At 65.1% G+C, this 42,190-nt stretch carries 39 protein-coding genes and 1 pseudogene (1 of these 40 running past the window's edge); 22 read left to right on the top strand and 18 right to left on the bottom strand.

Annotated elements, in window-relative coordinates; all coding sequences use genetic code 11:
- From BM222_RS21200 to cobS, 5 genes and pseudogenes are all read right to left on the bottom strand, one after another.
- Positions 1-279: pseudogene (locus BM222_RS21200) on the bottom strand (IS110 family transposase); the annotation flags it as partial.
- Positions 280-425: 146 nt separating this feature from the next.
- The gene (locus BM222_RS21195; RefSeq protein WP_092231406.1) at positions 426-1,538 is read right to left on the bottom strand and encodes an NADH:flavin oxidoreductase/NADH oxidase; all 1,113 of its coding nucleotides are present in this window, start codon (positions 1,536-1,538) and stop codon (positions 426-428) included.
- A 215-nt stretch (positions 1,539-1,753) separates the two neighbouring features.
- Positions 1,754-2,845 (bottom strand): esterase-like activity of phytase family protein, encoded by a 1,092-nt coding sequence (locus BM222_RS21190; protein ID WP_092231403.1) that lies wholly within the window; start codon positions 2,843-2,845, stop codon positions 1,754-1,756.
- Positions 2,842-4,743: a cobaltochelatase subunit CobT gene (cobT, locus tag BM222_RS21185; RefSeq protein ID WP_092231400.1), complete on the bottom strand. Its 1,902-nt coding sequence runs from the start codon at positions 4,741-4,743 to the stop codon at positions 2,842-2,844. Before cobT ends, BM222_RS21190 begins: the two co-directional genes overlap by 4 nt.
- A gap of 165 nt (positions 4,744-4,908) precedes the next feature.
- Positions 4,909-5,865: a cobaltochelatase subunit CobS gene (cobS, locus tag BM222_RS21180; protein ID WP_502690909.1), complete on the bottom strand. Its 957-nt coding sequence runs from the start codon at positions 5,863-5,865 to the stop codon at positions 4,909-4,911.
- 331 nt (positions 5,866-6,196) lie between these two features.
- On the opposite strand from cobS, the gene BM222_RS21175 reads away from it, so the two are divergent.
- The 5 genes from BM222_RS21175 to BM222_RS21155 all read left to right on the top strand — a co-directional run bounded on the left by BM222_RS21175 (position 6,197) and on the right by BM222_RS21155 (position 10,571).
- Positions 6,197-6,856 (top strand): DedA family protein, encoded by a 660-nt coding sequence (locus BM222_RS21175; RefSeq protein WP_092231397.1) that lies wholly within the window; start codon positions 6,197-6,199, stop codon positions 6,854-6,856.
- 342 nt (positions 6,857-7,198) lie between these two features.
- Positions 7,199-8,140, top strand: a complete 942-nt coding sequence (locus BM222_RS21170; RefSeq protein ID WP_244547200.1) for an ABC transporter substrate-binding protein — start codon at positions 7,199-7,201, stop codon at positions 8,138-8,140.
- Positions 8,137-8,916 carry an ABC transporter permease gene (locus BM222_RS21165; RefSeq protein ID WP_092231390.1) on the top strand — a complete coding sequence of 260 codons (780 nt, stop codon included), beginning with the start codon at positions 8,137-8,139 and terminating at the stop codon, positions 8,914-8,916. The genes BM222_RS21170 and BM222_RS21165 overlap by 4 nt, the downstream gene beginning before the upstream one ends.
- A complete protein-coding gene (locus BM222_RS21160) occupies positions 8,904-9,782 on the top strand; it encodes an ABC transporter ATP-binding protein (protein WP_177243349.1) in 879 nt (292 codons plus the stop codon). The genes BM222_RS21165 and BM222_RS21160 overlap by 13 nt, the downstream gene beginning before the upstream one ends.
- A gap of 63 nt (positions 9,783-9,845) precedes the next feature.
- Positions 9,846-10,571 (top strand): Crp/Fnr family transcriptional regulator, encoded by a 726-nt coding sequence (locus BM222_RS21155; protein WP_092231386.1) that lies wholly within the window; start codon positions 9,846-9,848, stop codon positions 10,569-10,571.
- A gap of 90 nt (positions 10,572-10,661) precedes the next feature.
- On the opposite strand, the gene atzF is transcribed toward BM222_RS21155, so the two are convergent.
- Both atzF and BM222_RS21145 read right to left on the bottom strand, forming a co-directional pair.
- Positions 10,662-12,053 carry an allophanate hydrolase gene (gene atzF / locus BM222_RS21150; RefSeq protein ID WP_244547199.1) on the bottom strand — a complete coding sequence of 464 codons (1,392 nt, stop codon included), beginning with the start codon at positions 12,051-12,053 and terminating at the stop codon, positions 10,662-10,664.
- 112 nt (positions 12,054-12,165) lie between these two features.
- A complete protein-coding gene (locus tag BM222_RS21145; RefSeq protein ID WP_092231379.1) occupies positions 12,166-13,383 on the bottom strand; it encodes a citrate/2-methylcitrate synthase in 1,218 nt (405 codons plus the stop codon).
- A 78-nt stretch (positions 13,384-13,461) separates the two neighbouring features.
- Between BM222_RS21145 and BM222_RS21140 the strand changes: the two genes are divergently transcribed.
- Positions 13,462-14,556 carry a citrate synthase/methylcitrate synthase gene (locus BM222_RS21140; RefSeq protein WP_092231375.1) on the top strand — a complete coding sequence of 365 codons (1,095 nt, stop codon included), beginning with the start codon at positions 13,462-13,464 and terminating at the stop codon, positions 14,554-14,556.
- Between the two features lie 241 nt (positions 14,557-14,797).
- On the opposite strand, the gene BM222_RS21135 is transcribed toward BM222_RS21140, so the two are convergent.
- Positions 14,798-15,430: a J domain-containing protein gene (locus tag BM222_RS21135; protein WP_092231371.1), complete on the bottom strand. Its 633-nt coding sequence runs from the start codon at positions 15,428-15,430 to the stop codon at positions 14,798-14,800.
- A 105-nt stretch (positions 15,431-15,535) separates the two neighbouring features.
- Here BM222_RS21135 and BM222_RS21130 point away from each other — a divergent pair, with 105 nt between their 5' ends.
- A complete protein-coding gene (locus tag BM222_RS21130; protein ID WP_092231455.1) occupies positions 15,536-15,811 on the top strand; it encodes a BolA family protein in 276 nt (91 codons plus the stop codon).
- 16 nt (positions 15,812-15,827) lie between these two features.
- On the opposite strand, the gene BM222_RS21125 is transcribed toward BM222_RS21130, so the two are convergent.
- The 3 genes from BM222_RS21125 to BM222_RS21115 are packed head-to-tail and all read right to left on the bottom strand — an operon-like array spanning position 15,828 to position 18,921.
- Positions 15,828-17,132 carry an HlyC/CorC family transporter gene (locus tag BM222_RS21125; RefSeq protein WP_092231368.1) on the bottom strand — a complete coding sequence of 435 codons (1,305 nt, stop codon included), beginning with the start codon at positions 17,130-17,132 and terminating at the stop codon, positions 15,828-15,830.
- Between the two features lie 29 nt (positions 17,133-17,161).
- Entirely contained in the window at positions 17,162-18,310 is a 1,149-nt protein-coding gene (gene aroB, locus BM222_RS21120; RefSeq protein ID WP_092231365.1) for a 3-dehydroquinate synthase, read from the bottom strand.
- Positions 18,310-18,921, bottom strand: coding sequence for a shikimate kinase (locus BM222_RS21115; RefSeq protein ID WP_092231362.1), 612 nt, complete (start codon positions 18,919-18,921; stop codon positions 18,310-18,312). The genes aroB and BM222_RS21115 overlap by 1 nt, the downstream gene beginning before the upstream one ends.
- A gap of 170 nt (positions 18,922-19,091) precedes the next feature.
- On the opposite strand from BM222_RS21115, the gene BM222_RS21110 reads away from it, so the two are divergent.
- The 4 genes from BM222_RS21110 to BM222_RS21095 all read left to right on the top strand — a co-directional run bounded on the left by BM222_RS21110 (position 19,092) and on the right by BM222_RS21095 (position 23,459).
- Positions 19,092-19,238, top strand: a complete 147-nt coding sequence (locus BM222_RS21110) for a hypothetical protein (RefSeq protein WP_035669499.1) — start codon at positions 19,092-19,094, stop codon at positions 19,236-19,238.
- A 17-nt stretch (positions 19,239-19,255) separates the two neighbouring features.
- Positions 19,256-20,224: a site-specific tyrosine recombinase XerD gene (xerD, locus tag BM222_RS21105; protein ID WP_092231359.1), complete on the top strand. Its 969-nt coding sequence runs from the start codon at positions 19,256-19,258 to the stop codon at positions 20,222-20,224.
- A gap of 318 nt (positions 20,225-20,542) precedes the next feature.
- Positions 20,543-21,505: an acetyl-CoA carboxylase carboxyltransferase subunit alpha gene (locus BM222_RS21100; RefSeq protein ID WP_092231356.1), complete on the top strand. Its 963-nt coding sequence runs from the start codon at positions 20,543-20,545 to the stop codon at positions 21,503-21,505.
- Between the two features lie 442 nt (positions 21,506-21,947).
- Positions 21,948-23,459, top strand: a complete 1,512-nt coding sequence (locus tag BM222_RS21095; protein WP_244547198.1) for a L,D-transpeptidase family protein — start codon at positions 21,948-21,950, stop codon at positions 23,457-23,459.
- 103 nt (positions 23,460-23,562) lie between these two features.
- Here BM222_RS21095 and secA read toward each other — a convergent pair whose 3' ends face one another.
- Positions 23,563-26,403, bottom strand: a complete 2,841-nt coding sequence (gene secA / locus BM222_RS21090; RefSeq protein ID WP_092231346.1) for a preprotein translocase subunit SecA — start codon at positions 26,401-26,403, stop codon at positions 23,563-23,565.
- A gap of 355 nt (positions 26,404-26,758) precedes the next feature.
- Between secA and BM222_RS21085 the strand changes: the two genes are divergently transcribed.
- The 3 genes from BM222_RS21085 to BM222_RS21075 all read left to right on the top strand — a co-directional run bounded on the left by BM222_RS21085 (position 26,759) and on the right by BM222_RS21075 (position 29,482).
- A complete protein-coding gene (locus BM222_RS21085; RefSeq protein WP_177243348.1) occupies positions 26,759-27,700 on the top strand; it encodes a peptidylprolyl isomerase in 942 nt (313 codons plus the stop codon).
- A gap of 124 nt (positions 27,701-27,824) precedes the next feature.
- Entirely contained in the window at positions 27,825-29,066 is a 1,242-nt protein-coding gene (gene argJ / locus BM222_RS21080) for a bifunctional glutamate N-acetyltransferase/amino-acid acetyltransferase ArgJ (protein WP_092231340.1), read from the top strand.
- Positions 29,067-29,071: 5 nt separating this feature from the next.
- Complete coding sequence (locus BM222_RS21075) at positions 29,072-29,482, top strand: (deoxy)nucleoside triphosphate pyrophosphohydrolase (RefSeq protein ID WP_092231337.1); 411 nt, start codon at positions 29,072-29,074, stop codon at positions 29,480-29,482.
- 120 nt (positions 29,483-29,602) lie between these two features.
- On the opposite strand, the gene BM222_RS21070 is transcribed toward BM222_RS21075, so the two are convergent.
- Positions 29,603-30,472 (bottom strand): methyltransferase domain-containing protein, encoded by an 870-nt coding sequence (locus BM222_RS21070; RefSeq protein ID WP_177243351.1) that lies wholly within the window; start codon positions 30,470-30,472, stop codon positions 29,603-29,605.
- Between the two features lie 43 nt (positions 30,473-30,515).
- Between BM222_RS21070 and BM222_RS21065 the strand changes: the two genes are divergently transcribed.
- The 4 genes from BM222_RS21065 to BM222_RS21050 are packed head-to-tail and all read left to right on the top strand — an operon-like array spanning position 30,516 to position 32,990.
- Positions 30,516-31,313, top strand: a complete 798-nt coding sequence (locus BM222_RS21065) for a ComF family protein (protein WP_092231331.1) — start codon at positions 30,516-30,518, stop codon at positions 31,311-31,313.
- Between the two features lie 47 nt (positions 31,314-31,360).
- Positions 31,361-31,636 (top strand): glutaredoxin 3, encoded by a 276-nt coding sequence (grxC, locus tag BM222_RS21060; protein WP_092231328.1) that lies wholly within the window; start codon positions 31,361-31,363, stop codon positions 31,634-31,636.
- Positions 31,633-32,520, top strand: coding sequence for a carbon-nitrogen hydrolase family protein (locus tag BM222_RS21055; protein ID WP_092231325.1), 888 nt, complete (start codon positions 31,633-31,635; stop codon positions 32,518-32,520). The genes grxC and BM222_RS21055 overlap by 4 nt, the downstream gene beginning before the upstream one ends.
- Positions 32,517-32,990 (top strand): DUF1178 family protein, encoded by a 474-nt coding sequence (locus BM222_RS21050; RefSeq protein ID WP_092231322.1) that lies wholly within the window; start codon positions 32,517-32,519, stop codon positions 32,988-32,990. Before BM222_RS21055 ends, BM222_RS21050 begins: the two co-directional genes overlap by 4 nt.
- Here the strand turns inward: BM222_RS21050 and BM222_RS21045 are convergent.
- From BM222_RS21045 to BM222_RS21035, 3 genes are all read right to left on the bottom strand, one after another.
- A complete protein-coding gene (locus BM222_RS21045) occupies positions 32,987-33,886 on the bottom strand; it encodes an EamA family transporter (RefSeq protein ID WP_092231319.1) in 900 nt (299 codons plus the stop codon). The two genes, BM222_RS21050 and BM222_RS21045, sit on opposite strands and share 4 nt — an antisense overlap.
- A gap of 274 nt (positions 33,887-34,160) precedes the next feature.
- Positions 34,161-34,934, bottom strand: coding sequence for a bifunctional 2-polyprenyl-6-hydroxyphenol methylase/3-demethylubiquinol 3-O-methyltransferase UbiG (ubiG, locus tag BM222_RS21040; RefSeq protein ID WP_177243347.1), 774 nt, complete (start codon positions 34,932-34,934; stop codon positions 34,161-34,163).
- A 14-nt stretch (positions 34,935-34,948) separates the two neighbouring features.
- Entirely contained in the window at positions 34,949-35,416 is a 468-nt protein-coding gene (locus BM222_RS21035; protein WP_092231316.1) for a PH domain-containing protein, read from the bottom strand.
- 152 nt (positions 35,417-35,568) lie between these two features.
- On the opposite strand from BM222_RS21035, the gene BM222_RS21030 reads away from it, so the two are divergent.
- From BM222_RS21030 to prfA, 3 genes are all read left to right on the top strand, one after another.
- The gene (locus tag BM222_RS21030) at positions 35,569-36,825 is read left to right on the top strand and encodes an aspartate kinase (RefSeq protein ID WP_092231314.1); all 1,257 of its coding nucleotides are present in this window, start codon (positions 35,569-35,571) and stop codon (positions 36,823-36,825) included.
- Between the two features lie 354 nt (positions 36,826-37,179).
- A complete protein-coding gene (gene ptsP / locus BM222_RS21025; RefSeq protein WP_092231312.1) occupies positions 37,180-39,447 on the top strand; it encodes a phosphoenolpyruvate--protein phosphotransferase in 2,268 nt (755 codons plus the stop codon).
- A 58-nt stretch (positions 39,448-39,505) separates the two neighbouring features.
- Positions 39,506-40,591, top strand: coding sequence for a peptide chain release factor 1 (gene prfA, locus BM222_RS21020; protein WP_092231309.1), 1,086 nt, complete (start codon positions 39,506-39,508; stop codon positions 40,589-40,591).
- A 15-nt stretch (positions 40,592-40,606) separates the two neighbouring features.
- Here the strand turns inward: prfA and BM222_RS21015 are convergent, their stop codons facing one another.
- Together BM222_RS21015 and BM222_RS21010 are read right to left on the bottom strand one after the other, a co-directional pair.
- Positions 40,607-41,086 carry a MarR family winged helix-turn-helix transcriptional regulator gene (locus BM222_RS21015; RefSeq protein ID WP_092231449.1) on the bottom strand — a complete coding sequence of 160 codons (480 nt, stop codon included), beginning with the start codon at positions 41,084-41,086 and terminating at the stop codon, positions 40,607-40,609.
- A gap of 112 nt (positions 41,087-41,198) precedes the next feature.
- Positions 41,199-41,816, bottom strand: a complete 618-nt coding sequence (locus BM222_RS21010) for a hypothetical protein (RefSeq protein WP_177243346.1) — start codon at positions 41,814-41,816, stop codon at positions 41,199-41,201.
- A gap of 249 nt (positions 41,817-42,065) precedes the next feature.
- Between BM222_RS21010 and BM222_RS21005 the strand changes: the two genes are divergently transcribed.
- Positions 42,066-42,190 carry the 5' end (the start) of a substrate-binding protein gene (locus tag BM222_RS21005; protein ID WP_092231438.1) on the top strand. Its footprint extends 1,210 nt past the window's final position, so 125 of the gene's 1,335 nt are visible here — the first part of the coding sequence; its start codon is at positions 42,066-42,068; its stop codon lies beyond the right edge, outside the window.

Genomic DNA, 42,190 nt, shown 5'->3' with positions numbered 1-42,190 from the left:
GCGATGCAGCCAGAACCCATCCAGTCCCGCCTCCTGGATGGTGATGATCGCATAACTCTCGCCCGTTCGCGCCTGTGCCTTGCGCTTCAGCTCTGCCAACAGCTTCAAAAGGTCCGCAATGTCGCCGGCTTTCACGCTGTGTCTCGACATCTTCTCGCCCTTGCCCGGCGACAGCGATGTAACCAGCCATGTCGAACGGCTCAGTTCCAATGACACAAAAATTGCGCCAAACTGTGTGCGGATAGCGGCCAGTCCGGCGGAAGGATGATCGAGCAACATCGTCGTCTCCAGGTTGGTGTGTTAGCAACCTCAGTCTGGCCTCAGACCAGGTCGCTATCCACTCCCCATGGAATCTTCGCTCCGCTCGCAATGACGAGTTTGTGGTGCGGGCTTCGCGCTTCACACAGAGCCGCGTCGTGCGTCCCTCACCGCGCCCCGAACGTCGTCTTGCCGAACAGCGCCTTCTGCGTCGAGGGCTGCGAGCGCCAGTATTGCGGCGGGGCTTCGACTTCGCCGCCGACGTCCGCAGCGGCGTGCCAGCCCCAGCGGGGATCGTAGAGCATGCCGCGGGCGAGTGCGACCATATCGGCCTTCCCGGAGGCGATGATCTCCTCGGCCTGCCTGGCTTCCGTGATCAGGCCGACCGCAATGGTGGGCAGCCCGGTCTCGCGCTTGATCGCTTCTGCGAACTGCACCTGATAGCCGGGACCGAGCGTGATCTTCTGCAGCGGCGAGACGCCGCCGGAGGAGGCATCGATCCAGTCGACGCCGCGCGCCTTCAACGCCCTGGCAAACTCGATGGTCTGCGCCAGGTCCCAGCCGCCCTCGACCCAATCGGTCGACGACACCCGCATGCCGACAGGCTTGTCGTGCGGGAACACCGCCCGGACCGCGTCGTAGATCTCGAGCGGGAAGCGCATGCGGTTTTGCAGGCTACCGCCATAATCGTCCGTACGCTTGTTGCAGATCGGCGACAGGAATTGATGCAGGAGGTAGCCGTGGGCGCCGTGCAGCTCGATGGCGTCGATGCCGATGCGCTCCGCGCGTTTCGCCGCCTCGACAAAGGTCTCGCGGATGCGCTTCAGACCGGCCGCATCGAGCGCGACCGGCGCCGCCTCGCCTTCCTTGTGCGGGATCGCCGACGGCGCCACCGTCTGCCAGCCGCCTTGCTGTTCGGGAATGAGCTGGCCGCCATCCCAGGGCCGCGCACTCGACGCCTTGCGGCCGGCATGGGCGAGCTGCATCCCGATCGCGGTGGAGCAATGCTTGCGCACGGAGGAGAGGATCTGCTTCAGCGCGGCCTCGGAGGCGTCGCTGTAGAGGCCGAGGCAGCCCGGCGTGATGCGGCCGATCGCCTCGACATGGGTCGCCTCGATGCAGAACATCGCCGCGCCCGACAGCGCGAGATTGTTGATGTGGGTGAAATGCCAGTCGGTGGGAACGCCGTCTTCGGCCGAATACTGGCACATCGGCGACACCACGACGCGGTTCTTCAGCGTCAGGCCGCGCAGCTTGATCGGGGAAAACAGGGCGCTCATGCAGGGGAATCCGGGACCGGAGGAATCGAAGCGATTGCATGAAGATTAGTGGCGGACGCACGAATTGCGAGGTGCGCGGGCGGCATGGCAGCGCGCGACGCCATGCATGCGGGTGTGGTGTGATGTCGCCCCCTACGGATGAATACGCCGCAGGGCGGCGCGCGACGTTCAAGCCGATCGCCGGCTCGCGGGTGCGACCGCTGGTCCGCGTGCGTTCACTCCACCAGCGTGAACTGCAACAGCAGCGTCCGCTGCAGCATCGAGAAATTATCGTCCGACACCATGGTCAGAACGGTCTCGCCATCGCCCGTGACGTGGACGTCGATACCCTCCATGTTGTCGATCTCGTGGCCGAGATCGGCCTCGAACACCACGGGGCCGTCGACCAATGCGCCCGGCGCGATCGCCTTCAGCGGTAACGAGCGGATGCGGATGTTGATGCCGGTGAACCAGGAGAATTTGCGCTCCAGGATGAGCAGTTCGCCCGATGGCAGCAGCACGGCATCGCTGATGAACTGCTTGTCGGTGCGCCTGATGCTGAACTGGCCGGGCGACGGGCCGCCGAGCAGGAAGCCGATCAGATTGCCGTCGGCATCGAAGCCGCCTTCGGACATCGCGATCAGCGTGCCCGCGAGCGGCTGGGCTTTCATGTCCCGCGGCACGAACACCAGCGCCTCGAGCCCCTTGTTGTAAGGCAGCTTGCGGATCGCCTGTGGCGTCGGCAGCACCTCGCCGCGGGCGCGCGTGCCACCCTTGGCAAGGTCGAAACCCATGATCTGGTTGACGCGTTCGAGCCCGACATAGACGAGCGAGCCGTCACGCGCGAGCGACTCGGTATCGTACCAGAGCCGCTTCTCCGTGATCGGACGCCCCTCGCTGTTCAGCATCGGCGCAGCCTCGACGTCGTCGAGCCCGGCCATCTTGCCGCCGGAATAGCGGATGCTGCCTGTGAACCAGGTGCCCTGATCCGACAGTGAGAGGAAGCGCTCACCTTTGTCGTCGAGGAAGCGAAAGGCAGAGAGGCCGCCGAAGCCGCGATGGGGCGAGGTCAGCACCAGACCGCTACGATAAGCGAGCCGCCCGAAGCGCGTGCGCGCACGGTCGCGCGGCTCGAAATCGGGAATCGGCCGCGCATTGACCTCGATGCCGACGGGCTCGGTGACCGCGTGCTCAGGCTGCGTCGGCCTTTGTTCGGGCTGCGCCTGCTTGGCCGTCGACTGCGCCTGCGCGAGCCGCGACAGAGCGAGAGTGGAAAATCCCGCCGCCGCGTGGCCGAGAAAGAAGCGGCGGGATGAGTGCGTGCTCACGAATGCAATTTGCGCCGCGGGCGACCGGCCGGCTGTGAGGGCGCCGTGTTGGTTTCGCTGAAGAGTTCCGCGAGCTTCTCGGTGATCGCGCCGCCGAGCTCTTCGGCGTCCACGATCGTCACGGCGCGGCGGTAGTAGCGCGTCACGTCGTGGCCGATGCCGATCGCGATCAGCTCGACCGGCGAGCGGGTCTCGATCTCCTCGATGATGTGGCGCAGATGCCGCTCGAGATAGTTGCCGGGATTGACCGACAGCGTGGAATCGTCGACCGGCGCGCCGTCCGAGATCATCATCAGGATCTTGCGCTGCTCGGACCGGCCGAGCAGACGCTTGTGCGCCCAGTCGAGCGCCTCGCCGTCGATGTTCTCCTTCAGCAAGCCCTCGCGCATCATCAAGCCAAGGTTTTTCCGCGCACGGCGCCAGGGCGCGTCGGCGGACTTGTAGATGATGTGACGGAGATCGTTGAGACGGCCGGGATTGGCCGGCTTGCCGGCGGCGAGCCAGGCCTCGCGCGACTGCCCGCCCTTCCAGGCGCGCGTCGTGAAGCCCAGGATCTCGACCTTGACGCCGCAACGCTCCAGCGTGCGCGCGAGAATGTCGGCGCAGGTGGCGGCAACCGTGATCGGGCGGCCGCGCATCGAGCCGGAATTGTCGAGCAGCAGCGTGACGACAGTGTCGCGGAACGTCGCCTCCTTCTCGTGCATGAAGGACAGCGGGTGATAGGGATCGGTGACCACGCGGGACAGCCGCGCGGGGTCGAGGATGCCCTCTTCGAGATCGAACTCCCAGGCGCGGTTCTGCTGTGCCATCAACCGGCGCTGCAGCCGGTTGGCGAGGCGCGCGACGATGCCCTGCAGATGCGCGAGCTGCTTGTCGAGATAGGCGCGCAGGCGCTCCAGCTCGTCATGGTCGCAGAGATCTTCGGCCGCGATGACCTCGTCGAATTTCGGCGCGAAGGCGTGGTATTCCGGCCCGCGCGGCTCGTTCTTACCGTGCGAATTCGGGCGTGTCGCCTCGCCCGGCGTCTCGTCGTCGCCGAGCTCGCCGTCGTCGAAGGTATCGGACGTCGAGGCCTGCGCGCTTTCCATCGCGCTGTCGCTCATCTCCTCGGATGAGGCCTGCGCCTGGTCGGCGCTCATCTCCTGCGCGGCGTCGGAATCGGGCGATCCCTCCGCACCGGACTGATCGTTGTCGCCGTCCTGGTTCTCGTCGTTGTCGTCATTGTCCTCGCTGTCGGCGCTGCGCTCGTCGCCGAGCTCGAGCGCGGTCAGGAGATCATGCACGGCATCGCTGAACTTGGTCTGGTCCTCGACCACGCGGTCGAGCCGGTCGAGCCGCTTGCCGATCTTGTCTTCGAGGATGGGCCGCCAGAGATCGACCATCTTCCGCGCGGCGGCCGGCGGCGCCAGGCCGGTGAGGCGCTCGCGCACCAGCATCGCCAGCGCGTCCGCCAGCGGCGCGTCGGCGCGGTCGGTGATCTCGTCGAACTTGCCGCGATGGAAGTGGTCGTCGAGCATCGCGGTGAGGTTTTTCGCAACGCCCGCCATGCGGCGCGCGCCGATCGCCTCGACGCGGGCCTGCTCGACCGCCTCGAACACGCCACGCGCCTGCGGATTGCCCGGCATCAGCTTGCGATGCAGCTTGGCGTCGTGGCAGGCGAGCTTGAGCGCGATGGAATCGGCGTGGCCGCGCACGATCGCCGCATCGCGTTTTGTCATCTTTCGCGCTGGTTCGGGCAGTCGCGCCTTGCCGGGCGCAAGACCCGGGCGCTCGGCCGCGAAGCTCACGTCGAGCTCGGGCGTCTTCGCGATGGCCTTCAGACAGGACGCCACCGAGCGCTTGAACGGCTCGGTCGGGGCTTCCTTGGTGTTGCGGAATTTGGAGTTGGAGGTGGTCATCTGACCCTATCTGTCGTCCCGGCCTAGTGCGCAATTGCGCACGGGGGCCGGCACCCATAACCACACAACCGGCCGCTCTTGTGTCAGGAAACCATTAGTGACGTTCAATCGAGAGATCACGCGGTATGGGTCCCGGCCTTCGCCGGGACGACATACGGCGGGAGCTCAGCTGAGCGCCACGTTGACTGCGGATTCCGGCAGCTCCGCGTTGAAGCAGCGCTGGTAGAACTCGGCGACCAGGGGCCGCTCGAGCTCGTCGCACTTGTTGAGGAAGGTGACGCGGAAGGCAAAGCCGATATCGCCGAAGATGTCGGCGTTTTCGGCCCAGGTGATCACCGTGCGCGGGCTCATCACCGTCGACAGATCGCCATTGGCGAAGGCGTTACGGGTGAGGTCGGCAAGGCGTACCATCTTGTTGACGATGTCGCGGCCTTCCTGGGTGCGATAGTGCTTGGCCTTGGCCAGCACGATCTCAACTTCCTCGTCGTGGCTGAGGTAGTTGAGCGTGGTGACGATCGACCACCGGTCCATCTGACCCTGGTTGATCTGCTGGGTGCCGTGATAGAGGCCCGAGGTGTCGCCGAGACCGACCGTGTTGGCGGTCGCAAACAGGCGGAACGCCGGGTGCGGCTTGATGACCTTGTTCTGGTCGAGCAGCGTCAGGCGTCCGGAGACTTCGAGCACGCGCTGGATCACGAACATCACGTCCGGGCGGCCGGCGTCGTATTCGTCGAACACCAGCGCGACGTTGTTTTGCAGCGCCCAGGGCAGGATGCCGTCACGGAATTCGGTGACCTGCTTACCGTCGCGCACCACGATGGAGTCCTTGCCGACGAGGTCGATACGGCTGATGTGGCTGTCGAGGTTGACGCGCACGCAGGGCCAGTTCAGGCGGGCGGCGACCTGCTCGATATGGGTGGACTTACCGGTGCCGTGATAGCCGGTGACCATCACGCGGCGGTTGCGGGCGAAGCCCGCGAGAATGGCAAGCGTGGTGGCGCGGTCGAAACGGTAGTCGGAATCGACTTCAGGAACGTGAGGATCGACTTCGGAATAGGCCGGCACTTCGAGATCGCTGTCGATCCCGAACACCTGGCGCACCGACACCTTCATGTCGGGCATACCGGAAACTTCCTCAACTTTGGACATTGCGGCGGTCGTCATCAATCCTCCGAAGCCCCGGGGCGGTCCCGAGACCAGTTATTTGCACAAAGGCTGCGGCTGGGTGCGGCTGCGAACCTATCAGAGACAACGTGCCGGCAGAAGCCCGCGCCCCAATCAAAGTTCCGTTGTCTTTTCATTTAGATAGGCAAGGAACGCGATTTTTGGAAGGCTGCCCTGCGAATTGCGCCCAAATTCGGCTCGGATAGGCGGCCTGCCCAGGCGAATGGCACTTTCACCACCGCTCCTTACTTGTGTAAGGGTCTGAACTCCAGCCCGCTACAGAAACGACGTGACGTCCTTCCTTGATCCCCTCATTTCCTTCGTTTCAGCCCATGCGGGGCTGGCCTACCTGACCTTGTTCCTGGCGGCGCTGCTCGAAGCGGTGCCAGTGGTGGGATCGGTGATCCCCGGCTCGACCATCATCCTGGCGCTGAGCGCATTGGTTCCCGGCGGGGACCTGAAGCTGCAATGGGTGCTGCTGGCGGCCGCCACCGGCGCCGTGCTGGGCGACGGCTCGGCCTATTGGCTCGGGCACCGGCAGCAGCGCAAGATCCTCAACACCTGGCCGCTGGCCAATCATCCGCGCGTGGTCCAGGAGAGCGAGAGCTTTTTCCACCGCTTCGGCACCTGGGCCGTGTTCTTCGCCCGCTTCGTGCCGCCCATTCGCGCCTTCGTGCCGATCACGGCGGGTGCGCTCGACATGCCGCCGGCAAAGTTCTACGCGGTCAACATCCCCGCGATCCTGCTCTGGGCGCCGGTCCATGTGCTGCCGGGCGTGCTGGCCGTCTCGGCCTTCCACGACTATTTCGGCGTGCCGCACCAGGGGCATCTGGGCAAGCATCTCTGGATTCTGACTGTCGTGGCGGTGGCGATCGTCCTGGGCGTGACGATCTGGATTTATCGCCGTCGGCAGAACGGCGTCGTGGCTGAAGCGAAGCCGCGCGCTTGATTGCGCAACGCCAGGCGTCAAGTCGCGTCCACGACCTTGCGCCGCTCGCGCACGATGGCCGGATCGCCGACCTTCGATGAGGGCCGCAAGCACACAGCACAGCGGGCGGGCAAACAGAGCTCCCTGTCGCCCAAACCGTGATCCGCTACGCCTCTGCAATGCGCAAATGTTCGTCAGCGAGGCGCGTTGTCGATTAATTGCTTCCCGGCGCATCGGCTTCGGATGACCCTCTCCCGATCACAGGCCGGCCATCGCGGTCGCCGAGATGACCGAAGGTGTTGTATGCGCTCGAAACCAGCTGTCCGCAGGGTCTTGTTTGCGATCTCTGCCTGTACGGTCATCTTGAGTCCTGCTTCCCAAGCCACAGCCGAAGAGTTTCTGAAGGCACGGCTTGCGCAGAACCTGGGCCCGATCTCGGGCCTCGCCATCGTCGCCAAGGCGAACGGCCTGTTCGGCAAGCAGGGGCTCGACATCTCGGTCTCGAATTTCACCAGCGGAAAACAGTGCCTCGACACGGTGATCGGCGGAGGCGCCGATATCGCGACGACGGCCGAAGCTCCGGTCACAGCGGCCGCGATGGCCGAGCAGCCGATCGCCTTCGTCGCCGGGATGGAATATTCGGATCTGAAGACGATGACGGCCGCGTCCGCCGCGATCAGGACGAAAGAGGATTTGCGCGGCAAACGCATCGGCTTCACCGCGGGAACCGGTAGCGAGGTCTACACCTCGGTTCTGCTGAAGGCGGCGGGATTGACGGCCAAGGACGTCATGCTCGTCAATCTTCGCCCCCAGGAGATGCTTCCCGCTCTGGCGGCCGGAAGCATTGAGGCATTCGACACCTGGGAGCCGCACGTCGCGAATGCAAAGAAGGCGCTCGGTGAGGGTGCCATCCTGCTCGACACGAAGGGCGTCTACTCCGAAACCTTCAACATCGTTGTGACACGATCCTATCTGGAGGCAAACCCGGCAGTGTTGAGCAAATTCCTGGCTGCGCTCATCGAAGCGGAAGGCTGGGTCAAAGCCCATCCGGACGAAGCGATCGATATCGTTGCCGCGGCGACCGGCATGAAGCGCGACGAGCTTGCGCCGATCTGGTCGGATTACGTCTATCACGTGCGCCTCGACGACAAGCTGCTGCAGACTCTGAAAACGCATGCTGCCTGGCGGCTCGAAACCGGCAATCACCCGCCGGGAGCGGCGATGCCCGATTTCTCGAAGATCATTGCGGCGGCACCGCTGAAGGCGCTTGATCCCGCACGTGTGACGCTGTCGGTCGATCCATGAGCGCCGGAGGGAGCAGCCGCACGACCTCGGCCGGACGTCTGAGCGTGCTCGTCGGCGCGCTCTCCGTGCCGGCCTTCGTCGGCGTATGGGAGTTGATCGCTCGCTCGCGGATCGTCAACGCGGTGCTGTTTCCACCACCGTCCACGGTCGCGGTCGCCGTCCTTGATTGGATCCACAGCGGCCAGTTTTTTGGCGACCTCTCTGCGAGCTTGTTCCGCGTCACCGCCGGTTTCCTGATCGGGACGGCGGGCGGGATCATGCTCGGCGTCCTGACGGGCCGGTTCAGGCTGGTGTCGAGCCTGCTCTCCCCGCTGTTTCATATCCTTCGCCCGATTCCACCGATCGCCTTTGTGCCCATCGTGATCCTGTGGTTCGGGTTGTCCGAGGCCGGCAAGCTCTTTCTCGTCGTCTGGGGTGTGTTCTTCACCGTATGGCTCGCGACCCATATCGGCGTTCAGAAGGTCGATCGCGGCCTCATTCGCGCCGCGCAGATGCTCGGCACGCCACGCCGGCAAATGCTCACGGAGATCATCCTGCTGGGGGCGCTTCCCTATATCGTCGTCGGCCTGCGCACCGCCGTCAGCATCTCCTTTTACACGCTCGTGGCCGCCGAGCTGGCGGGCGCGTTTGCCGGCATCGTCTACCGGATCGAGATTGCGCAACAGAACATGCAGACCGGGCAGGTCATGGGAGGGCTGGCGGCGCTCGGATTGCTCTCCTTCATCGCCGATCGTTCCTTCGCGGCCATTGCCGAGCGGGCCGTATGGTGGCGCTGATGCAGACCCCGCTCCGCCCGACCCCACCGCTGCGGCTCGTGGATGCTCCGCCGCAGCCTTCATCGGCCGCGCAGGAAGCGATCATCCGGGTCGACGATCTGAGTATCGTGTTCGATGTGCCGCGCGGCGAGGTCATTGCGGTGGACCGGGTGTCCCTGGCGGTGCTGCCTGGTGAATTCGTCTCGCTGGTTGGTCCGTCGGGCTGCGGCAAGTCTACGCTCTTGAATGCGATGGCTGGCCTCGAACGGCCGTTCGAGGGCGAGGTCAAGGTGGCCGGCGAGCCGATGGTGGCGCCTCGACCGGATATCGGGATGGTGTTCCAGCAGCCGCATCTGTTCCCCTGGAAATCGGTGCGCCGTAACATCGCTCACGGACCGCGCGCGCTCGGCAAGTCGAAAACGGAAGCGCTGCGGATCGCCGACGACCTGATCGACATGATCGGGCTGACGAGATTCGCGAACGCCTACCCGCATACGCTTTCAGGGGGCATGCAGCAGCGGGTGGCGATTGCTCGTGCCCTTGCAAACCAGCCGCGTGTGCTGCTCATGGACGAGCCGTTCGGTGCCCTGGACGCGCAGACCCGGGCTGTGATGCAGGATAATCTTCTCGAACTTCGCGACCGGATCAACGCCACGATCGTTTTCGTCACACATGACATCGACGAAGCCATTCTCCTGTCGGATCGCGTGCTGATCATGAGCGCCGGGCCGGGCCGCATCCTGCGGGATCTTTCCGTGGCCCTGCCGCGGCCGCGCTCCAGCGCCATTCTGACCGACCCCGCCTATCTCGCCCTCAAACGGGATTGCCTTGACCTGATCCGGACCGAAGGCCGCAAGGCGTTCGAGCAAATGGAAGCGGCGACCTGAACCAGCGCACCGAGCTGGCATGGCTCTTGAATGGATCTGCTCCAGCAATGAGGGAGCGGGCAGATGTCAGCGGCAACTCTCAGGACCACGGCCGGGATCATGCTGGCGGAGTCGGATGCTCTGGTCAGGTCCCTGCCGGGCCTTCTCGATCCCCTTGATGAGGCTGACCGGCGCCGGGTGCTGGCCATCGGTCGCCACGAGGTTCGGGAAGCCGGCAAGCATATCTGGCGCCAGGGCGACACGCAGAATGGCATCTATCTGATCGAATCCGGCCGGATCCGCAGCTATTACGCAGCACCCTCGGGGCGTGAGGTGACGCTGGCCTACTGGTTCGGCGGCAATTTCGTCGGCGGCCCGGACCTCTTCGGAGCCGGCGCGCATATGTGGTCGTCGGTTGCCGTCGAGCGCAGCCGGCTGCTGTTTCTGCCTGGCCCCGCTCTGCGCGAGCTTGCACTTCGGTCGGCGACCATCGCGGTTGCGCTGCTGGATGCACTGGCCTTCAAGGCGAGGTGTTACTCGGCCATGGCGCAAATGCTCGGCACGCGATCGGTGACCGAGCGGTTGCAGCGCCTGCTGATCTTTCTCTCGAATATCTACGGCGCGCAGCACGGCCGCGAGATCGTGCTCGGCATTCCCTTCACCCACGGCGATCTCGCCAACCTGATTGGCGCGACGCGGCAGTGGGTGACGGTGCAGCTGTCTCGCATGCAGGCACGAGGCGTCATCCGCTACGACAAAGGCCTGATCGTCATTCTGAACTTGCGCGCCCTCGACCTCGAAATCGTCTAAAGCGCGATGAGATTAGGATGAATCGTCATCGCGCTTTAGATTATTGTTCGAGCATGATCTTTTCGGAAAACCGCTACGCACTTTTCCGGATCATGCTCTGGCGCGCGCACGCGAATAGACATTCAGACCGAACAAAGCGGCGCCATTGTCCCGCTGCCATCGCGAGGCGAAGTCCAGGAGCGCGTGATCATGCCATGCGGGTGCCAGCAGGGTGACGCCCATCGGCATGCCACCGGCGAGCGTCGCGTTGGGAAGCGCCACCGCGCACAGATCCAGGAGATTGACGGCGTAGGAGTAGTGTCCCAGACGCGTATTGAGCGTGACGGGGTCTTCCAGCATCTCCGCAATGGTGAAAGGACGCGGCGCAGTCGGCACGATGAGGACGTCGATCTGCTCGAAGAGCTGCCGGACCTGCCGCCGCAACTGCAGGAGTCGATGTTGCGCAGCGAATGCATCAGCCGCGGTAAACTCGGCCGCGCAATGCAGGACCTTGCGCGTCACCTCCAGCAGATGGCCGTGATCGATGTCAAAGAGCCTGCTGATTGCCGCGTAGCGTTCGGCGATCCAGGGGCCCGAGAACAGCATTTCGCCTGCCTCGGCGAAGGGCTTGAAGTCGATCTCGCGGGCCTTGCCTCCCAGGCCCACCAGCCGCTCGCACGCCTGCTCGTAAAGCCCGTCGCATTCGGGCGACCCGAATGAATCGAGCTGAGGGGCGGAAATGCGTCCGAAGCGGAATTCGGGGGGGACGGCGGATGACGGGTCGCGCGCTTCACGGCTGTACGGATCTTCCTCGTCGAAGCCCTCGATCAGTTCCAGCAGCAATCTGCCCTCGGAGACCGAATTGCAGAAGATCGACGGACAATCGAGCGTCGGGCAGTTCGGAACGAGCCCGCGGGATGAGACAAGCCCGACGGTCGGCTTGATTCCGATGATGCCGTTGAAACCTGCCGGTACCCGGCCCGAGCCGCCGGTGTCGGTGCCGAGTGAAAAAGCAACGTGGCCGGCAGCCACGGCGACGGCCGAGCCCGAACTCGACCCGCCCGAGATGTAGCCGTCATCGGCGACGCTAGGGCAGGTGCCGTGAGGTGATCGGGCGCCTGACAGCCCGGTGGCGAACTGATCCAGGTTCGTCTTGCCGATACAGATTGCGCCGGCCGCGACGAGGCGCTCGACGCACCGGGCCGATCGCTCTGCAACATGGGCGAAGGAGGGACAGGCCGCCGTGGTCGGCATGCCCGCCACGTCGATGTTGTCCTTCACGCCGAACGGCACACCGAGGAGAGGCAGGAATTCACCCTGCGCGGCACGCCGTGCGAGAGCGTCGGCCTCCGCCAGCGCCTCTTCCTTCGGCCTGACATGAATCCAGCAATTGCGGTACTGGTCGCGTTCGATGCGCGCGTATGCCGTCGCGATCGTCGAACTCAGTTCGGACAGCGTGCGAACGGGACGGCTTCGGCGAGATAGAGCGGCGGCTTGCGACACAAATGGCTCCCAGGAGATCGAAGGAGCCGCAAAACTGCCCGGAGCTGGACGGGGCGGAAAGCAATTAAGCGCCTCGGGCTGCCGCCGTGGTCGGGACCGCAAGCGGGAGCGATCAGGAGCTTCCCGCCCGTCTTGCCGGGGCAGGTCCCACATACCTTGCCCGCGGCCGGATCAGCCTGCCGAACCGCAATTGCTCGCTCGCATGCGCGATCCAGCCGACGCTGCGGGCCATGGCAAACAGGGCGAGCTCGCTGCCGGCAGGCAGGCGCAGTGCGTGCGCGAGCACGGCGAGCACGTAGTCGATATTGACGAACTCCCCGGTCGCCTCCGCGATCCGCTCCGGCACCTCTTTGGTGAATTTGCGCGGTGCGCCGGCGCGCGCGAGCGCATTCAACAGGGATTGCGCACGGGGATCGCCGTGCTTGTAGACGCCGTGGCCGAAGCCCGGAAACCGCTCACCGAGCGCAACGCGCTCGCGCACCATCGGCTCCACATCGCGATCGACCAGGGTCTTGACGAGCTGCGAGGCCAGCACGCCGGCGCCGCCGTGCTTCGGGCCTTTCAACGCGGCGAGACCGGCGATGACGGAGTCGTAGAGATTGAGGCCGGTCGAGGCCGCGCAGCGCGCTGTGAAGGTCGAGGCGTTCAATTCGTGGTCGGCCAGCAGCACGAGGACGCGGCGGATCAAATCCGGCGCATGCTTGTTGTCGCGTGCCCAGATCCGGGCGATCTGCTGATGCAGCGGCTCCGGCGAGGGCTCGGCATTGAGCATGGTTGCGACCAGCAGCCGGACGATGCGTCCGCCGACCATCGCGCGGCCATCAGGCGCGCGTGTGAAGGCTCGCGAATCTGCGCTGGTCGCGAGCGCGAGCACCGCGATGGCGCGATCGATCGGCGCGGCACGGCGCGCGGCGTCCGCGATGGCGCGCATCTCGTCGGAGATTTTCGGCTGATTGTCGGGAGCAAAAGGATCGACCTCCGAGACGTCCCAGAGCAGCGTTGCGGTGTGCTCCAGCGTGTCGTTCTCAGCGAGATCGACGCAGTTGACGCCGCGGTAGATGGCGCCCTCCTCCGTGATGGTCGAAATCTCCGTGTCCATCACGGGCAGATCGGCATCGAAGCTGCGCAAGCCGCGCGGCTCCGGCGATGGCACCCGGCGCTCCTTCAAGGCGCGGACGTCCTCGGCCCGATAGCGATTCTTGCGCGAATCCGGCGTCGGCTCGGAGCGGATCAGGCCGCGGCTGACATAGGCGTAGAGCGTGGCGGGCGAGATCGCGAGCTCGGCAGCCGCTTCCCGGGCTGAGAGATAAAGGCCGTCAAAATTTTTCATATTGATTGATGTAATCAAGATTGATCAATCTGTCGAGAGGTTCAATTCTCCCTTGATGCAGTGCAAGGGAGATTTGCCATGAACATCCACCTCACCAAAAGCCAGATCGGGCTGGACGGCGTTCCCGCAGCCGAAACCGTGCTGAGCCATGTCGACGGCGAGCGCGGCGAACTGATCATTGCCGGCGAGCCTGTCGGCCGCCTCGCCGCTGTCTCGAGTTTCGAGGGCGTCACCGCCCGGCTCTGGAATGGCGCGACCGGGAGCACCCTGAGCGAAGCCAATGTCCGGGCAAGCGTGGGGGCTGCGCGCGAGCGCGCCTTTGCGCGGCTCTCGGAGTTGCTGCCGTCGGCTCAGGGTATGGGCATCGTCGATGGATTTCGTGCGGCGGTCGCGGGCCTGCGCGCCGAGCACGGCCTCGCGCACGAAGCCACCATCGTCGGCGCATTTCCGGTGATCGCGGGCGCACTGGTCCGGCGCGCGAAAGGGCTCGATCCGGTCGCGCCAGATCCGACCGTGAGCCACGCGGCCGATACTCTGCGCATGCTGCATGGGCGTGCGCCCGCTGCGGGCGAGGTCGCCGCGCTCGATGCCTATCTCGTCACCGCCAGCGATCATGGCATGAACGCCTCGACCTTCGCCACGCGCGTGGTCGCCTCGACGCAGGCCGATCTGTTCGCCGCCGTCACCGCCGGTTATTGCGCGCTGACGGGACCGCTGCATGGCGGCGCGCCGGAGCCGGTGCTGGAAATGCTCGATGCGATCGGCTCGCGCGAGCGCATCCAGCCCTGGGTCGACGCGGCACTGGCGCGCGGCGAGCGGATGATGGGTTTCGGCCACCGTGTCTATCGCGTCCGCGATCCGCGCGCCGACGTGCTCAAGTCCGCGGTCGAGGCGCTCGCGTCCACCGGCATCGATTTGCCGTTTGCCGGCGAGGTCGAGGCCTATGTCCGCGCCGCGCTGCGCAAGAAGAATCCGGAGCGGCCGCTGGAGACCAATGTCGAGTTCTTCACCGCGATCCTGCTCGACGCGCTGGCGATCCCGCGGCAGGCGTTCACGCCGATCTTCGCCGTCGCGCGCGCCGCCGGCTGGACCGCGCATGCGCGCGAGCAGCAGCGCACGGGTCGGTTGATCCGGCCGAGCTCGTCGTATGTGGGGGCGATGCCGGAGATGTGAGGCGTGAAGACGCGCGAATGAACCGCGACGGCGGAGCCAGGTGCTCCGCTGTCGTCCCTGCGAACGCAGGGAACCATACCGCGTGATCTATCGATGAATTGAAGGTGTCCAGCACGAGCGAAGACTTCACCGCGAGTGTTCGCCAAACCTCTCCCTGGGGTTATGGGTCCCTGCGTCCGCAGGGACGACACCGACGGTGTGGCGCCGAGGTACCTCGCACCTACGACCCAGGCAAGAGGCCTCAGGCCTCCCGCACCACCGTCTTCAGATAGTTATACGCCTTGATGATCTCGATCAGGCGATCTTCCGTCGAGCGGTCGCCGCCGTTGGCGTCGGGATGGTGCTGCTTCACCAGGGCCTTGTACTTGGCCTTGACGTCGGCGAGCGTGGAATTCGGGCCGAGGCCCATGACCTGAAGCGCCTTGCGCTCCGCGTTCATGACCTTGCGCGTTTCGGCCTTGGGCTCGGCCTCCGGACCCTTCCGCCAACTGGCGCGGCCGTTGATCTCACTGAACATGCTGAACGGATCGGACGCCATGTCGATCTCGGCTTCCGCACCCTTCTTGCCGCCATTGGCGCCCATCTTCCAGGTTGGACGATGGCCGGTCAGCGCGTCCTTCTGATAGCGCGCGACGGCGTCGGCATTCATGCCTGAGAAGAAATTGTAGTTCTGGTTGTACTCGCGCACGTGGTCGAGGCAGAAGTGCCAGTATTCGCGCTGGTTATCGCGCCCCTTCGGCGCGCGGTGCGCGCCCTTGTTCTGGCACCCGGTCCATTCGCAGGCCACCACGGTGTCGCGCGGCTTCACCTCGGGCTGCTTGCCCCGCGGCTTCACGCGGATGGAGTCGAAGAACTTTGATGAATCGATCGGCATGGCTGACTTTGACTACGCAATGCAAAAACCTTCAAGTCTTGACATTGCAATTAGCTCCACACCCCGGGAGTTGACGGGCTGCGATCGCGTCCCTTAATGGCACTCATGGCTATGAAAGACACTATCAGCAACAAGTTGCAGGAAGCTTTCACCCCCGAAAGCCTGCAAGTCGTCGACGAGTCGCATTTGCATGAGGGCCACGCCGGCCATCGGCCGAGCGGCGAGACGCACTTCCGCGTTCATATCGTGTCTCAAGCCTTCGAAGGGAAGAGCCGGGTCGACCGTCACCGCATGATAAATGCGGCGCTGGCGGCGGAACTTTCCGGCAGCGTGCATGCGCTGGCAATCCACGCGCAGGCGCCGGGGGAAGGCGGGACGTAAGCTCCGCCGTGCTGCGTCAAAACGACGTCCCTGCCCGTCTCGGCTTTGCTCCCTCCATCTCCGCCTCGCGTGACACCGGTGAAATACGGAGCGCGGTGATGCGGTTGCGTTCCCGGCGGAGGACGCGGAAGCGGAAACCGTGGAAGGTAAAGCTCTGGCCGCGGTCGGGGATCGAGCGCGCTTCGTGAATGACGAGGCCGGCAACCGTGGTTGCCTCTTCGTCGGGCAGGCGCCAGTCCATGGCGCGGTTGAGGTCGCGGATCGGCACCGAGCCGTCGACCACGACGGAGCCATCCGGCTGGGCGCGTACGCCCGCGACCACGACGTCATGCTCGTCGGAGATGTCACCGACGATCTCTTCCAGGATGTCTTCCAGCGTCACGAGACCTTCAACTTCGCCATACTCGTCGACCACGAGCGCGAAATGGGTCTTGCGCCGGCGGAAGGCCTTCAGCTGCTCGGAGACGGGGCGCATTTCCGGCACGAACCACGGCGGCAGCGCGATGGTCGAGGCGTCGATGCGCGATGTATCACCGTCGGATGCCCGGATCGCGCGCAACAGATCCTTGGCGTGGAGCACGCCGATGATGTTCTCCGGCTTCTCGCGCCAGAGCGGGATGCGGGTGTATTCGGTCGCCAGCACCTCGCGCACCAGCTCCTCGGCCGGCAGATCGGCGTTGATCATCATCATCTCGGTGCGATGGATCATGACGTCGGAGACCTGGAGCTCGCGCAGGTCGAGGAGGCCGCCGAGCATGTCGCGGTCCTGCTTCTCGACCTTGCCCTCATGATGCAGCAAGTCGACCGCGCCGCGCAGGCGCTCGGTCGGCGACAGGATCGCCTGGTGCTCGCCGGCGAGGCCGAACAGGCGCATCAACACGCGCACGATGACTTCCACCACGCGCAGCAGCGGCCCCAGCACATACATGGTCAGCCGCATCGGGCGCGCGACCGCCAGCGCCATGCGATCAGGCGCGTTGATGGCGATGGTCTTGGGCAGCACTTCGGCGAAGATCACGACCAGGGCCGTCATCACGCCGGTGGCATAGAGCACGCCGACATCGCCGAACCACCCCGTGAAGATGGAGGTGGCGAGCGCGGAGGCGGTGATATTGGCGATGTTGTTGCCGAGCAGCAGCGCTCCGATCAGGCGCTCGCGCATGTCGAGCAGCTGCGAGACCACGTCGGCATCGCGGTTACCTTGCTTGGACAGGCGCAGCATGCTGGCGCGGGAGGCGCCGGTTAGCGCGGTCTCGCTCGCGGCGAAGAAGCCCGATACCAGCAGGCAGATGATGACGATGGTGAAGCCGAGCCAGTCCATGCAGCACTCTACCGCGATTCAGCCGCGCATCACGGCTTCTGAGCGAGCTTTTCTTTCAGGAAGTCGCGCACCGGCGCCGGCTCGACATCCTTGGCGATGACGGCGCGCCCCACGGCCTCCAGCAGGATGAAGGTGAGCTTGCCGCGCTTGACCTTCTTGTCCTGCGCCATCAGCGCCATCACCGCGTCGGCGTCCGCAAGGCCTTCCTGGGCAAAGCCGGCGATGTCCTGCAAGCGCGTCGGCAAGCCGGCCTCGACTAGGTGACGTTCGACGCGGGCCGCGTCGGCCTCGCCGATCATGCCGAGCCTGGCCGAGAACTGCGCCGCCAGCGTCATGCCGATGGCGACGCCCTCACCATGGAACAGGCGATCCGAGAAGCCGGTCGCGGCTTCCAGCGCATGGCCGAAGGTGTGGCCGAGATTGAGCAGCGCGCGCTCACCGGTCTCGCGCTCATCGCGCGAGACCACGCCCGCCTTGGCACGGCAGGAGGTCGCGATCGCATGCTCGCGCGCCGAGCCGCCCTTGAAGATGTCGGAATGATTCTTCTCCAGCCAGGTGAAGAAGGCTTCGTCACCGAGCACGCCGTATTTGGCGACCTCGGCATAGCCGGCGCGGAATTGCCGCGGCGACAGCGTGTCGAGCACGGCGGTATCGGCAATGACCAGCACCGGCTGGTGGAAGGCGCCGAGCAGATTCTTGCCCTGCGGCGAGTTGATGCCGGTCTTGCCGCCGACGCTGGAATCGACCTGCGCCAGCAGCGAGGTCGGCACCTGCACGAAATCGACGCCGCGGCGCAGGATCGCGGCGGCAAAGCCGGCGAGATCGCCGACCACGCCACCGCCGAGCGCGATGACGAGATCGTTGCGCTCGATTTTTGCAGCGATCAGGGCCTCGCTGACCTTTTCCAGGCCAGCATAGGTTTTTGAGATTTCGCCTTCCTCGACGACGACCCGCGAGGTCGGAATGCCGGCGGCTGCGAGCGAGGCTTCCGTCGGCTCGAGCCAGTATTTTGCCACCGTGCGATCCGTCACAATCGCGGTGCGCACACCGGGGCGCAAGGCGGCAACGCGCTCGCCCAGCGAAGCGAGCACGCCACGGCCGATAACGATGTCATAGGCGCGATCGCCGAGCGCGACGTCGACATTGACGGGGGCGGAATTCTTCAAGGGCGCAGTCATCAAACGGCACTCGCGATATCGGCTGGGGGCGCGCCGCAGAGATGGGCGTGCAGCGTCGCGATGGTCTCATCGACGATGCGGTCATGCGGCACATCGCGCGAGGCGATGGTGAGGTCGGCCTTGCCATAGATCGGCTCACGCTCGGTGAGGAGCCGTGTGACGGTGCCTTCGGGGTCGGCGGTCTGAAGCAATGGGCGGTCGGCGCGACGTCGCACGCGGCGCATGATGACGTCGCGGTCCGCCCTGAGCCAGACCGAGACCGCCTTCGCCGCGATGCGGGTTCGCGTCTCCTCGCGCATGAACGCGCCGCCACCGGTCGCCAACACGATTGGCCCACCTTCGAGCAGGCGCGCGATCACGCGGGCCTCGCCGTCGCGGAAATAGGGCTCGCCATGGGTCGTAAAAATTTCCGGAATGGTCATGCCGGCGTGGGCCACCTCGATTTCGACATCAGCGTCGAAAAAACGCAGGCCAAGCCGCGCTGCCAGCCTCCGGCCAATGGTCGATTTGCCGACGCCCATCATGCCGACCAGCACGATCGAACGGCCGCCGAGCGCCGACAGGATGTCGGCCTCAGGGCTCGGTTGTGCTGGCAACGCGACGTCGGACATTGGATCTTGCTCTGGATCTCGCTCAATTTGCCGCCAAAGGCGGCATCCCGGCCACCTATACGACCCCCTCGGGGCCCTCGCCAGAGGACTCTTGCCACGAAACGGCGAACATGTTGGATGATTTCATTGGTTAATTTGCCAAACCCGAGACCTCGCCGAGACCTTTCCCGATGCCCAGCCTGTTCCGCTTCCTGACGGTCGTCGCCGTGATCGCCGGCATCGTCTATGGCGTGGTGTTCGCGCTGGCGAACTTCGTCAATCCCAAGCCGCGGGAAATGACGGTGACGATCCCACCGGATAAGTTTCTCAAGAAATAGGAGCTAGGCTCCGGGGCATGCGCAACTCCTCCGCCAGCAAGCCCTCCGACACCAAGCTGACCGCCCTGTTCCTCGACATGCTCGCGGCGGAACAGGGTGCCGGGCCCAACACGCTCGATGCTTACAGGCGCGATCTCAACGATTTCTCCGAGTTTCTGACCCGCGTCGGTCACAGTTTTGTGGACGCCGAGACGCAAGTCCTGCGCGACTATCTTGGCGACCTCGATGCGCGCGGGTTCAAATCCTCCAGCGTCGCGCGGCGGCTGTCGGCGATGCGGCACCTGTTCCGCTTCTTGCTGAACGAGCGCATCAGAACCGAGGATCCGGCGGCGATCCTATCAGGCCCCAAGCGCGGGCGCGGCTTGCCAAAAGTGCTGTCGATCTCGGATGTCGATCGCATGCTCAGCCGCGCCAAGCAGATGAGCGAGGCGGCCGACGCCTCGCCGTCGCAACGGCTGCGGGCATTGCGGCTCTATTGCCTGCTCGAGGTACTGTACGCCACGGGCCTGCGCGTCTCCGAACTGGTGGCGCTGCCACGAACGGCGGCCAAGCGCGATGCCCGCATGATCGTGGTGCGCGGCAAGGGCGACAAGGAACGGCTGGTGCCGCTGAACGAGGCCTCGCGGCAGGCGATGGCGGATTATCTCGCGGCGACGGAAGCGGCCAAAGGCGAGAAGAAGGGCAGCCTCGCCGCCTCGAAATGGCTGTTTCCCTCGTTCGGTGAAAGCGGGCATTTGACGCGCCAGCATTTTGCCCGCGACCTGAAGGAGCTCGCGGTCGCTTCGGGGCTGCAGGCGCGCCTGGTCTCCCCACACGTGCTGCGCCACGCCTTCGCCAGCCACCTGCTGCACAACGGCGCGGATTTGCGCATTGTGCAGACCCTGCTCGGCCATACCGACATCTCGACCACCCAGATCTACACCCATGTGGTCGAGGAGCGGCTGAAGAGCCTGGTGCGCGACCTGCACCCGCTGGCGGAGAAGTGAGGTCTCGTGCGCCGGACGCGGTAGCGCTCCCTCCCCCGCTTGCGGGGAAGGGCTGGGGAGAGGGGTGCCTCCGCGCGGGGGCAATCGCCCAGAGGAGAAAACCCTCACCCGGCGCTACGCGCCGACCTCTCCCGCAAGCGGGAGAGGTGAACGAAACCGCCTTGACTTCGGCCACATCTCCGCAGAAAGAGCCGTGGCCTTGTCGGTGATTTGCCGCGCTCCCGGGAGCGCACAAGTCAAGCCCTTGAAGAAGCTACACTTCTTTGACTGAAGCCAACCTCGCTTCGCCTCGTTGTCCCGTCCCCCTATATTGAAACGATGCCAGACCAGATGCGCAGCTATCTCGACTTCGAAAAGCCCGTTGCCGAGCTCGACTCCAAGGTCGACGAGCTCAGGACGCTCGCGGCCTCCGGCACCGACATCGCCGAGGAGATCGGCCGCATCGAGGACAAGGCGGCGCAGGCGCTGGCCGACCTCTATCTGAACCTGACGCCCTGGCAGAAGACGCTGGTGGCGCGGCATCCGCAGCGGCCGCATTTCAATGACTTCATCAATGGGCTCATCACCGAATTCACCCCGCTCGCCGGCGACCGCAAGTTCGGCGAGGACGAGGCGCTGGTCGCGGGCTTCGGCCGCTTCCGTGGCGAAGCCATCTGCGTGATGGGCCAGGAAAAAGGCGATTCCACCGAGAGCCGCATCAAGCACAATTTCGGGATGGCGCGGCCGGAGGGTTACCGCAAATGCGTGCGGCTGATGGAGATGGCCGAGCGGTTCGGCCTTCCCGTGCTGTCGCTCGCCGATTCCGCCGGCGCCTATCCCGGCATCGGCGCCGAAGAGCGGGGACAAGCCGAAGCCATCGCCCGCTCGACCGATGCCTGCATGGCGCTGACGGTGCCGAACGTCGCCATCATCACCGGCGAGGGCATGTCGGGCGGCGCCATCGCCATCACCACCGCCAACAAGGTCCTGATGCTGGAGCACGCGATCTACAGCGTGATCTCGCCGGAAGCCGCCTCCTCCATCCTCTGGCGCGACGGCAGCAAGGCGCAGGAAGCCGCCAACAACATGAAGATCACGGCCCAGGACATGCTCCGCTTCGGCGTGATCGATGCCATCATCAAGGAGCCGGTTGGCGGCGCCCACCGCGACCCCGCCGCCGTGATCGCCACGACGGGCGACGCCATCGCCAAGGCCTTTGACGAGATGCGCGGCCTGGACGGCGACGCCATCCGCAAGCAGCGCCGGCAGAAATTCCTCGATATCGGCCGGAAACTGGGCTGATTCGGGCTGGATTCCGGCTTCGTAGGTGGGTTAGCCGAAGGACGTAACCCACCACGGTCTGCTCCGCGGGAACAAAAGAGGCGGGTTGACGCCAAGCGATTGCGCTTGCGCAATCGCAGGCTAACCCATCCTACGGCACCTCTCCGGAGCGCCAGTAACCCCGCATTAACCCTTTTTTTGCCCAAATCAGCGATCTCAGTACGGGTTCCGCTGCAAGGTCCAAGTTCCGGCCCAGTTTAAGTCTCTGTTGACCACGCCGTCTCGCCAACGGGCTCGTGATGTCAGGTCGGGTTGCGACCCCAAGGGGCGGAGGTTAGAATTTCAATCAATGGCTTCAGGGCATAAGCGCTGGGGCTTGGTCTGAAACAGTCCGGTGCTCCGGTCAGGCCAGGCTCCAAAGATTGGGGTTCACGCTTCCGCCCGGCACGTTGTGGGGTCCATCTTGAATTCTCGTTCGCTTGCTCGTGCGCTCTTGGCTTCGGTCGCGCTTGCCACCAGCATTGTGCTCGCCGGTTGCGATACCGATCAGGTCTCGCTCGCGACCAACGCCAAGGCCAACCAGCCGGTCTCGCCAAAGCTCGTCGCCGCGATGGGCGAGAAGGACATGGATCTGCAATCGCCGATCCTGATCCGCCTGTTCAAGCAGGAGGCCGAACTCGAGATCTGGAAGCAGACGCGCTCCGGACAGTTCGCCCTGCTCAAGACCTATCCGATCTGCCGCTGGTCGGGCGATCTGGGTCCAAAGGTGCGCGAAGGCGACCGCCAGGCGCCGGAAGGGTTCTACTCGATCAACCCGAGCCAGATGAATCCGCAGTCGGCCTATTACCTCTCATTCAACACCGGCTTCCCCAACGCCTTCGACCGCGCTTTGGGCCGTACCGGTTCGCAACTGATGGTGCACGGCGATTGCTCCTCACGCGGCTGCTACGCCATGACCGACGAGCAGATCGCGGAGATCTATTCGCTCGGGCGGGAATCCTTCTTCGGCGGCCAGAAGGCGTTCCAGTTCCAGGCCTATCCTTTCCGGATGACGCCGGTGAACATGGCCAAGCACCGCAACAACCCGAACATGCCGTTCTGGCGGATGATCAAGGAAGGCTATGATCATTTCGAAGTGACGCGACGGGAGCCGAAGGTCGACTTCTGCGAGAAGAAATACGTGTTCGACGCGGCACGCGCGCCCGACGCCAAGCGCGATCCCGTGTTCGACGCTTCCGCGAAGTGCCCGGCCTACATCGTCCCCGAAGACATCGCCAGCGCCGTGCGCGAGAAGCAGCAGCGCGACGAGGCCGAGTACAACAAGCTCGTCGCCAAGGGCACGCCGGTGGCACGCATGAATACCGGCATCGACGGCGGCATGAACAAGATCTTCGCGGCCAAGATACCGGAAGGTTCGACCGGCCTGTCGGAAAGCGCCGAAGGCAATACGCTGCAGATGCTGGCGATGTCGAAGGCCCCCGGCACGATTCCCGGCACCGTCAACCCGCCGAAGCCGAACTTCGAGCCGACCGCCTCCGCGTCGCAGGAAGAGCCCGTCGTTGCTGTCAGCGCGCCCGCGACCAACACCCGCGTCGCGACCGCAGCGCCCGCCGAGAAATCCGGCGGCTTCTTCTCCAATCTCGGCCGCAAGATGGGCTTGGGGGCCGCCGACACGACGGCGACCACGCCGCCGCCGCAAGCGACCGCCTCGGTGGCCCCGGCGCCCGCCGCACCGAGCACGGCCTCCAAGCTGAAGGCGGCGGTGACGCACTTCGTCCACCACGATACCGCCAAGCCTTCCGTCGCCGCCAAGCCGGCCGAGCCGGCGAAGCCCACCGAGACCAGGGTTGCCGCAACCCGGCCCGCGCAGAAGCCGTCGATGAGCGATGGTGCGGCTGACGGCGCCCAAATGGCCGGTGCCGCGCCGGTGGTGTCGTCGAACTCGTTCGATAGCCGATTTGGCGCGGTGAAGTAGGCGGGCGTCCCGTCCGCGTTTGGGTCCGGCCTTCGCCGGGACGACGGCGGAGTGTGAGGCGCGAGCATCGCACCTCACACGCGCACGAGAACGCTGCTGGCAGCTAAGCGTACCGCCCGTGGCAGTGCTTGTACTTCTTGCCCGAGCCGCACGGGCAATCCTCGTTGCGGCCGACCTTGCCCCAGCTTGCCGGGTTCTTCGGATCGCGCAACGCGGCGTCGGTATGTTGCGGGGCCAGCGTGACGCTGGCGAGCGCCATCTCGTCCTCCCCGGTGTTGGGGTCGAACTTGTGCGCCTCCATCTGCGGCAGCACAGGCGCTTCCTGCTCCGGCGGGACGATCTCGACCCGCATCAGCTGCGCGGTGACGGCCTCGCGCAAGTGCGCGCTCATTTCCTGGAAGAGATTGAAGGCCTCGGTCTTGTATTCCTGCAACGGATCGCGCTGCCCGTAGCCGCGCAGGCCGATCACCTGGCGCAGATGGTCGAGCATGATCAGGTGCTCGCGCCAGAGATGGTCGAGCGTCTGCAGCAGGATGGTCTTCTCGACGTAGCGCATCACGTCGGGGCCCCATTGCCCGACCTTGGCCGCCATGTGCTCGTCGGCCCTGGTCTCGATGCGCTTGAGAAGCTCCTCGTCTGCGATGCCTTCTTCCTTGGCCCAGTCGTCGACCGGCAGGTCGAGATCGAGCACGCGCTTCAGCTCTTCCTTCAGCCCGGCGACGTCCCACTGCTCGGCATAGGCATGCTCGGGCACGTGCTTGGCGACGAGGTCCTCGATGAAGGCGTGGCGCATGTCGGCGACCGTCTCGGCGACGCTCTCGTCCTTCATCAGGTCGACGCGCTGGTCGAAGATCACCTTGCGCTGGTCGTTCTGGACGTTGTCGAACTTGAGCAGGTTCTTGCGGATGTCGAAGTTGCGGGCTTCGACCTTCTGCTGCGCCTTCTCCAGCGCCTTGTTGATCCAGGGATGGATGATCGCCTCGCCCTCTTGCAGGCCGAGACGCTGGAGCATGCTGTCGAGGCGATCCGAGCCGAAGATGCGCATCAGATCGTCTTCCAGCGACAGGAAGAACTTCGAGCGGCCGGGATCGCCCTGACGGCCGGAACGGCCGCGCAGCTGGTTGTCGATGCGGCGGGATTCGTGCCGCTCGGAGCCCATGATGTAAAGGCCGCCGGGCTTCTTCACGGTCTTGGCCGGCTTGTTGCCCTTTGCCGGCTCGATTTCCACGGTCTCTTCCGCGTTCAGCACGATGTCGCGGAAGCGCTCGACGTCCGCCTTGATCTGCTCGATCTTCTTGGCCTTCTCGGCCTCGTCCTCGATGCCCGCGGTCTCCTTGGGGATGCGCATCTCGAGCGAGCCGCCGAGCTTGATGTCGGTGCCGCGGCCGGCCATGTTGGTCGCGATCGTGATCGCGCCGGGAACGCCGGCTTCCGCGACGATATAGGCTTCCTGCTCGTGGAAGCGCGCGTTCAGCACCGCGAACAGCTTGGCCGGCTTGCCGGCACGCGCCGCGGCATAGAGCTTGTCGAGCGCGTTGTCCTTGCCGAAATCGATCTGCTTGTAGCCGTTCGATTTCAGGAATTCGGCAAGCACTTCCGACTTTTCAATCGAGGCCGTACCCACCAGCACGGGCTGGAGCCGGGCGTTGGCGCGCTCGATCTCGGCGAGGATCGCCTGGTATTTTTCCTTCTGGGTGCGGTAGACCTCGTCGTCCTCGTCGAGGCGGCCGACCGGCACGTTGGTCGGGATTTCCACGACTTCGAGCTTGTAGATGTCAAAGAGCTCGTCGGCTTCGGTCAACGCCGTTCCGGTCATGCCGGCGAGCTTTTCGTACATCCGGAAATAGTTCTGGAACGTGATCGAGGCCAGCGTCTGGTTCTCGGGCTGAACCGTAACGTGCTCCTTGGCCTCCAGCGCCTGGTGCAGGCCTTCGGAATAGCGGCGGCCGGCCATCATGCGACCCGTGAACTCGTCGATGATGACGACCTCGTCGTCGCGGACGATGTAGTCCTTGTCGCGGGTGAACAGCGTGTGGGCGCGCAGCGCCTGGTTGATGTGGTGCACGACGGAGACGTTCTCGACGTCGTAGAGCGAGTCACCCTTGAGCTGGCCGGCATCGCGCAGCAGCGTCTCGATCTTCTCCATGCCGGCCTCGGTCAGCGTCACCGTGCGCTGCTTCTCGTCGACCTCGTAGTCGGTCTTGTCGAGCTTGGGCAGGAAGCCGTCGATGGTGTTGTAGAAATCCGAACGGTCGTCGAGCGGGCCGGAAATGATCAGCGGCGTCCGCGCTTCGTCGATCAGGATGGAGTCGACTTCGTCGACGATGGCGTAGAAGTGCGGCCGCTGGACCATGTCCTCGAGCCGGTACTTCATGTTGTCGCGCAGATAGTCGAAGCCGTATTCGTTGTTGGTGCCGTAGGTGATGTCGCAGGCATAGGCGGCCTTGCGCTCGGCATCGTCGAGACCGTGGACGATCACGCCGGTGGTCATGCCGAGGAAGCCGTAGATCTGGCCCATCCAGCCGGAGTCACGGCGAGCAAGGTAGTCGTTGACGGTGACGACGTGGACGCCCTTGCCGGCGAGCGCGTTGAGATAAACCGCAAGCGTCGCGACCAGCGTCTTGCCTTCGCCGGTCTTCATCTCGGCGATGTCGCCCTCGTGCAGCACCATGCCGCCGATCAGCTGGACGTCGAAATGGCGCTGGCCGAGCGTGCGCTTGGCGGCCTCGCGCACGGTCGCGAAGGCCGGGACCAGCAGCTCGTCCAGCGTCTTGCCCTCGGCGAGCTGCTTTTTGAATTCGTCGGTGCGGGCCCTGAGCGCCTCGTCGGACAGCTTCGAGACCTCAGCCTCCAGCGCGTTGATCGCGTTGACGCGGGACTGGTATCCCTTCACCCGCCGGTCGTTGGCGGAGCCGAAAAACTTGCGGGCGAGCGCGCCGATCATGCCTAGTTCCTGTGTTCGCGATTTAACCGCGTTGCAGCCAAGAAGTTGTCACCCATTGGCCTATCAACTCACCGTGACGCCCTGTGGCGCCAGAGCCCGAACTGCGGGAGATCATCCGCCATATGGGTGGGAATTGGGCTAGTCTGGGTTCAACGGCCAAAAACGCAGCAAAACAAACGCCATCGCCATGGTCGCGACCGCGCAGAGATATGGCCCGGTCAGGGCCTTGTCAACGGCGGCCAATCTTGCCGCTAATTCATCATTTTGACAGACTTTTCGCGTTGCCAAGCCCCCCTGAATTGGGCGAGTGTCCGCCCCGCTCGAGCAGCCCCCTGCTTCAACAAAAGGATTTTCCATGACCACCTCGTTCCCGGTAACCACCGGCCTGCGTTTCCGCCATGCGTCCGCCCTGGCTGGAGGCCTCGCCCTGGCGCTGACCCTGGCGTTCGCGGGCCCGCTCCGGGCAGCCGACGATCCGGTCCTGGCGAAGGTCAATGGCGCTGACATCAAGAAGAGCGACGTGACCATGGCCGAGGAGGAGCTCGGACCGAGCCTCGCCCAGATGGACCCTGCGACCAAGGACGAGAACGTCCTGTCGTTCCTGATCGACATGAAAATCGTGGCCAAGGCCGCCGAGGACAAGAAGGTCGCCGACGGCGACGAGTTCAAGAAGCGGATGGCGTTCGCCCGCAACCGCCTGCTGATGGACAGCCTGCTCGCCCAGGAAGGCAAGGCCGCCACCACCGACGACGCCATGAAGAAGGTCTATGAGGAGGCCTCCAAGCAGATCACCGGCGAGCAGGAAGTGCGCGCCCGCCACATCCTGGTCGAGACCGAGGACGAGGCCAAGGCGGTGAAGGCCGAGCTCGACAAGGGCGCCGATTTCGCCGAGCTCGCCAAGAAGAAGTCCAAGGATCCGGGCTCCGCCGACGGCGGCGACCTCGGCTTCTTCACCAAGGAACAGATGGTGCCGGAGTTCTCGGCCGTCGCGTTCGCGCTGGAGCCCGGCAAGATCTCCGACCCGGTGAAGTCGCAGTTCGGCTGGCATATCATCAAGGTCGAGGAGAAGCGTAACCGCAAGGCGCCGGAGTTCGACCAGGTCAAGGCCCAGATCGAGCAGTACGTCACGCGCAAGGCCCAGGCCGATTACGTCGCCAAGCTGCGAGCGGAAGCCAAGGTCGAGCGGACCGACCAGCCGGCCGCAGACGCTGCCAAGGATGCCAAGCCCGCCGATGCGGCCAAGCCCGCCGATGCGAAGCCCGCCGACGGCAAGATGGCGCCCCCCGCCAAGAAGTAAGAATTCGCTGTCACTTCGCTGACGCGGAGAGTATCTAAGCCTGCCAGATGCCCGGCCTCGCCAAGAGGGCCGGGCATCTGCATGTCCAGACCTCACCAAGGCACAAGCCAAGGCGCCCCCCGCGATGTCCTCCTCCGTCTCCCCGCTCGCCCCGACAAACGTTCCTGATATGCCCGTGATCGCGGGCGTCCGTCTCGCGACGGCCGAGGCGGGCATCCGCTACAAGAACCGCACCGACGTGCTGCTGGCGATCATGGACAAGGGAACCGCGGTCGCCGGCGTCTTCACCAAATCGAAGTGCCCGTCCGCGCCGGTCGAATGGTGCCGTGCGAAACTGAAGGGCGGCAAGGCGCGCGCCCTCGTCGTCAATTCCGGCAATGCCAACGCCTTCACCGGCAAGACCGGTCGCGCCTCCACCGCGCTGACGGCCAAGATCGCGGCCAAGGCCGTCGGCTGCAGCGAGAGCGAGATATTCCTGGCCTCGACCGGGGTGATCGGTGAGCCGCTGGACGCGACCAAGTTCGACGGCGTGCTCGGCCGCCTCGCCGTAACCGCGGAAGCCGGCGACTACCTCGCCGCCGCCAAGGCGATCATGACCACCGACACCTTCCCCAAGGTCGCGACCGCGACCGTGAAGCTCGGCAAGGCCAAGGTCACCATCAACGGCATGGCCAAGGGCGCCGGCATGATCGCCCCCGACATGGCGACGATGCTGTCCTTCATCTTCACCGACGCGCCGATCGCGCCCGCCGCGCTGCAGGCATTGCTGAAAGCCGGCGTCGAGGACACCTTCAATGCGGTCACGATCGACGGCGACACTTCGACCTCGGACACGCTGCTGGCATTCGCCACCGGCGCCGCTGCCGAGCACGGCGCGCCAAAAATCAGCCGCGCCAGCGATCCGCGTCTGAAGGCCTTCACCAAGGCCTTCAACCGGATCCTCGCTGACCTCTCCGAGCAGGTCGCCCGCGACGGCGAAGGCGCACGCAAGCTGGTCGAGATCACCGTCGAAGGCGCCAAGACCAAGGCCTCCGCACGCAAGATCGCGATGTCGATTGCGAATTCGCCGCTGGTGAAGACCGCGATCGCCGGCGAGGACGCCAATTGGGGCCGCGTGGTGATGGCGGTCGGCAAGGCCGGCGAGCCGGCCGATCGCGACAAGCTGTCGATCTCCTTCAACGGCATCCGTGTCGCCAAGAGCGGCGCGCGCGATCCTGATTACGACGAGGCCCAGGTGTCGGAGGCGATGAAGGCCCCGGAAATCGCGATCAAGGTCTCGCTCGGCCTCGGCAAGGGCCGCGACCGCGTGCTGACCTGCGACCTCACGAAGGAGTATGTCGCGATCAACGGGGATTACCGGTCTTAAGGATCATGGCCGATCTCAAGCTGACACTGGTGGTGGCCTGCGCGCTCGTCGACGCCGACAAGCGCGTCCTGATCGCGCAGCGCCCCGAAGGCAAGACGCTGGCCGGCCTCTGGGAGTTTCCCGGCGGCAAGTGTGAGGCCGGCGAGCGGCCGGAGCAGAGCCTGATCCGCGAGCTCCACGAGGAGCTCGGCATCACCGTCGCCGAGCCGTGCCTCGCGCCGCTGACCTTTGCCAGCTACGGCTACGAGACGTTTCATCTCCTGATGCCGCTCTACATCTGCCGGCGCTGGGAGGGGATCGTCGAAGCCCGCGAAGGCCAGACGCTCGCCTGGGTGCGCGCCAACAAGCTGCGCGACTATCCGATGCCGCCGGCGGACATTCCGCTGATCCCGCATCTGATTGATTTGCTGATGTGACGATGCCTTGCATCGTCATTCCGGGGCGCGCGAGCGGACTATGGTGCGCAATTGCGCACCTGAGAATCTCGAGATTGCGGGTTCGATGCTACGCATCGCCCCGGAATGACGGTGCTAGCCTTACGTCTCTCCCGCTTTCTTCACCGCCTCCGCCAGGCTCGCCTTGGCCGAACCCGGCTTCAGCGGCTGCTGCTGGCTCGCATGCGGCGCCCAGCCGGACAGCCAGATGATGTCGAACGTCGCGCGGATACGGCCGTCGGCATCGGCAAAACGCTCGGCATAGATTTGGGCCATCCGCAGCAGCGTCGCGCGGCGGCTCGGCATGCGCCGCCGCTCGATCAGCACATTGGCAGCGCCCATGCGGCGCAGGTCCTGCATCAGCGCGAACGCGCTGGAATAACGCACCACGACGCGATCGACGTCGGTGACCGGCAGCGCGAACCCTGCCCGCTGCAACAGCGCGCCGATGTCCCTGAGATCGGCGAACGGCGCCACGCGCGGCGAGACACCGCCCTCGCATTCGGCCTCCGCCGCGGCAAACGCCTGCCGCAGCTCGGTCAGACTGTCGCCGCCGATCATCGCGGCGAGCAGCAGCCCGTCCGGCTTCAGCGCGCGACGGATCTGCGCAAGCACGCCAGGCAGATCGTTGACGAATTGCAGCGCCAGCGCCGAGACCACGAGATCGAGGCTTTCAGGCGCAAAAGGCAATGTCTCCGAGCCGGCCGCATCGAGCGCAATCCGTTGGATCGCAGGCAGCCGGCCCCGCAGCCCCCGGAGTCCCTCACCTGACGTCCAGAGATCGACCGGCGCGTGAAACTCGCGCATCACGGCCGCCAGCCGGTCGGCCATGTCCTCGGCGACCCGGTCGAGCAGAAAGCTCACGGCGCCTTGCGCCTGCGCACGCCGCTGCCGCGCATGCAGCAAGGCACGGTCGAACAGAGCGGGCGGGGTTTGCGGGGTCTGAGCCATGCCGCTGGTTACGCCGATCATGACGGTTCTGGCAATCCGCCACATGCGGCGCTAGCCTCCCCTCATGGACGTCGACGCCGACCCCACCCGCTCCATTGTTGCCCCCTTGCGTGCCGCATGGACGGCTGGCCGCCACGTTCTGTCGCATGTGGCAAAGCTCGCGCTCGACGTCGCGTTGCCGACGCTCTGCGTGTCCTGCCGCGAGCCTGTCGATGGCGAGCGCGTGTGCGCGGCGTGCTGGGCCAAGCTGTCGTTCATTGAGCGGCCTTATTGCCCGCGGCTCGGCATTCCCTTCGTCTATGACCCCGGCCCGGACATGCTGTCGATGGAGGCGATCGCGAGCCCGCCCGCCTACCAGCGAGCGCGCGCGGCGGTGCGCTATGACGATGTCGCGCGCACGCTGGTGCACGCGCTGAAATACCAGGACCGCACCGACCTCGCGCCCGCCATGGGCCGCTGGATGGCGCGCGCGGGCGGCGAGCTGCTCGCGACCGCCGACATGCTGGTGCCGGTGCCCCTGCATTGGCGCCGGGCCTGGCGGCGGCGCTACAACCAATCCGGCGCCCTGGCGCAGATCATCGCGCGGCAGAGCGGGGTGAAGGTGAAGGCTGAGGTGCTGCGCCGGGTGCGCGCCACCGAGCAGCAGATCGGCCTGTCGCGGGCCCAGCGCGCGACCAATGTGCAGGGGGCATTTCAGGTATCCCCTGACCGTCAGGCCGAGGTCCAGGGCCGGCGCATCATCCTGATCGACGATGTCCTGACCTCGGGTGCGACAATCGACGCCTGCGCACGCGCGCTGCTCCGCGCCAGGGCCGAACAGGTCGACGTCCTGGTGTTCGCCCGGGTTGTCGAGATCAGGTAAACTCCCATATAATTCAATAAATTCATGACATGAGAGCGCTTGAAACCATGACCGCTGCTGTCGAGATCTATACCAGGCCGGGATGCGGCTATTGTTCCGCCGCCAGGTCGCTTCTGACCCGCAAGAAGGCGACCTTCACGGAATTCGACGTCGCCAAGAACCCGTCCTGGCGCGATGAGATGTACGACCGCGCCGGCGAGGGCTCGACCTTCCCGCAGATCTGGATCGGCGGCACCCATGTCGGCGGCTGTGACGAGCTCTACGCGCTCGATCGCGAAGGCAAGCTCGACGGCCTGCTCGAAAGCGTCAAGGCGGTCTCATGAGCCATCACGGCCAAGACAGGACCTTCACCGCCGCCATGGTGCAGATGCGCACCGGGTTGCTGCCCGAGCCGAGCCTCGCGCAGGCCACCAGGCTGATCCGGCAGGCTGCGGCCAATGGCGCGGACTACGTGCAGACCCCCGAGGTCAGCAACATGATGCAGCTGAACCGCACGGCGCTGTTCGAGCATCTCCAGAGCGAAGAAGACGACACTTCGCTGAAGGCCTATCGGGCACTCGCGGCGGAGCTGAAGATCCACATCCATGTCGGCTCGCTGGCGCTGCGCTTCTCGGAAGAAAAAGCGGTGAACCGCTCCTTCCTGATCGGACCCGAGGGCCAGCTTCTCGCAAGCTACGACAAGATCCACATGTTCGACATCGTCCTGCCGGACGGCGAGAGCTATCGCGAATCAGCCAACTACCAGCCGGGCGAGACCGCGGTGATCTCCGACCTGCCCTGGGGCCGCGTCGGCCTGACGATCTGCTACGACGTCCGCTTCCCCGCGCTCTACCGCGCGCTGGCCGAAAGCGGAGCTTCTTTCATCACGGTGCCGTCCGCCTTCACCCGCAAGACCGGCGAGGCGCACTGGCACATCCTGTTGCGCGCGCGCGCGATCGAGACCGGCTGCTTCATCTTCGCAGCCGCGCAGGCCGGCACCCACGAGAACAAGCGCGAGACCTATGGCCATTCGCTGATCATCGATCCCTGGGGCGAGATCCTCGCCGAGGGCGATGTCGAGCCCGGCATCATCATGGCCCGGATCGATCCGGCCAGGGTCGAGACGGCGCGCCGCGCGATCCCCTCGCTCCAGCATGGCCGCCGCTTCGGTGTCGCCGACCCCAAGGCCGGGCCGGATCATCTACACCTCGTGCGGGGATCGGCATGATCCGCTACGCGCTCCATTGCGACCGCGACCACGCTTTCGAGAGCTGGTTCCAGAGTTCGTCGGCTTACGATTCGCAGGTGAAGCGCAAGCTCGTGACCTGCCCGGTCTGCGGCTCGGACAAGATCGAAAAGGCGATCATGGCGCCGCGCATCGTCGGCAAGAAGGGCCGCGGCCGCGCAACGCCGGAGCCGACCGCCGCGCCGCCCGATATTGCAGCAGCAGGACCGGCCTCGCTGATGATGGCGCAAGAGAAAGAGCTGCGCGCCAAGCTGAAAGAGCTGCGCGATCACATCGTGAAGAATGCCGACAATGTCGGCGAGCGCTTTGCCCACGAAGCCCGTGCGATGCATTACGGCGACAAGGAGCACCGCCCGATCTACGGCGAGGCCTCGCCCGACGAGGCAAGGTCGCTGATCGACGAAGGCATCGAGGTGTCGCCGCTGCCGACCTTGCCGGAAGACCGGAACTAGGTCCCCACCAGCACCGCCACGCCGACAATGATCAGCGCGATGCCTGCAAGCTCGCGCGCCGCGATCGGCTGCTTGAACGAGTAATACGCCACGCCCTGCGCGAACAGCACCTCGATCAACGCGAGCGTGCGGACATTGGCCGCGGCCGTCAATGCGAACGCGAGAAACCAGAACTGCGAGGCGAAGGCGCCCGTGAAGCCGGCGAGCAGCGACGGCTTCCACAGCCCCAGGATCGACTGAAGCACCTTTGGCGCGCGCCAGAGCAGATAGACCGTCAGGATCAGCGTCTGCACGAACAGGCCGAGCACCAGGGTGAACGAGGCCGCGGTCACGAAGGTGACGCCGTGAACGTTGATGATCGCGCCGCGAAACCCGACCGCAGAGAGCGCGAACGCCGCCGCGGCGACGAGGCCGGTGATGGTCGGCTTCAGCTCCGCAAAGCTCTTCTCGCCGCCGGGGCGCAACGCGGTGATGACGACGCCCACGGTGGCAATCACGATCGCCAGCACTTTCAGCCAGGTCAGGTGATCGCCGAGGAAGACGAAGCCGAAGATCGCGGTCTGGATCGCCTCGGTCTTCAGATAGGCCGTGGTCACCACGAAAGAGCGGTCGTTCATCGCGAGCAGCATCAACCCGGTGCCGATGATCTGGCTGAGCGCACCCAGCAACAGCCATGGCCAGAACATCGATGGCGGCACGCCGAGACGATCGCCGGTTGCGACGAGCACCAGCCCCAAGAAAAGGAGCGAGAACGGGAAGCCGAACAGGAAGCGGATATTGGTCGCACCCCACGTCCCCAGCGGCTTGGTCAGCGACCGCTGCATCGCATTGCGCGCGACCTGGCCGAGCGCAGCAACGATGGTGAACGGAATCCAGAGGCTGGTGACGGTGAACATGGCGGGGGGACTGCTACGGGAGTGTTGATGCAAAGTGCCGACGCCGCGGCAACAGGTCAATCACACTGACGTCATAGGAGCGATGCTCCTGCCACACGTACGCTGTCGTCCCTGCGAACGCAGGGACCCATACCGCGGAATCTGTCGGTGCGACGCGGTGTGAGATGCGCGGGTCGGCAGCCTTCGCAAAACTGCTCCCTGGGGTTATGGGTCCCTGCGTTCGCAGGGACGACACCGCCCGGGAAGTAAGAGCACGCATCTCACTGATGCCCGTTCATACCATCCCTTCCGCCACCACCATGTAGTTCACATCCATGTCCGACGAGAGCGTCCATTTGTCGGCGAATGGGGAGTAGACGACGCCGGTCTGCTCGGTGATGACGAGCCGGTTGTCGAGGAGGTGCTTGGCCAGTTCGTCGGGCGTGACGAACTTGTTCCACTCGTGGGTGCCGCGCGGCAGCCAGCGCAGGACGTATTCGGCGCCGACGATGGCGAGGGCAAAGCTCTTCCAGTTCCTGTTCAGCGTCGAGACCACCATCAGCCCGTTCGGCTTCAGCATCGCGGCGCAGCGCTTCAGGAAGACGCCGACGTCGACGACGTGCTCGACCACTTCCATCGCCAGCACGATGTCGAAACGCTCGCGCGGATCGATCTCTTCCACCGTGGTGCAGCGATAGTCGATCGACAGATGGCTCTTGCCGGCATGCAGCTTCGCCGCGGCAATGTTGCTCACCGAGGGATCGACGCCGATCACCTGCGCGCCCAGCCGCGACAGCGGTTCGCACAACAGGCCGGCGCCGCAGCCGATGTCGAGCACGCGGAGGCCACCGAGGCAGTTGAGGCTGCGCACATTGCGCTCGAACTTGCGGCAGGCGGCGTCGCGGATGTAGCCGAGCCGCAGCGGATTGATCCGGTGCAGCGGCGCCATCTTGCCTTTCGGATCCCACCACTCGGCCGAGAGCTTTGAAAATTTCACGATCTCGGCGGCGTCGACGGTCGAGCCCGGCTGGGCGGTGGCGGTCGCGGAACTATCTTGCTGCATGCTCATGGCTGGGCGCGGTCCTACCGCGTGGTGATCGAACTACGGAAAGCGAGCGGAGAGGCGATGGTCTTGATCGTCTCGATCCCCTCGCCGACGCCGCGAATGGTCACGTCGCCATAGTTGAGAATTCGTCCAAGAATCGTCTGGTCGACATCGACACTCTCGACCTTATCAAGCGCCATTTCAAAGGTGCGGCGCTTGATGAAGCCGGTCTTATGCACAACCCTGAGATTGGTGACGTCGGTCTCCGTGGTGAAGCGATGGAACCAGCCCTTCAGGGTCCAGAACAGCGCGGCCAGGGCCACCACGCCCGCGGCGATCAGACACAACAAGACGATCCCGTCGATGGTGGTCATACGCGAGGCGACCAGGAAACCAAGGGCCACGATCCAGGCCAAAATGGCCGGGAAATAGAAGATCCAGTGCGCATTGGTCGAATACAGCACCCGCTCGCCGGGCTGCAGGATTTCGTCAATATAGCGCGCCATGACCTCTGATAACCCATTGCCCGCAGTAGGCCTTGCAGGAACCCGCTTGCCCCCGGCCCCGCCCCTCTGTATACGCGCGGTCGGTATCCCCCAGGGCATCCGTCCGGCGCGGGTCACCATACTGATCCTCAAGAGGGAATGCACGCGTCGTCATGAGCCGCCTCGTGATGAAATTCGGCGGCACGTCCGTCGCCAACATCGAACGTATCCGCAACGTCGCACGCCATGTGAAGCGTGAGGTGGACGCCGGCCATGAAGTGGCAGTGGTCGTCTCGGCGATGTCGGGCAAGACCAACGAGCTGGTGGCCTGGTGCACCGAGGCCTCGCCGATGCACGACGCGCGCGAATACGACGCCGTCGTCGCCTCCGGCGAACAGGTGACCTCGGGCCTGCTGGCCATTGTGCTCCAGGGCATGGGTATCCAGGCCCGCTCCTGGCAGGGCTGGCAGATCCCGATCAAGACCAGCGACGCCCATGCCTCGGCCCGGATCGAGGACATCGACGGCAGCGAGATCATCTCCCGTTTTAGGGATCGCAAGGAGGTCGCCGTCATCGCCGGCTTCCAGGGCATCGATCCCAGGACAAATCGCATCACCACGCTCGGCCGTGGCGGTTCCGATACCTCGGCCGTGGCCGTCGCCGCGGCGGTGAAGGCGGACCGCTGCGACATCTATACCGACGTCGACGGCGTCTACACCACCGACCCGCGAATCGTGCCGAAGGCCAAGAGGCTCGACAAGATCGCGTTCGAAGACATGCTGGAACTGGCTTCCCAAGGCGCCAAGGTGCTCCAGGTTCGTTCGGTGGAACTCGGCATGGTCCACAACATGCCGATCTTCGTCCGCTCCAGCTTCGACAAGCCCGAGGATATCGACCCGCATGCCAACCAGCCGCCCGGCACGCTGATCTGCGGCGAGGAGGAGATCATGGAAAATCACGTCGTCACCGGCATCGCCTTTTCGAAGGACGAGGCCCAGATCTCGGTCCGTCAGGTCGAGGACAAGCCTGGCGTCGCGGCATCGATCTTCGGCCCGCTGGCGGACGCCAATATCAACGTCGACATGATCGTCCAGAACGTGTCCGAGGACGGCAAGACCACCGACCTCACCTTCACGGTGCCGGCCGCCGACTACGCCAGGGCCAAGGACACGATTACCGCCGCCAAGGGCACGATCGGGTATGCACGGCTGGATACCGCGACTGACGTCGCCAAGATCTCGGTGATCGGCAGCGGCATGCGCAGCCACGCCGGCGTCGCCGCCCAGGCGTTTTCGGCGCTCGCCAGGCGGAATATCAACATCCGGGCCATTACAACCTCCGAGATCAAATTCTCGGTTTTGATCGACACCGCCTATACCGAGCTCGCAGTGCGCACGCTGCACACGCTCTACGGCCTCGATCGGGCCTGAAGCGCGACCGTAAGTCGCGCTTCAGGTTCTTGCTTAAGCATGGTCTTTCCGGAAAACCGCCTCGCAGTTTTCCGGACCATGCGTGGACGAATTTTCTCTTAGCGGTCGCAGCAAACGCTGGTGTGTACACACCTTCGCGTTTGGCAGGCGTTTTGCTTGGCAAAACAAGCCTCAATTCGCTATACGGCGAACAGGGTGGGCTGCCGCAGACTGTGTCCCAGTTCAGGCCGCTGATTCGGCGCAAGCTGTGGTTTGCGCCTGCGCCGGACAAACAATTTGATTGTTTTTCTGGAGTTTTAGGCCAGCCGCCGGCCAATATCGCCGGGCCCGGCAGACGGAGGAGATTGACGGTTCATGCGGAGCGCGTCGGGAGGTCCCCGCGTCTTGTTGAGACGGCTCCGCGAAACCATGGCGGAGCAAGTCTCGGCCCAGGAGCGGCTGGACAAGATCGTGGTGCTGATCGCCGCCAACATGGTGGCCGAGGTGTGCTCGGTTTATGTGCTGCGCATCGACAACACCCTCGAGCTCTACGCCACCGAAGGCCTCAACCGCGAGGCCGTGCACCATACCGTGCTCAGCGCCCATGAGGGTCTGGTCGGCCTCGTTGCCAGCGAGGCGACGCCGCTCAATTTGAACGACGCCCAGAGCCACCCGGCCTTCTCGTTCCGCCCGGAGACCGGCGAAGAAATCTACCACTCCTTCCTCGGCGTGCCGATCCTGCGTGCCGGCAACACGCTCGGCGTGCTGGTGGTGCAGAACCGCGCCAAGCGCACCTATGTCGAGGAAGAGCTCGAGGCGCTGCAGACCACCGCCATGGTTCTGGCGGAGCTGATCGCATCAGGCGAATTGTCCGCACTGGCCCAACCCGGCATGGAGCCGGCGGCACGCCATTCGACGCAGAAGGCCGGCGCCATCCTCTCGGAAGGCATCGCGCTCGGCCATGTCGTGCTGCACGAGCCGCGCGTCGTCATCAAGGACTACATCGCCGAGGACCTGCCGAAGGAAATCAAGCGGCTCGACACCGCGCTCGCCAAGCTGCGCTCGGATCTCGACCGCATGCTGGAGCGCGGCGACGTCGCCGAAGGCGGCGAGCATCGCGACGTGCTCGAAGCCTATCGCATGTTCGCCAACGACCAGGGCTGGTCGCACAAGCTGCACGAGGCGGTGGCCACCGGCCTCACGGCGGAGGCCGCAGTCGAGCGCGTCCAGTCCGACACCCGCGCCCGCATGCTGCGCGTCACCGATCCCTACTTGCGTGACCGGCTGCACGATCTCGAGGATCTCGGGTACCGCCTGATGCGGCAGCTGGTCGGCCAGGACCATGCGCCCTCGCGCGAGCAGATGCCCGACAACGCCATCGTGATCGCGCGCGCGATGGGGCCGGCCGCGCTGCTCGACTACGACCGCAAGCGCCTGCGCGGCATCGTGCTGGAGGAAGGCACCGCCAACTCGCACGTCTCGATCGTGGCGCGCGCGCTCGGCATTCCCGCCGTCGGCGAGGTGCCGAACGCACCCGGCATTGCCGACCCCGGCGACGCCATCATCGTCGACGGCACGTCGGGCGCGATCTATGTGCGGCCTTCGCAGGAAGTCGAGGCCGCCTATGCCGAACGCGTGCGCTTCCGCGCCCGCCGTCAGGCGCAATATCTGGCCCTGCGTGACCGCCCTTGCGTCACCAAGGACGGCCAGAAGGTCGAGCTGCTGATCAATGCGGGGCTTGCGATCGACCTGCCGCATATCGAGGACACCGGCAGCGCCGGCATCGGCCTGTTCCGCACCGAGCTGCAATTCATGGTCGGCCAGAGCCTGCCGCGCACCAGCGACCAGCTCGCGCTGTATCGCGCCGTGCTGGATGCCGCGGGCAGCAAGCCCGTCACCTTCCGCACCCTCGACATCGGGGGCGACAAGGCGCTGCCCTATATGGAGACGGTGATCGAGGAGAATCCCGCGCTCGGCTGGCGCGCGATCCGGCTCGGGCTCGACCGTCCCGGCCTGTTGCGCGGCCAGATCCGCGCGCTGTTGCGCGCCGGCGGCGGCCGTGCGCTGCGGATCATGTTCCCGATGATCTCGGAGGTCGCCGAGTTCGATTCGGCGAAGGCGCTGGTCGAGCGCGAGCTGACCTATCTGCGCCAGCACGGCCATACGCTGCCGGAGCGCATCGACATCGGCACCATGGTCGAGGTGCCGGCGCTGCTCTATCAGATGGACGAACTCCTGAAGAAGGTCGACTTCATCTCGGTGGGTTCCAACGATCTGTTCCAGTTCCTGTTCGCGGTCGATCGCGGCAATCCCAAGGTCTCCGAGCGCTTCGACACCATGTCGACGCCGATCCTGCGTGCGCTGCGCGACATCGCGCAAAAATCGCAGGCTGCGAAGAAATCACTGTCGCTCTGCGGTGAGATGGCCTCGAAGCCGATCGGCGCGCTGGCGCTGATCGCGATGGGCTACCGCTCGCTGTCGCTGTCGGCCACCGCGCTCGGCCCGGTGAAGGCGATGGTGATCGACCTCGACGCCAGGAAGGCCGAAGCGATGCTCGGCCCGCTGCTGGATGCGCCGACGGGAAGCGTCTCGATCCGGCAGAAGCTGACGGAATTTGCCGAGGCCGAAGGCTTGGCGTTGTAGCGGACCTGCCGCTCGTTCTTCGCCGCCTCACTTCCCTCCGCCTTTTGAGAGCAAACCGATGTCGTCACTCCCCGAAGCCAAACTGGATGTCCTGCTCGCGCACCACGCCTCGCTCGAGGCCGAATCGCTGGGGCAGCTCTCCTCCGAGCGCTATGTGCAGGTCACGCGCGAGCTCGCCGAGATCAATCCGCTGATCGAGGCGGTGAAGACCTATCGTTCCGCGGTGAAGGAGCTCGCCGACACCGAGGCGCTGATATCAGATCCCGCCACCGATTCCGAGATGCGCAGCATGGCGGAAGCCGAGCGCGACGAGCTCAATTCGAAGATCGAGGACCTCGTCCAGAAGATCCGCGTCGCACTGCTGCCCAAGGATGCGATGGACGACCGCAACGTGGTGCTGGAAATCCGCGCCGGCACCGGCGGCGACGAGGCGTCGCTGTTCGCCGGGGATCTGTTCCGGATGTACGAGCGCTTTGCGAGCTTGCAGGGCTGGAAGGTCGAAGTGATCTCGGCGAGCGAAGGCACCGTCGGCGGCTTCAAGGAAATCATCGCGGAGGTACAGGGCCGCGGTGCGTTCTCCAAGCTGAAGTTCGAGTCCGGCGTGCATCGGGTGCAACGCGTGCCCGACACCGAGACACAGGGGCGCATCCATACATCCGCTGCAACGGTCGCGGTGCTGCCCGAGGTCGAGGACGTCGACGTCGAGATCAAGAACGACGATTTGCGGATCGAGACCATGCGCGCGCAAGGCGCCGGCGGCCAGCACGTCAACAAGACCGAATCGGCGATTCGCATCACCCATATCCCGACCGGCATCGTGGTGATGATGCAAGACAGCCGCTCGCAGCATAAGAACCGCGCCTCCGCCATGAACATCCTGCGCTCGCGCATCTACGACGCCGAACGGCAACGCGTCGATGCCGCGCGCTCGGCCGAGCGCAAGGAGAAGGTCGGCTCCGGCGATCGCAGCGAGCGCATCCGCACCTATAATTTTCCGCAAGGGCGCGTCACCGACCACCGCATCAACCTGACGCTCTACAAGCTGCCGCAGGTGATCGCGGGCGAAGCGCTCGGCGAATTGACCGATGCGCTGACCACCGAGCATCAGGCGGCACAGCTCGCCGCGCAAGGAGCCGGGGCTTGACCGGCAGCTCGTCGCTCACACCCCGCTGGACTCGCCGAACGACTTCAAAAGGCGGCTCAGAGCCGGACTGGCGGCACGGCGAAGTTCTTCGAGGTTCTTCCGCGAGAGCGCCTGGAGCTTCTGCTCGCCTTTCTTCGTCAGCTTGAGATGGACGCGCCTGGCATCTTCGCGATCAGCAACGCGACTCACCAAGCCCAGTTTTTCGATCCGATTGATCAGCTCGACAGCGGAGTGATGCCGGATCAGCAGAAACTTCGCGACATCCCCGACAGTTGCGGGACCGGGACGGACAAAACCCTTGATGCCGAGGAGCGCCTGGTGCTGCGTCGGGGTCAATCCCTGCTCGGCGGCCGCCGCCTCGCTGAATGCCAGAAAGCTTCGGATCTGGTAGCGGAACTGAGCCAGCGCTGCGTAATCGGAAGCACGCATCGCGCTGCCGGCGCGCCCGGTTGAGGTCACCACACTGGACCGCTGCGCCTTCTTCGCCTGAACCATGCCCACCTCGACCATGCCACCCGCCGCGACGGGGAGACTTAGCCCAAAGTAGCAAGCGACCGCCGCCGGACCAACCGGCCGGATTCGTCGATGCACAGCTATCCCAGGTGCCTCATTCGAAGCTGGACAGCAGGATTTTCACCAGGATGACCTGAAACGCGATCGGGATGCGGACGCTCTTTCGCCGGATCGAACGCTGAAGTGCGCCGACGATCTCGGCCCCGCTCAGGCTGCCGGCCGACGCATTGTTGATCAGCTCTGCCCACATCTGCGACAGCGAGCCGCCCGCTGGAAGCACCGGCTTGATGGTGACGCCGGATCCCTGCGCCCAATCGACGATCTCCCGCATGGTGTGCGGACCGCAATTGCGCGCGGTCGCAAGGCGCTCGGCGGTCAGCGCGCGCAGCAGATCGCGCGAGGGCGACCAGTTCCCTTTCGGCGGCTGCTCGCCGGTGAGCTCGACTGCGAGCTCCTTCAGCACATTCTGGGCCCGCACGCTCAGTCGCTTCATCGGCACCGGCGCGCGCTTCGCCTGAACCGATCCGACGGCCGGTCCGCGCTCGCCGGTTGGCCGATTGCGTGGCTCGGACGATCTGGAGGCATCGCCGGATTGAGCCGGGACGCGCTGGTCGATGCCCTCGCCGGAAGGCCGCGCGGCGGCCTGCCGCTCCGCCTCTTGCGGCCAGGATCGTCGCTTTTCGGCACCTGCCACTGTCGTCTGCCGCGCCATTTCTCTCGCCGAACCCGCCAGCTTCATACTCACAAAGACTAATATATATCGCTCTCCGATATGTTTTCACGACATAATTTTCGTCGTTCGACCAAAGGCGAAATTGACAGACGGCCTTCACAAGCAATGCTTATGTCCAAGAGCTACACGCGGATGTGACGTGCCCGGCGCGGGCAGGCCCATGGGGCCGGCCGCCGCCGGATAAGTCGTGTTTGCCTGCAAACAAGAACGATGTTCGGAGGAACCACCATGACTGACGATCTCATCCGCCGCGGTCTCTCGCGCCGTGGCCTGCTCCAGACCACCGCGGGCCTGATCGGCGGCTCGATGCTGCCGGCGATGCCGGCATTTGCCGACGACAAGCCGGCGATTGG

It is taken from the genome of Bradyrhizobium sp. Gha (genome assembly GCF_900113735.1).
In the GTDB taxonomy this organism is placed as follows: Bacteria; Pseudomonadota; Alphaproteobacteria; order Rhizobiales; family Xanthobacteraceae; genus Bradyrhizobium.
The sequence above is the reverse complement of the archived record's forward strand: the minus strand, read 5'-3'. Positions and strand labels throughout refer to the sequence as shown.

Bases quoted from the DNA above. Each gene is read 5' to 3' on its own strand.
- BM222_RS21075 (WP_092231337.1), top strand. From the start codon at position 29,072: ATGGCCGATCTCAAGCTGACACTGGTGGTGGCCTGCGCGCTCGTCGAC.
- BM222_RS21085 (WP_177243348.1), top strand. From the start codon at position 26,759: ATGACCACCTCGTTCCCGGTAACCACCGGCCTGCGTTTCCGCCATGCG.
- ptsP (WP_092231312.1), top strand. From the start codon at position 37,180: ATGCGGAGCGCGTCGGGAGGTCCCCGCGTCTTGTTGAGACGGCTCCGC.
- aroB (WP_092231365.1), bottom strand. From the start codon at position 18,310: ATGACTGCGCCCTTGAAGAATTCCGCCCCCGTCAATGTCGACGTCGCG.
- BM222_RS21010 (WP_177243346.1), bottom strand. From the start codon at position 41,816: ATGGCGCGGCAGACGACAGTGGCAGGTGCCGAAAAGCGACGATCCTGG.
- ubiG (WP_177243347.1), bottom strand. From the start codon at position 34,934: ATGAGCATGCAGCAAGATAGTTCCGCGACCGCCACCGCCCAGCCGGGC.
- BM222_RS21165 (WP_092231390.1), top strand. From the start codon at position 8,137: ATGAGCGCCGGAGGGAGCAGCCGCACGACCTCGGCCGGACGTCTGAGC.
- BM222_RS21045 (WP_092231319.1), bottom strand. From the start codon at position 33,886: ATGTTCACCGTCACCAGCCTCTGGATTCCGTTCACCATCGTTGCTGCG.
- BM222_RS21145 (WP_092231379.1), bottom strand. From the start codon at position 13,383: ATGAAAAATTTTGACGGCCTTTATCTCTCAGCCCGGGAAGCGGCTGCC.
- BM222_RS21115 (WP_092231362.1), bottom strand. From the start codon at position 18,921: ATGTCCGACGTCGCGTTGCCAGCACAACCGAGCCCTGAGGCCGACATC.
- BM222_RS21070 (WP_177243351.1), bottom strand. From the start codon at position 30,472: ATGATCGGCGTAACCAGCGGCATGGCTCAGACCCCGCAAACCCCGCCC.
- BM222_RS21055 (WP_092231325.1), top strand. From the start codon at position 31,633: ATGAGCCATCACGGCCAAGACAGGACCTTCACCGCCGCCATGGTGCAG.
- cobS (WP_502690909.1), bottom strand. From the start codon at position 5,865: ATGCCCGACATGAAGGTGTCGGTGCGCCAGGTGTTCGGGATCGACAGC.
- BM222_RS21050 (WP_092231322.1), top strand. From the start codon at position 32,517: ATGATCCGCTACGCGCTCCATTGCGACCGCGACCACGCTTTCGAGAGC.
- BM222_RS21110 (WP_035669499.1), top strand. From the start codon at position 19,092: ATGCCCAGCCTGTTCCGCTTCCTGACGGTCGTCGCCGTGATCGCCGGC.
- BM222_RS21030 (WP_092231314.1), top strand. From the start codon at position 35,569: ATGAGCCGCCTCGTGATGAAATTCGGCGGCACGTCCGTCGCCAACATC.
- BM222_RS21195 (WP_092231406.1), bottom strand. From the start codon at position 1,538: ATGAGCGCCCTGTTTTCCCCGATCAAGCTGCGCGGCCTGACGCTGAAG.
- prfA (WP_092231309.1), top strand. From the start codon at position 39,506: ATGTCGTCACTCCCCGAAGCCAAACTGGATGTCCTGCTCGCGCACCAC.
- BM222_RS21015 (WP_092231449.1), bottom strand. From the start codon at position 41,086: ATGGTTCAGGCGAAGAAGGCGCAGCGGTCCAGTGTGGTGACCTCAACC.
- xerD (WP_092231359.1), top strand. From the start codon at position 19,256: ATGCGCAACTCCTCCGCCAGCAAGCCCTCCGACACCAAGCTGACCGCC.
- cobT (WP_092231400.1), bottom strand. From the start codon at position 4,743: ATGACCACCTCCAACTCCAAATTCCGCAACACCAAGGAAGCCCCGACC.
- BM222_RS21135 (WP_092231371.1), bottom strand. From the start codon at position 15,430: ATGCCGATCGATTCATCAAAGTTCTTCGACTCCATCCGCGTGAAGCCG.
- argJ (WP_092231340.1), top strand. From the start codon at position 27,825: ATGTCCTCCTCCGTCTCCCCGCTCGCCCCGACAAACGTTCCTGATATG.
- BM222_RS21140 (WP_092231375.1), top strand. From the start codon at position 13,462: ATGAACATCCACCTCACCAAAAGCCAGATCGGGCTGGACGGCGTTCCC.
- BM222_RS21035 (WP_092231316.1), bottom strand. From the start codon at position 35,416: ATGGCGCGCTATATTGACGAAATCCTGCAGCCCGGCGAGCGGGTGCTG.
- BM222_RS21100 (WP_092231356.1), top strand. From the start codon at position 20,543: ATGCCAGACCAGATGCGCAGCTATCTCGACTTCGAAAAGCCCGTTGCC.
- BM222_RS21065 (WP_092231331.1), top strand. From the start codon at position 30,516: ATGGACGTCGACGCCGACCCCACCCGCTCCATTGTTGCCCCCTTGCGT.
- secA (WP_092231346.1), bottom strand. From the start codon at position 26,403: ATGATCGGCGCGCTCGCCCGCAAGTTTTTCGGCTCCGCCAACGACCGG.
- BM222_RS21160 (WP_177243349.1), top strand. From the start codon at position 8,904: ATGGTGGCGCTGATGCAGACCCCGCTCCGCCCGACCCCACCGCTGCGG.
- BM222_RS21155 (WP_092231386.1), top strand. From the start codon at position 9,846: ATGTCAGCGGCAACTCTCAGGACCACGGCCGGGATCATGCTGGCGGAG.
- grxC (WP_092231328.1), top strand. From the start codon at position 31,361: ATGACCGCTGCTGTCGAGATCTATACCAGGCCGGGATGCGGCTATTGT.
- BM222_RS21125 (WP_092231368.1), bottom strand. From the start codon at position 17,132: ATGGACTGGCTCGGCTTCACCATCGTCATCATCTGCCTGCTGGTATCG.
- BM222_RS21130 (WP_092231455.1), top strand. From the start codon at position 15,536: ATGGCTATGAAAGACACTATCAGCAACAAGTTGCAGGAAGCTTTCACC.